Origin of the sequence: Oceanococcus sp. HetDA_MAG_MS8, assembly GCA_019192445.1 — a bacterium.
Classification (GTDB): Bacteria; Pseudomonadota; Gammaproteobacteria; order Nevskiales; family Oceanococcaceae; genus MS8.
The window spans coordinates 115,343-173,013 of sequence record JAHCMK010000004.1 but is presented as its reverse complement, the minus strand read 5'-3'; the positions used below and the strand labels follow the sequence as shown (position 1 = coordinate 173,013).

At 57.7% G+C, this 57,671-nt stretch carries 44 protein-coding genes (1 of these 44 cut by a window edge); 22 read left to right on the top strand and 22 right to left on the bottom strand.

The window, feature by feature from the left end; all coding sequences use genetic code 11:
- Positions 1–284 precede the first annotated feature (284 nt).
- The 4 genes from lexA to KI787_09120 are packed head-to-tail and all read left to right on the top strand — an operon-like array spanning position 285 to position 6,100.
- Complete coding sequence (gene lexA / locus KI787_09135; GenBank protein ID MBV6630115.1) at positions 285–947, top strand: transcriptional repressor LexA; 663 nt, start codon at positions 285–287, stop codon at positions 945–947.
- Positions 944–1,642, top strand: coding sequence for a translesion DNA synthesis-associated protein ImuA (imuA, locus tag KI787_09130; GenBank protein MBV6630114.1), 699 nt, complete (start codon positions 944–946; stop codon positions 1,640–1,642). The genes lexA and imuA overlap by 4 nt, the downstream gene beginning before the upstream one ends.
- Positions 1,572–2,984 (top strand): DNA polymerase Y family protein, encoded by a 1,413-nt coding sequence (locus tag KI787_09125; GenBank protein ID MBV6630113.1) that lies wholly within the window; start codon positions 1,572–1,574, stop codon positions 2,982–2,984. Before imuA ends, KI787_09125 begins: the two co-directional genes overlap by 71 nt.
- A complete protein-coding gene (locus KI787_09120) occupies positions 2,957–6,100 on the top strand; it encodes an error-prone DNA polymerase (protein MBV6630112.1) in 3,144 nt (1,047 codons plus the stop codon). The genes KI787_09125 and KI787_09120 overlap by 28 nt, the downstream gene beginning before the upstream one ends.
- A 141-nt stretch (positions 6,101–6,241) precedes the next feature.
- On the opposite strand, the gene KI787_09115 is transcribed toward KI787_09120, so the two are convergent.
- Positions 6,242–6,811: a thioesterase family protein gene (locus KI787_09115; GenBank protein MBV6630111.1), complete on the bottom strand. Its 570-nt coding sequence runs from the start codon at positions 6,809–6,811 to the stop codon at positions 6,242–6,244.
- Between the two features lie 252 nt (positions 6,812–7,063).
- On the opposite strand from KI787_09115, the gene KI787_09110 reads away from it, so the two are divergent.
- Positions 7,064–8,875, top strand: coding sequence for a choice-of-anchor I family protein (locus KI787_09110; protein ID MBV6630110.1), 1,812 nt, complete (start codon positions 7,064–7,066; stop codon positions 8,873–8,875).
- 323 nt (positions 8,876–9,198) lie between these two features.
- Positions 9,199–9,678: a hypothetical protein gene (locus tag KI787_09105; protein ID MBV6630109.1), complete on the top strand. Its 480-nt coding sequence runs from the start codon at positions 9,199–9,201 to the stop codon at positions 9,676–9,678.
- A 104-nt stretch (positions 9,679–9,782) separates the two neighbouring features.
- Here KI787_09105 and KI787_09100 read toward each other — a convergent pair whose 3' ends face one another.
- A complete protein-coding gene (locus KI787_09100; GenBank protein ID MBV6630108.1) occupies positions 9,783–11,054 on the bottom strand; it encodes an aminotransferase class I/II-fold pyridoxal phosphate-dependent enzyme in 1,272 nt (423 codons plus the stop codon).
- Positions 11,055–11,278: 224 nt separating this feature from the next.
- Between KI787_09100 and purU the strand changes: the two genes are divergently transcribed.
- Positions 11,279–12,136: a formyltetrahydrofolate deformylase gene (gene purU / locus KI787_09095; GenBank protein ID MBV6630107.1), complete on the top strand. Its 858-nt coding sequence runs from the start codon at positions 11,279–11,281 to the stop codon at positions 12,134–12,136.
- Positions 12,137–12,175: 39 nt separating this feature from the next.
- Here purU and KI787_09090 read toward each other — a convergent pair whose 3' ends face one another.
- The 4 genes from KI787_09090 to KI787_09075 all read right to left on the bottom strand — a co-directional run bounded on the left by KI787_09090 (position 12,176) and on the right by KI787_09075 (position 16,484).
- Positions 12,176–13,147, bottom strand: coding sequence for a nitronate monooxygenase (locus KI787_09090; GenBank protein ID MBV6630106.1), 972 nt, complete (start codon positions 13,145–13,147; stop codon positions 12,176–12,178).
- A 122-nt stretch (positions 13,148–13,269) separates the two neighbouring features.
- Complete coding sequence (locus KI787_09085; protein ID MBV6630105.1) at positions 13,270–13,818, bottom strand: hypothetical protein; 549 nt, start codon at positions 13,816–13,818, stop codon at positions 13,270–13,272.
- Positions 13,819–13,977: 159 nt separating this feature from the next.
- The gene (locus KI787_09080) at positions 13,978–15,306 is read right to left on the bottom strand and encodes a response regulator (GenBank protein MBV6630104.1); all 1,329 of its coding nucleotides are present in this window, start codon (positions 15,304–15,306) and stop codon (positions 13,978–13,980) included.
- Positions 15,303–16,484 (bottom strand): response regulator, encoded by a 1,182-nt coding sequence (locus KI787_09075; GenBank protein ID MBV6630103.1) that lies wholly within the window; start codon positions 16,482–16,484, stop codon positions 15,303–15,305. Before KI787_09075 ends, KI787_09080 begins: the two co-directional genes overlap by 4 nt.
- 241 nt (positions 16,485–16,725) lie before the next feature.
- Between KI787_09075 and KI787_09070 the strand changes: the two genes are divergently transcribed.
- The 4 genes from KI787_09070 to KI787_09055 all read left to right on the top strand — a co-directional run bounded on the left by KI787_09070 (position 16,726) and on the right by KI787_09055 (position 19,240).
- Complete coding sequence (locus KI787_09070; GenBank protein MBV6630102.1) at positions 16,726–17,154, top strand: DUF393 domain-containing protein; 429 nt, start codon at positions 16,726–16,728, stop codon at positions 17,152–17,154.
- A 114-nt stretch (positions 17,155–17,268) separates the two neighbouring features.
- Positions 17,269–17,517 (top strand): hypothetical protein, encoded by a 249-nt coding sequence (locus KI787_09065; protein MBV6630101.1) that lies wholly within the window; start codon positions 17,269–17,271, stop codon positions 17,515–17,517.
- A 143-nt stretch (positions 17,518–17,660) separates the two neighbouring features.
- Entirely contained in the window at positions 17,661–18,206 is a 546-nt protein-coding gene (locus tag KI787_09060; GenBank protein MBV6630100.1) for a hypothetical protein, read from the top strand.
- A gap of 35 nt (positions 18,207–18,241) precedes the next feature.
- Positions 18,242–19,240, top strand: a complete 999-nt coding sequence (locus tag KI787_09055) for an NAD-dependent epimerase/dehydratase family protein (GenBank protein ID MBV6630099.1) — start codon at positions 18,242–18,244, stop codon at positions 19,238–19,240.
- 53 nt (positions 19,241–19,293) lie between these two features.
- Here KI787_09055 and KI787_09050 read toward each other — a convergent pair whose 3' ends face one another.
- The 3 genes from KI787_09050 to KI787_09040 form a co-directional block, all read right to left on the bottom strand.
- Positions 19,294–20,328, bottom strand: coding sequence for an ABC transporter ATP-binding protein (locus tag KI787_09050; protein ID MBV6630098.1), 1,035 nt, complete (start codon positions 20,326–20,328; stop codon positions 19,294–19,296).
- A 4-nt stretch (positions 20,329–20,332) separates the two neighbouring features.
- Entirely contained in the window at positions 20,333–21,946 is a 1,614-nt protein-coding gene (locus KI787_09045) for an iron ABC transporter permease (GenBank protein MBV6630097.1), read from the bottom strand.
- Between the two features lie 85 nt (positions 21,947–22,031).
- Positions 22,032–23,048 (bottom strand): extracellular solute-binding protein, encoded by a 1,017-nt coding sequence (locus KI787_09040; GenBank protein MBV6630096.1) that lies wholly within the window; start codon positions 23,046–23,048, stop codon positions 22,032–22,034.
- 934 nt (positions 23,049–23,982) lie between these two features.
- Between KI787_09040 and KI787_09035 the strand changes: the two genes are divergently transcribed.
- A complete protein-coding gene (locus KI787_09035) occupies positions 23,983–25,701 on the top strand; it encodes a CocE/NonD family hydrolase (GenBank protein MBV6630095.1) in 1,719 nt (572 codons plus the stop codon).
- A gap of 69 nt (positions 25,702–25,770) precedes the next feature.
- Here the strand turns inward: KI787_09035 and yghU are convergent, their stop codons facing one another.
- The 8 genes from yghU to KI787_08995 form a co-directional block, all read right to left on the bottom strand.
- Entirely contained in the window at positions 25,771–26,625 is an 855-nt protein-coding gene (gene yghU, locus KI787_09030) for a glutathione-dependent disulfide-bond oxidoreductase (GenBank protein MBV6630094.1), read from the bottom strand.
- Between the two features lie 155 nt (positions 26,626–26,780).
- Positions 26,781–27,359: a DUF2946 family protein gene (locus KI787_09025; GenBank protein MBV6630093.1), complete on the bottom strand. Its 579-nt coding sequence runs from the start codon at positions 27,357–27,359 to the stop codon at positions 26,781–26,783.
- A 149-nt stretch (positions 27,360–27,508) separates the two neighbouring features.
- Positions 27,509–28,282 carry a prohibitin family protein gene (locus KI787_09020; GenBank protein MBV6630092.1) on the bottom strand — a complete coding sequence of 258 codons (774 nt, stop codon included), beginning with the start codon at positions 28,280–28,282 and terminating at the stop codon, positions 27,509–27,511.
- 683 nt (positions 28,283–28,965) lie between these two features.
- A complete protein-coding gene (locus KI787_09015; protein MBV6630091.1) occupies positions 28,966–31,047 on the bottom strand; it encodes a TniQ family protein in 2,082 nt (693 codons plus the stop codon).
- A 2-nt stretch (positions 31,048–31,049) separates the two neighbouring features.
- Positions 31,050–32,138 carry a TniB family NTP-binding protein gene (locus KI787_09010; protein ID MBV6630090.1) on the bottom strand — a complete coding sequence of 363 codons (1,089 nt, stop codon included), beginning with the start codon at positions 32,136–32,138 and terminating at the stop codon, positions 31,050–31,052.
- Positions 32,135–32,857 (bottom strand): Mu transposase C-terminal domain-containing protein, encoded by a 723-nt coding sequence (locus KI787_09005; GenBank protein ID MBV6630089.1) that lies wholly within the window; start codon positions 32,855–32,857, stop codon positions 32,135–32,137. The genes KI787_09010 and KI787_09005 overlap by 4 nt, the downstream gene beginning before the upstream one ends.
- On the bottom strand, positions 32,854–34,206 hold the full coding sequence (locus tag KI787_09000; GenBank protein MBV6630088.1) for a transposase: 1,353 nt from the start codon (positions 34,204–34,206) through the stop codon (positions 32,854–32,856). Before KI787_09000 ends, KI787_09005 begins: the two co-directional genes overlap by 4 nt.
- Positions 34,142–34,951 carry a hypothetical protein gene (locus KI787_08995; protein MBV6630087.1) on the bottom strand — a complete coding sequence of 270 codons (810 nt, stop codon included), beginning with the start codon at positions 34,949–34,951 and terminating at the stop codon, positions 34,142–34,144. Before KI787_08995 ends, KI787_09000 begins: the two co-directional genes overlap by 65 nt.
- Positions 34,952–35,095: 144 nt before the next feature.
- Between KI787_08995 and KI787_08990 the strand changes: the two genes are divergently transcribed.
- The 3 genes from KI787_08990 to KI787_08980 all read left to right on the top strand — a co-directional run bounded on the left by KI787_08990 (position 35,096) and on the right by KI787_08980 (position 38,344).
- Positions 35,096–35,821 carry a helix-turn-helix transcriptional regulator gene (locus KI787_08990; GenBank protein MBV6630086.1) on the top strand — a complete coding sequence of 242 codons (726 nt, stop codon included), beginning with the start codon at positions 35,096–35,098 and terminating at the stop codon, positions 35,819–35,821.
- A 444-nt stretch (positions 35,822–36,265) separates the two neighbouring features.
- Positions 36,266–37,144 carry a site-specific integrase gene (locus KI787_08985; GenBank protein ID MBV6630085.1) on the top strand — a complete coding sequence of 293 codons (879 nt, stop codon included), beginning with the start codon at positions 36,266–36,268 and terminating at the stop codon, positions 37,142–37,144.
- Positions 37,145–37,147: 3 nt separating this feature from the next.
- Complete coding sequence (locus tag KI787_08980; protein MBV6630084.1) at positions 37,148–38,344, top strand: IS91 family transposase; 1,197 nt, start codon at positions 37,148–37,150, stop codon at positions 38,342–38,344.
- Positions 38,345–38,800: 456 nt separating this feature from the next.
- Here KI787_08980 and KI787_08975 read toward each other — a convergent pair whose 3' ends face one another.
- The 3 genes from KI787_08975 to KI787_08965 all read right to left on the bottom strand — a co-directional run bounded on the left by KI787_08975 (position 38,801) and on the right by KI787_08965 (position 41,483).
- The gene (locus KI787_08975) at positions 38,801–39,205 is read right to left on the bottom strand and encodes an MAPEG family protein (GenBank protein MBV6630083.1); all 405 of its coding nucleotides are present in this window, start codon (positions 39,203–39,205) and stop codon (positions 38,801–38,803) included.
- Positions 39,206–39,541: 336 nt separating this feature from the next.
- The gene (locus KI787_08970) at positions 39,542–39,781 is read right to left on the bottom strand and encodes a hypothetical protein (protein ID MBV6630082.1); all 240 of its coding nucleotides are present in this window, start codon (positions 39,779–39,781) and stop codon (positions 39,542–39,544) included.
- Positions 39,782–40,454: 673 nt separating this feature from the next.
- The gene (locus KI787_08965; GenBank protein MBV6630081.1) at positions 40,455–41,483 is read right to left on the bottom strand and encodes an AraC family transcriptional regulator ligand-binding domain-containing protein; all 1,029 of its coding nucleotides are present in this window, start codon (positions 41,481–41,483) and stop codon (positions 40,455–40,457) included.
- A 186-nt stretch (positions 41,484–41,669) separates the two neighbouring features.
- On the opposite strand from KI787_08965, the gene KI787_08960 reads away from it, so the two are divergent.
- The 7 genes from KI787_08960 to KI787_08930 all read left to right on the top strand — a co-directional run bounded on the left by KI787_08960 (position 41,670) and on the right by KI787_08930 (position 53,160).
- Positions 41,670–41,990 carry a 2Fe-2S iron-sulfur cluster binding domain-containing protein gene (locus tag KI787_08960; protein MBV6630080.1) on the top strand — a complete coding sequence of 107 codons (321 nt, stop codon included), beginning with the start codon at positions 41,670–41,672 and terminating at the stop codon, positions 41,988–41,990.
- A gap of 51 nt (positions 41,991–42,041) precedes the next feature.
- The gene (locus KI787_08955; GenBank protein ID MBV6630079.1) at positions 42,042–43,421 is read left to right on the top strand and encodes a cytochrome P450; all 1,380 of its coding nucleotides are present in this window, start codon (positions 42,042–42,044) and stop codon (positions 43,419–43,421) included.
- A gap of 222 nt (positions 43,422–43,643) precedes the next feature.
- Positions 43,644–46,238, top strand: coding sequence for an MMPL family transporter (locus tag KI787_08950; GenBank protein ID MBV6630078.1), 2,595 nt, complete (start codon positions 43,644–43,646; stop codon positions 46,236–46,238).
- Between the two features lie 41 nt (positions 46,239–46,279).
- Positions 46,280–47,641, top strand: coding sequence for a DUF1329 domain-containing protein (locus tag KI787_08945; GenBank protein ID MBV6630077.1), 1,362 nt, complete (start codon positions 46,280–46,282; stop codon positions 47,639–47,641).
- 23 nt (positions 47,642–47,664) lie between these two features.
- Positions 47,665–50,160 carry a DUF1302 family protein gene (locus KI787_08940; GenBank protein MBV6630076.1) on the top strand — a complete coding sequence of 832 codons (2,496 nt, stop codon included), beginning with the start codon at positions 47,665–47,667 and terminating at the stop codon, positions 50,158–50,160.
- A gap of 11 nt (positions 50,161–50,171) precedes the next feature.
- Positions 50,172–51,191 (top strand): hypothetical protein, encoded by a 1,020-nt coding sequence (locus KI787_08935; protein ID MBV6630075.1) that lies wholly within the window; start codon positions 50,172–50,174, stop codon positions 51,189–51,191.
- Between the two features lie 802 nt (positions 51,192–51,993).
- Positions 51,994–53,160 carry a hypothetical protein gene (locus tag KI787_08930; protein MBV6630074.1) on the top strand — a complete coding sequence of 389 codons (1,167 nt, stop codon included), beginning with the start codon at positions 51,994–51,996 and terminating at the stop codon, positions 53,158–53,160.
- A gap of 697 nt (positions 53,161–53,857) precedes the next feature.
- Here the strand turns inward: KI787_08930 and KI787_08925 are convergent.
- Together KI787_08925 and KI787_08920 are read right to left on the bottom strand one after the other, a co-directional pair.
- Positions 53,858–55,042: a ribonucleotide-diphosphate reductase subunit beta gene (locus KI787_08925; protein ID MBV6630073.1), complete on the bottom strand. Its 1,185-nt coding sequence runs from the start codon at positions 55,040–55,042 to the stop codon at positions 53,858–53,860.
- Between the two features lie 243 nt (positions 55,043–55,285).
- A protein-coding gene (locus tag KI787_08920; GenBank protein ID MBV6630072.1) for a ribonucleoside-diphosphate reductase subunit alpha crosses the window boundary here: on the bottom strand, positions 55,286–57,671 show its 3' portion. It continues 554 nt past the right edge of the window; the window shows 2,386 of its 2,940 coding nt (coding positions 555–2,940); its start codon lies beyond the right edge, outside the window; its stop codon occupies positions 55,286–55,288.

Genomic DNA, 57,671 nt, shown 5'->3' with positions numbered 1-57,671 from the left:
CGGTGAGCCATGCTGGCCGAAGCGGATCGGTATTCGCCAGATGATGACCAGGGTACCGCCGCACACAGCCTCTTGGCCACTCACCCTTCGCCGCATGGTGGGGACACATTCTGTAGCGATCACATCACAGAGCACAGTATGACTGTGAACGGTGCTGTTCAGGCGCTGGTCTTTGCGCACCCAGCTTGCGTTTTGCGCGAGCCGCTTCTGTCCCGGAACCCACCTGACGTGCTTCTGGAGGGCACCCTCTTGCTGTGATCCAAATACTGTGAATAATCACAGTTATGAATGATTCTGCACGTCCTTCCCTCACTGCCCGGCAAACTCAGGTGCTGGACATGATTCGCCAGCATCTGCAGCGTCATGGGGTGCCGCCCACCCAGGCCGATATTGCCCAGGCGCTGGGCTTTGCTTCGCAAACCGCCGCCAAAGACCATCTGCGCGCGCTGGCGCGCAAGGGTTATGTGGACTGGCGGCCGGGCGTGGCGCGGGGGATTCGGCTGAGCGATCCGCTACCCGCCGACGAACCCGCCGACTTTCTGGAATTACCGGTGATTGGCCGGGTTGCAGCCGGCTCACCTTTGCTGGCTGTAGAGCATGTGGATACCCATTACCGCATCGATGCTCGGCTGTTTCAGCCCCAGGCCGATTACCTGCTGCGGGTGCGGGGCTGGTCCATGCGCGATGCCGGTATTCATGAAGATGACCTGCTGGCTGTCCACCGCAGCCAGCAACTGCGCCCAGGGCAGATGGGTGTGATTCGGGTGGATGACGAGGTCACGGTGAAATACTGGCGGCCGCAGGCCGACCGGGTGGAGCTGCATCCGGATAACCCCGATTTCGATGTGATCGTGGTGGACCCGCAGCGTCAGCATCTGGCGATTGAGGGCTTGGCGGTGGGGGTGATTCGCCCCTGGAACACCGAGCCGGCGAGTGTTGAGCCATGACCGGCCCGCGTCCGGAGGACCTGCCCGAGGCCCTGCAACCCTTGCTTCAGCAAGGCCAGGTGTGGACGGCGGCCCGGGCGCAGGCCATGCCGCGCGGAGTGTGGAACAGTGGCTTTGCCGCACTGGATGCCGCGCTACCCGGAGGCGGCTGGCCCCGGCAGGGCTTGGTGGAATGCTTCCCGGCCACGACGGGGATTGGCGAAATCAGCTTGTTCCAACCGCTGCTGCGTGCTGCCGGACGTTGCTGCTGGCTGGCGCCGCCGCTGATTCCCTATGCACCGGCCTTACAGCAATGGGGTTTGGATCTGCGCCAGCAACTCTGGGTGCAGCCCAAAGCCGAAGAACGCTTGTGGGCCGCCGAGACGGTGGCTCAGTCCGGGGCCTATCCGGTGCTGCTGGCCTGGCTGGAGCAAGCCAACCCGGCACAGTTGCGGCGCTTGAGCCTGGCTGCCGAAGAACAAGGCGTGTTGCTGCTGGCCTTTCGCCCAGCGCGCACCGCCCAACAGGCCAGTCCGGCCCGTTTAAGGCTGGCTCTGCAGCAACAGCAGGGTGGTTTGCAACTGAACTTGTTCAAGGGCCGGGGGCTGCGTCCACAGCAGGTTTGCCTGCAACCGGAGCGGGCTGATGTGGTGGCTTTGTCTGCACGCACCCGCGCTGGCGCTGGATTGTCAGACCGCGGTCAGGCCGCCGCCTGAGGGCGAGGCTCCTCCACAGGTTCTGATCGACGCGCGGCAGCGCATCCAGCAGGCCGATGCGCAGGTGCTGGCTGCGGGCATTCCCTTGGGGCAGACCCTGACCGCTGCCCGCGCCTTGCTGCCCAGCTTGCAGGCCCTGGAGCCTGATCCTGAAGCTTTGGAGGCTGCGCAGTTACGCCTGCTCTGCCTGGCCTATGGCAGCAGTGCCCAGGTCAGCGCCGTGGAGCCGGGCACCGTGGTGCTGGAAATTGGCCGCAGCCTGCGCTTGTTTGGGGGCTTGAAACCCCTGCTGCGCCGCCTGCTGGAGCAATGGCCCCGTGGCTGGCGCCGACAATGGGCGCTGGCACCGACGCCCTTGGCGGCAGAAATGCTGGCCCGCTGGCGGCCGCGCTCGGTGGTAGCGCCCGATCCAGACTGGGAGCAGGCGCTGCAGACCTTGCCGCTGGAATTGCTGGATGGCCGTGCTGCCCAGACCCTACAGGCCTCGGGCGTGCAGCACTTGCAACAGGTGTTGGCTTTGCCGCGGGCTGGGCTGAAACGCCGTTGTGGGGTGGCCTTTGTGAATGCCCTGGATCGGCTGCTGGGCCAGGCCCCCGACCCGCGCGTATGGTTTTGCCCGCCAGCGGAATGGCTGGGTCAGCGCCACTTCGAGCCCGAAATTGCCACTCTGGCGGAACTGGCTCCCATGCGTCAGGGCTTGCTGGATGAGCTGCAAGCCTGGCTGTTGGCGCAGGACCTGCTGGCGCGGGCCCTGCGCTGGGAGGCGGATCTGGCCGGTGGCGGGGAGCTGGCCTGGGAAACCTGGCCGGGGATGCCTAGTCGCGACCCCGCTTGGCTGGAGCAGGTCAGTGCTTTGCAATGGGAGCGGCAGCAGCTCCCGGCGGCGGTGCGCAGTCTGCGCCTGCGCGTGGTGGAGGTCTGTGCTCCGGAGGCTCCGCAGCAGAGTTTGTTGCCAGGAGCGGCGGATGCTGTAGCCGAATGCAGCCCCCTCTGGGCACGGTTGGCAGCGCGTCTGGGGCCACAAGCCCTGGGCCGCCCGCAGGCGGTGGATGAGCATCGGCCGGAGCGGGCCTGGACGCAGGCCGAGCCTTTGGATCATAGCCAGGCGCCGCCGCCACCGCCGTATCCTCGCCCATTGTGGTTACTGCCCCAACCGCGCCCCTTGGCGGCAGCGGAGTTGGCCTGGGTGGGGCCGGCCGAAAGGGTGGAAACCGGCTGGTGGGATGGCGCGCCCATGCGCCGGGATTACCACCAGGCTCGGCGGCAGGATGGCAGCCAGGTCTGGGTGTATCGCGAGCATGAGCGACCCGAGCAATGGTTTCTGCATGGGGTCTTCGCATGAGCAGCCCGGCTTATGCCCAGCTCTACACCCTGTCGAACTTCAGCTTCTTGCGCGGGGCCTCGCATCCGGAGGAGCTGGTGGAGCAGGCTCATCGGCTGGGTTATACCGCCATGGCCCTCACCGATGAATGCAGCTTGGCTGGCGTGGTGCGGGCGCACCAGCGCGCCCAAAGTCTGGGCATGCAGCTGATTCATGGCAGCGAAATCCAGCTCGAAGACGGCGGTTGCCTGGTGCTGCTGGCGCCCAGTCTCGCCGCCTGGCAGCAGATCAGCAGCTTGATTACGCGGGGGCGACGCCGGGCCGAGAAGGGCGCCTACAGCCTGACACAAGCCGATGTGCTGGAGTTGGCACCGCAGGCTTTATGCCTGCTGGTGCCGCAAACCCTGGGTTTGAAGCCGGCCCAGCCGGACCAGGATCAGCCTGCGCAGCATGCCGATGAAGACCTGGCGGCTTGGCTGGCGATACATTATCCAGGGCAGGCCTGGGTGGCGGTGGAGCAGCTCTGCGATGGTGCCGATGAGGCGCGCCTGCGCCAGGCCCAGGCTCTGGCCTGGCGTCATGGCTTGCCGGCCGTGGCGGCGACCGGGGTGTTGATGCACCGGCGCAGTCGTAAGGCCTTGCAGGATTGCCTGAGTGCGACTCGGCTGAACAAGCCCTTGCGCCAATGCGGCCGGGCCTTGCAGGCCAATGCCGAGCGTAGCCTGCGGCAACGTGCCCGGCTGGCTCGCTTGTATCCACCAGAATTGCTGGAAGAAAGCCTGCGCATTGCCCGGCGTTGTGACTTTTCTTTGGATAGCCTGCGTTATCAGTATCCAGCGGAGTTGGTGCCGGCCGGGCAGACCGCCAGCGCCTATTTGCGCCAGCTCACCGAAGAGGGCTTGGCTCAGCGCTTTAGCGGCGCGGTGCCGGCGCCCATCCGCCAGCGGGTAGAGCAGGAGCTTAGCCTGATTGAGGAGTTGGGCTATGAGCCCTACTTCCTCACCGTGCATGACCTGGTTCGCTTTGCCCGCAGCCAGGGCATTCTGTGCCAGGGGCGGGGCAGTGCCGCCAACTCGGCGGTGTGCTTTTACCTGGGCATTACCTGCGTGAACCCGGCCACCTCTGAGCTGCTTTTTGAACGCTTTATTTCACGGGAGCGCAACGAGCCCCCGGATATTGACGTGGACTTCGAGCATGCCCGGCGCGAGGAAGTCTTTCAGTACATCTACCGCAAATATGGTCGGGACCGGGCCGCCCTGGCTGCCACCGTGATTTGTTATCGCAAACGCAGTGCTTTGCGTGACCTGGGACGGGCTCTGGGGCTGAGCCGGGATCAACTGGATCGGCTCAGCGGCGCCCTGGCCTGGTGGGATCAGCCGGAGAGCCTGCTCGCACGTCTGCAGGAGCTGGGTTTTGACCCGAGTTCAGCGGTGCTGCAAAAGTTATTTGAGCTACTCCCGCAGCTCATCGGCTTTCCCCGGCATTTGTCCCAGCATGTGGGCGGCTTTGTGCTCAGCGATGCGCCCCTGTCCCAACTGGTGCCCATCGAGAATGCCGCCATGGCCGAGCGCACGATCATTCAGTGGGACAAGGATGATCTAGATGCTTTGGGCTTGCTCAAGGTGGATTGTCTGGCCCTGGGCATGCTCACCGCTATCCACAAGGCTTTTGATCTGGTGCGCGGTGCCCATCAACGCGACCTGGATCTGGCCCAGGTGCTGGCCGACCAAGACCCCAAGGTCTACGCCATGCTCCAGCGCGGCGAATCCACCGGTGTTTTTCAGGTGGAGTCGCGGGCGCAGATGACCATGCTGCCCCGGCTGAAACCACGGGCCTTTTATGACTTGGTCATCGAGGTGGCCATTGTGCGGCCAGGGCCGATTCAGGGCGGCATGGTGCACCCCTACTTGCGTCGTCGTCGCGGCGAAGAAGCCGTGGATTGTCCGCCGGGGCTGGAGCGTATTCTGGGCCGCACCCTGGGCGTGCCCATCTTTCAGGAACAGGTCATGGCCATTTGTATGGCTGCGGCTGGCTTTACCGCCGGAGAAGCCGACCAGGTACGCCGCTCCATGGCGGCCTGGCGGCGCAAGGGCGGGCTGGAGGTGTTCGAGCAACGCCTCAAGCAGGGTATGACTGCCAATGGTTATGCCCCGGAATTTGCCCAGCGCATCTTCCAGCAGGTGCAGGGCTTTGGCGAATACGGTTTTCCCGAATCGCATGCTGCCAGCTTTGCCGCTTTGGTCTATGTGTCGGCTTGGCTCAAATGCCATTATCCGGCGGCCTTTTATGCCGCTTTGCTCAACAGCCAGCCCATGGGTTTTTATTCGCCTTCGCAGCTGGTGCAGGATGCTCGCCGTATGGGCGTGGAAGTACGGCCGGTGGATGTCAACGCCTCTGGCGCCCAGAGCCAACTGGAAGTCGATGCCAGCCCGGCAGGGCAGGCGCCGTCGCCTCCGGCTCTGCGTCTGGGGCTGAACCAGATCCAGCAACTGGGTGCCGAGGCCGCGCAGCGTGTGGCGGCGCAGCGGCCCTACCGCAGCGTGGCCGAGTTGGTACAAAAGGCGGCTTTACAAACCCGCGATCGGCAAGCTCTGGCTCGGGCTGGGGCCCTGCGTAGCCTGGCTGGACATCGGCACCAGGCGCATTGGCAGATGGCGGCAGTGGATCATGAGCCCAGCCTGCCGGCCGTAGCCGAGGAGGCCGCCGCACTACCGGCCCCCACAGCTGGTGAAGATTGCCTGGCCGATTACGCCAGTCTGGGGTTGACCCTGGGCCAGCACCCCATGCAGCTTTTGCGGCCCCACCTGCCACGCCGGCTGCTCACCATGGCCCAATGGGAAAACCTGGCCCACAAGCGTCGCTGCCAGGTGGCCGGCTTGGTCACCAATCGGCAACGGCCCGGCACCGCCAGTGGCGTGGTGTTTTTGACCCTGGAAGATGAAACCGGCGTGAGCAATCTGGTGGTTTGGCCGCGGGTGCTGGAGAAGTATCGCGCCGAAGTGCTACAGGGTCGATTGCTCCTGGCCAGTGGCCACATGGAGCGCGATGGCCGGGTGCGCCACCTCATCGTGGACCGACTCCAGGCCCAGGATCATCTGCTAGGGCGGCTGCGCACCGTGTCGCGGGATTTTCATTAATCGAGCGGCCGCTGTGGGCGAAGGGGTATTCACCCCGATGCTATTCCCGGGAAAACGCAGCAGAGCCGGTCTTCAAAAGGCTGTAGCGGCTTCGCATAAACACGGGCCAGTGGCCAGCGATATTCTCAAGACGCCTCAGGCTTAGCCAGCGCCAACGGAAAGTTGCGGTACAGCCTCTTCCATGGCTTTCCAGCGATTCTCACCCTGCTGCCAATCATCAATCCAGGCAGGAATGGGCGGGGAATCATGCTGCTCGCCCATGGCGGCCATTAACCTGGCGGGTTCGATCACGCCCTCACGGCCTTGGAATGCGCCCTTAATGGCGACCGTTGCAAAGAGCTTCTCCTCACCATCGCGGTTATTGGCAAAGAAGCGATGCTCCATAAAGGCCCAGCGTGCGCCCCAAGCCACCAAGGAGCTGTCTAAACGATAGGGCTGCCAAAGCTTGAGTGGTCGGTGGTAGCGCACGGTTCCCGAGGCAATGATGGGCCGCCACTGATTCTTCAATGCGGTGCGCAGCATGCCCGTACGCACAAACCAGTCGATACGCCCTAAGTCCGCCAAGGACAAATACCGCCCATTGTTGACGTGGCGGTTGAAGTCCAAATCGGAGGGCAACACTCGCCCGGCTAATTGGCCGGTTTCGTCAATACCGATAGCGCCGCGCCTAGATGTAGTCGCCAGCGTGTAGCCAAGCCGAGCCCAAGGCATATGTTCTTTCCGTATGAGTCAGGTGCGCTTTAACATACCAGCTGGTATGTGAAGTGAGCAAGAGGCAGGCATGGGGTGCTTCTTGAACTCGATGAGGGTTTGCTGTGTGGCGCTCTGGCGATGGGGTCAAGCCTCGGAGCTTTGCCACCGATGCGTCATCGTAAGGTCACAAAACCGACAAGATTTGGTCACAAAGCGACCGCATCTTTAGCAACTCAACTTGACTAGATTTGCCTGAGGGAGGGAGACCCCATGACACTGAAGCCCGTATTTGCTCTTGTTGGTGCCATCACTATGGCGGCCAGCTTGGTTGCTTGTGATGGAGATGATGGTGCACCAGGGGCCGCTGGCACTCCCGGCGCAGATGGTGCGGCCGGTGCTCCCGGCGCCGATGGTCGCGATGCCAATGCCGCTATCTCTCTGGGCTTATTGGGCCGCACGCCTGCGCTGCCGGCCAACTTTGATGAGTCGGCCGCGGAAATTGTTGCCTATGATCCGGCGACCTCCAGCGCTTTTGTGGTCAATGCCCGCAGCGGTGCCATCGATATCGTGGACCTGAGCGCCCCCTCTATGCCATCGATCACCGGTTCCATTGATGTGGCGGGCGATGTGGAAGCCGCTGTAAGCGGAGTAACGATGGGCGACGTGAACAGCGTGGCAGTATCGGGCAACACCATGGCGGTTGCTGTGGCTGCAGACACCACTCAGGACAATGGCTTCATCGCCTTCTACCAGACCGATGGCACCTTTTTGTCGGCCGTGGAGGTGGGAGCCCTGCCCGATATGGTGGGCTTCACTCCGGACGGAAACTTCGTGCTCTGCGCCAACGAAGGCGAGCCCAATGACGACTATAGTGTCGACCCTGAGGGCAGCATCAGCGTGATTGATGTATCCAACGGCTTTACGGGGCTGAGCGCCCAAACGGCAGATTTCACCGACTTTAATGCAGGTGGCAGTAAAGCCTTGACCGGTCCTGTGCGCATTAGTGCGAAGGCGGCGAGCGTCGCTGCAGATCTTGAGCCCGAGTACATCGCTTTTGCCCCGGACTCATCGCAGGCCTTTGCCGTGATGCAGGAAAACAATGCCGTGGCCGTCATTGATGTGAGCAGTGCCGAAGTGCTTTCCATCAATGGCTTAGGCTTCAAAAACTACGGCATTCCGGGCAATGAAATCGATGCCAGTAATCGCGATGGTGGGGTGAACATTCGTAGCTGGGATGTGTTTGGAACCTACATGCCTGATGCCGTTGATGCCTATGCCGTGAACGGTGCCCTGTACTTAGTGACGGCCAATGAAGGTGATGGACGCGAATATCTAACGGACGAGGCCGATGCGGCGGCTTGCACCCTTGCTGGCGGCTTTGAGTTCGACGACGGCGATTGTTTGCACTATTTAGATGAAATCCGCATTGGCGATATTGCGGGCACCGGTGCCAGCTTTGACCCAGACCTCATCGCCAGATTGGGCGCGGATTTCGCCAATGACGACAAACTCGGTCGGCTCAAGGTGATCACCGATCTGGGCGTGACCGGGGCTTGCTCCACCCTGGCAACCACGGGTCAGCCCGGTCCAGACTGCAGCTACGAAAACCTCTACAGCTTTGGTGCGCGCTCCTTCACCATTTGGGATGTGGCCAGTTTGCGGCCGGTGTTCGACAGCGGTAACGACTTCGAGGTGATTACCGCGAACCAACTCGGCGAAAACTTCAATGCCAGTAATGATGACAACGAAGGCGATGATCGCTCCGACGATAAGGGACCAGAACCAGAAGCCGTAGAGATTGCCGAGATCAATGGCAACACCTATGCCTTCATCGGTCTGGAGCGGGTCGGTGGGGTGATGGTGTACAACATCTCCAATCCCAATGCAGCCAGCTTCGTGCAGTACATCAACACCCGCGATTTCAGAGTTGATGCCGAAAATGACATTGAAACGGTGGGCGATCTGGGCCCGGAAGACATCAAGTTTATTCCGGCCACCGACAGCCCAACCGGGCAGCCCTTGTTGCTGGTGAGTAATGAAGTGTCTGGCACCTTGGCGGTGTTTTCCGTTTCAGTCCTGTAATTAGCCTGGCCTCCATGCGCTGACCCAGCCAAAGGTCAGCGCATGGAAATTGGGTCGGTGCTGCGAGCCGCCTGGGCCAAAGCGGCAGGCTGACTGCGCCTTGCTATCAGTTACCCATCATCGGTATGGAAGCCGCAACGCATGTGGTTCGGCGGCATAGACGAATAAAAGGGGCGTCTCGATGCGTCCATAGCCAGGTGACTGTTTTGCGTTGAGACACGACAACCCGCAGAGCCCGCGGATTACTGTGTTGGTAGGCAGTGAAGATGGGCGCGGCCCAATTCTTGCCCCTACATTCACTTGTTGCGGTATGTGCGAGTGTTGTGGACATATCCTCTGAAAATATGGCGTTAATTCTGGCCTTGTTCGCGGCCACCGCGGCCATGCTTGCGGCTGGTGTCATATGGTATGCGCTTCGACCTAAGCAGCAGCCTGCTGACCCTCGGCTATGGAATGCCGCCGAGGATGTGCTGGGGCAATCTATCGAACTTTGGCGTGCCCTCGAAGCGGACCCACGTTTATCGGAAAAAGACTTGGAGCATATTCATGCGCAAATTCAGGCCCTGGCGTCTTGCCACAGCCCTGAGCAGCGCATCACCTTGGCGGAAGCCGTGCTGTGCACAGCGTGCAAACTGGTGAATGGGCCTTGTTCTTTAGGCACCTGCAGTAAGCGAAATACGGTGTTCGAAGTGTATGAACGCTTTGCCTTGTCCTTGGAACGGGCCAAATCCTTCATCGTGCGCCGCGAGTTTTTGCTGGCCTCGCAGCCCACCGCGCATCAACACCAAGGCCCGTTGCCTTAGAAGGCCCTGACGCCCCGGTGGCCCACGTTGGTGTTTGGTGTTATGAGGCCCACTGGCGCCGATGCTGCCAGTGGGCCTATTAGGGCTGCGCCTTTCCGTCTGTTCTAGGCCTGCTCGAGGGCTTGGGAAACATCAGCAATGATGTCGTCGATATGTTCGATGCCTACGGATATCCGAACCAGGTCTTCACTCACCCCCGCCTTGGCGAGCTCTTCAGGATTAAGCTGGCGGTGCGTTGTTGAAGCGGGGTGACAGGCCAAAGACTTCGCATCACCGATATTGACCAGCCGCAGAATCATTTGCAGGGCATCAATAAAGCGTGCGCAGGCCTCCATGCCGCCTTGTATGCCGAAGCTCAAAATACCCGAGGCCTTGCCGCCGGTGATGGCTTTGCAGGTGGCATGGTCGGGACTGTCGGGCAGGCCGGCATAGTTGACCCAGTTGACCTTGGGGTGGTTTTGTAAATACTCGGCTAGCTTTTGGGCATTCTCACAGTGGCGCTCCATTCGCAGACTGAGAGTTTCCAGTCCCTGCAGAATCAAGAAGGCATTCATGGGGGAAATGGCGGCTCCAGTATTGCGCAGCGGCACCACCCGGCAGCGTCCGATGTAGGCCGCCTCGCCTAGCGCTTCGGTGTAGACCACCCCGTGGTAGGAGGGGTCGGGCTCATTGAGTACGGCAAAACGCTCTTTATTCGCCACCCAGTCAAATTTTCCGGAATCCACAATGACGCCTCCGATGGAGGTGCCATGCCCGCCGATGTATTTGGTCAGCGAGTGGATCACGATATCGGCACCCAAATCGAAGGGTTTACACAGGCAGGGCGTGGCCACGGTGTTGTCGACGATCAGCGGTACACCCTGCTTGTGTGCGATCTCGGCCAGGCGGCGGATATCCACCACATTTCCGGCCGGGTTGCCAATGGATTCGCAAAAAATAGCTTTGGTGTTGCCATCGATGGCGGCTTCAAAGCCGGCGAAATCGCTATGCGACACCATGCGCACCTCCACACCTTGGCGGGGCAGGGAGTGGGCGAAGAGATTGTAGGTGCCGCCGTAAAGCTGGCTGGTGCTGACGATGTTGTCGCCCACCTGCGTGATGCATTGCAGCGCGTAGGTGATTGCTGCCATGCCCGAGGACACTGCCAGTGCACCCACACCACCTTCCATGGCCGCAATACGCGCTTCGAGTACCGCGGTGGTCGGATTCATGATGCGGGTGTAGATATTCCCCGGAACGGCGAGATTGAACAGATCCGCGCCATGCTGGGTGTCATCGAAGGTGTAGGAGGTGGTCTGGTATATCGGCACCGCTGCGGCCTTGGTGGTCTCCTCCGACGTATAACCTTCATGCAATGCAATGGTTTCTAACTTCATGGCCGTGTCCCCTCGTGGATGTGTGGCGCAGCTGAGGCAGCGCGCCAGGCAATGTTTGGCGTGAGCCGGGAATGCAATGGGTATAGCACTCCTCGGGCGGGCAGGGTCCGCATTGAGCGTGCCCCACAGGATCTAGCTTAGCGAGGTTGCCAGCGTGCATGTGAGGGATGGGGGTGGCTATGTCACTATGCGGCCTTTGCTAACCACTGCCTGCCGTGAGAGCCATGTCCGCCGCCCAAGATTATGTGTTTAGTTTCAAATGCCAGGATCGACCGGGGATTATCGCGGCCGTCTCATCCTGCCTATTTGAGGCGGGCTGTGATATCCGCGATGCGGCGCAGTACGGCGATCCGGACACCGGCATGTTTTTCGTCCGTATCCACTTGGCGGCGCCACAGACTCTGTCCGTGGAACAGCTGCAACAGGCGCTGGATGGCCTGATCACGAAGTTTGAGCTGGATTACAAGCTGCACAATTTGGGGCAGAAGCTGCGCAGCTTGATTGCCGTGTCCAAACAGGACCATTGCCTAAACGACCTGCTGCATCGCTGGCGTTCAGGGCTGCTGCACACCGATATCGTGGGCGTGATTTCCAACCACGAAGACCTGGGCAACCTCACCCAGTGGTACGGCTTGCCGTTCTATCACCTGCCCCTCAGTGCAGACAGCAAAGCGGCCCAGGAAGAGCAAATTATCGCGCTCATGCGCGAGCAGCAGGTGGATCTGCTGGTGCTGGCGCGTTACATGCAGATTTTGTCGCAGAACCTCTGCCGCCAGCTGGAAGGGCGCTGCATCAATATCCACCACTCCTTTCTTCCCAGCTTCAAAGGGGCCAAGCCCTATCATCGCGCCCATGAGCATGGGGTGAAGCTGGTTGGAGCAACCGCACACTTTGTCACCACCGACCTGGACGAGGGGCCAATCATTGAGCAAGACGTGGTGCGGGTGAATCACACGCACTCAGCCCAAGAGATGGTCAATATGGGGCGGGAAGTGGAAACCCGGGTGCTAGCCCGGGCGGTGCGTTGGTATGTTGAGCACCGTATTCACGTGAACGGCCAGAAAACCATTGTGTTCGAGTGAGTCGCCCCTGCTCGCCGCTGGCTCACACAGCGCTCTGGCTCAGGCGGCTTGGGCGAAGCGCCGCACCACATCACCGGCGGACTCCACTGCAGTAATGTGGCCAATACCCTTGCCAGCCTGCCAGTACTGGGCGTAGCCAGGGTCCAAGGCCACCTTCTTATAGCGTTGGGTGGAGCGCAGCAACAACATCATCCGCGTGATTTTCTTGGTTTTGCGGTTGCGTAACAACCGGCTAGTCAGCGGCCCCACGCGCAAGCCCAGCTTCTCCAAATCGGGTGTGCGAATTACCGAGGAAAAGGTGCCGGCCAATTTGTTGGTCCAGACAATATCCTCTTCGCCATGGTCCACGATGGCCTGCTTGTAGTCATCAGGAATTTGGCATTCCTGCGTCGCCAAAAACCGCGTCCCCAGCTGTACCCCTGCATAACCTGCTGCCAACATGCGCCGGAAGTCATTTTCGTCACCCACTCCCCCGGCGCAGACCAGCGGAAGGCCACAGTCCTTGAGCTCGTCGAGCATTTGCTCTGGTGAGATTTGGCCGGTTTGCCCGCCCGCCCGGTTGTTGACGCAGTTCAGTCCATCCACGCCAGCGGCGATGGCCTTATCGGCAAAGTTCGCTGTGCTCACATCGTGATAGACCACGATGTCGTGCTCATGCGCCATGCTGACGATTGGCTTGGGGTTGCCCAAAGAGGTGAGAAAGAATTTCACGCCTTCTTCGATGGCTATGTGCATCCACTCGCGATTGCGTTTTTCATAAGCCTTCACTCCATCCATCAGGGTGAAGTTCACGCCAAAGGGCTTATCAGTCAGATTTTTAATAAGCCGCAGGCCGGCGCGGAAGTCATGCTTGTAAATATGAGTCATGGAAATGGGTTGCACCACGCCCATACCCCCCGCCGCAGAGACTGCCGCCACCAATTCGGGGTTGGAGCCGGGATACATGGGGCCACAAATCACTGGCACTTCAATACCGAGTTGTGAGGTGAGTGTTTGTGTTGCCGGGTTCATTACGGATGTCTCCCCATGGTTTTATGTCTCAGCCGCAGCCCTATGCGACCCGCCGTAGTGTAGCCATAGTCTGCCCCACATTTCCGCCAGCTCAGCGCAAGGCGCCACGGCTGCGTTTGAGCTTAGGGCTCCGGCTGACTACGCTGACGTTTGAATAGCTCAAGATATTCACGCGCCTCCTGCAGCAACTCCATACCGTCGGTGTCGAGGCTGCCATATTCGGCCTCATCATCATCGCGTCGCTCAAAGATGACCTGCTCCGCGTCGAAGTAGTACATCTTGTCCACATCTTCATCCTCGTCGCCGTTGGAGTCGATGCCTTCATCTTCGATCACCGCCAGGATTAACTGCCCCTGGGTGAAGTAAAACTCTTCAGTGCGCTCGCTGATGCCCGCGTGCGGGTAGGATTTAATGCGCAACACCGTGCCGTCATCTGTGTAGACATGAAGCTTGCTCCACTTCTGCGCGACCTTAGGCCGTAAGTCAGAGGCAGACAGCTCATGCCGCTGTAGGCGCATTTCCTCAATCACTGCGCGTCGAGCATCGATCTGAGCCACGCGCGACTGTACATTTGCGGGTGCCTGTTTTGGTAATGGCGTGGCGTCTTGGCCGCAGCCGCTGAGAACGGCGGCAAGGCTGAGCGCGACTAAGCAAAAGAGTGTGCGGGGCATAGCGAGCTCCTGATGGCGTGGTGGCGGCGCTGAGCAATGCTGATAGCGCGCAGCGACCACACTATCTAGCAAAGCCTCGGCGCGGCAATGCGGGAATGTACGCACTCGGTCTGCTTTGCCCGAGGACCAAAGCCGGGTTAGAGAACTATCGCGCCAGCGCTAGTTGCAAGGCAGGGAGATGGTGAAGCAGGCGCCTTGCTGGGTGCTGTCGAGTTCTAAACGACCACGATGTTGCTGCACCACCACATTATGGGCGATGGATAAGCCTTGCCCGGTGCCTTGACCAAAATCTTTAGTGGTAAAGAAGGGGTCGAAGATCCGCTCACGGATAGGCTCCGGAATGCCAGGGCCGTTATCCGAAATTTGTATATGAACGGCATCCGGCGAACTCCAGCTACGCAGATGGATGGTGCGCGGGGGCGCTTGGTCCTGGAGCGCTTGGCCGGCGTTGAGCAAAATGTTGAGTAGCGCTTGACCCAGCTCGCCAGCGTGCACGGCAATGTGAGGAAGCTCGCCCAACTCCCGCTGCACATCACAATGGGCCAAGTCCCGCTGGGCAACCGTAAGGGTGCTATCAATGATGCGGTTCACATCACAGGGCTGTGGCCGCTCCTGGCCTGGGTGGGCGAAGTCCTTCATGGCCCGCACAATTTTGGTGATACGTTCCAAGCCATCCTGACTGCGGCGCAGGGCTAGAGGTAGCTCTGCTTTGACGAACTCGAAATCGGCCTGTGCGCAGGCCGTCTGCGCAGATTCCAGCAGATGGGCGCCTGCGGAAGTCTGGTGTACAGCCTGGGTGAGCAACTCTTGCTGTGTTGCCACCAGCTCAGTGAGCTCTGCACTGCTCTGTGCGATGAAGTGCATGTTGTCCTGAATAAACTGGATGGGCGTATTGATCTCATGGGCAATCCCCGCGCCTAATCGACCCACAGCCTCCAGCTTCTGCGCCTGACGCAGCCGAATTTCCATAGCATCGCGTTCCTCCAGCGTCTGTTGTAGCTGGGCCCGTTCCTGTTCCAATGTCTGCAGCAATTGGTAGGTTCGCAGAGCCGAGACCAGTGGGGTGAGCAAGGCGACTGGATCAGGGTTGTTCTTGTCACAGTAGGCATCGATGTCGAAGCGAGTCACAGTTTGCAAGGGTGGCACTTCGTCTGTTCGCGCTGTGCGCAGAATCAGTCGGGTGCAACGCAAGCGGGGCTGGCCGCGAATGCGGCGCGCCAGTTCCAGTCCAGCTTGCGGCGTTTCCATCATGACATCCAGCAAGGCCACGGCGACATCGTCGCGTTGCTGCAAAATGCTCCAAGCCTCTTCCGCTGAAGCGGCTGCCAGCGTGGCAATCTGCGGCGCTTCAGCAGGCAAATCGTCAACCAGGGCCTGCGTGAATAGCACTATGTCCGGGTCGTCATCAACGATCAGGATGCACACAGGTGTTTGCGGCAGAGTCGCATCCAAAGCCGCCGGTGCAATGCTCTCGCGGGAGGCATTCACGGCTTTTCGCTCTTGGCTAAGGTCAACAAGGTGCTGGGTATATGAACATGGACGGGCTGCGCCAAGCTCTCTGCGGGGAAGTTTTGCAGTCTATCCAGCAGGCTCTGTGTTACCTCATGTTCACGCGCCGCAACCAACACGCCTTTGACAGTACGTAACCCGCGGGCCAAAACCATGCCTTGGCGTAGCTCATTCAAGGGGATCTCGATGACCTGATCTTCACCATGGCTGTGAATGTACTCACGTAGAGCGGCCATAGCGCTTTGGTCATAACAATGCGCGTGTTCGTCTAGATGCTTGAGGGCCTGCGCCGGTGCTAGGTCACGGTTACGCAGACGGATGTAATCCAAACTGAGTTTCAACACCCCAATTGACTGATGCAGCATTTGCGCCTGTGCATCCTTGATGTCGGGGCTATTATCTGCCGGTGCATCATGGGCGCCAGCAATGATGTCGCAAACATCTTCTAAACGCGGAATTGGCGCAAGAAGGCGCTGGGTGAGCGCAGGAATACCGCGCAACATCTGCTGTTCGTGCGTACCCAATGGCTCTCCTGCGGCAGCTCGTATGGCTGTTTCTTTGGGGAGGCTCACATAACCGGTAAACACCAGCATTGAGGCAATGCGCAAGGGCCATAGCGGTTGGATATCCAGGATGCTGCCAAGGCTCTCTGCGACCCGGCGAATGCCACTTAGGCCCCCATAGATCTCAGGTAAGACTAGGGCCAAGGTGTCGCACAGCGTTTTGATGCTCCCGCTGAGAGTTTGATCCAGAAGCGTGGACTCATTCTTGATCAACCGGTGCTGCGCAGCTGCGGCGCGCATCACCGTGAGTAATTCTGAAGGGGGGCAGGGCTTGGTCAAGAACCGGAACAGGTGTCCTTGGTTCACAGCGCGCACCGCAGCTTGTGTATCTGCAAAGCCGGTTAGAAGCATACGAATAGCCAAAGGAGCTTGTTTGCGCGCTTTGGCTAAAAACTCCGCTCCGTCCATCTGGGGCATGCGCATGTCGGACAGGACTACGGCGACGTCCGGGTTCTGTCTCAGCAACTCTAAGCCCTGCTGTCCGGACTGCGCGACTAAGACCTGATAATCCTTGCGTAGGTTTAAACGCAGACCTGATAGCACCTCAGGCTCGTCGTCCACGCAGAGAATTACTGGTCGGTCATTGGCGGGCATAGGGTCAGAACGGGAACGGATTGAAGGGTCGTGCCTGTCATGCAATTTACCCGCCGCTGTCCCTGGCCAAAGACGTATAGACTCTGAATGGCATCCCCTGACGATGCCCCGCCTAAGCCCCGTTTTGATTGTTGTCGAAGACCATGACCGCGCTGCTGCGGAGTACGGAGCGAGTGGGCTGTTCTGGAAGCCTGGCCCACAAAGCGCCCAGCTCCGAGCCTAGCGATGACGGACGAAAACTATGCCTCCAACGCCTCTAGTGCTTTATGACGGATACTGCAGCTTCTGCAATTCCTGGGTACGTTTCATCCTGCGTTATGAGCAAGGGCCGCACTACCATTTCATGCCCTTGCAAAGCTCAGAGGCAGCTGCGCTGCTTGGGCCTTTTCAACGCGACCCGCAGAATCTCGATTCAGTTTACGTTCTTGAAGATGGGCAGCTCTGGGAGCGCTCGGACGCGGCGCTACGGATAGTTCGCCATCTGCGCTGGCCGTGGAGAGGTTTGGCACCACTGGTATGGGTGCCGCGAATTCTACGGAATGTGGTGTATGACGCCATTGGCCGTTACCGCTACCAGTTATTCGGCCGCAGTGACTATTGCGCTGCTCTCAGCGTTGAACAGCAACACCGCTTCCACCACACATCCCCACCCCAGACGGGCAGTGGCTGATGAGCAGTGCGGTAGGTTTGCCCAGTGCATTCGTTGTACCCAACTGGGTTGACCTTTTCTTGATGCCGCGAAGAGCAGCCTGATGAGTGGAGCTAACTTTGATGGAGGCCAACAATGACAGATGCGATAGCAGCCACTGGAGCCTCGGCCTACATGCGGCCGGCACTCAGCATTAACGAAGTGGCGAACCCCTCTCAAGATACGGTGCAAACCGATCAAACTACGCCCACCACGCCCTTGGAAAACTCTGCAGCAACCACCGTGGCAGCGAGCTCGGCTAGCAGTGAGCAGGGCGGTGCCCAGTCTGAGTCGCAGCAGCCGCCGGCGTCGGAACGTGGTCCTAACCTGGATGTGTATGCCTAGCGCCCCTTAACAGAAGTTCGTTGCATATATGAGCCCCTCAAATCGTCTGATACAAGGCGCGCTCCGCCGGGAATGGTTATTCCCTTGCCAAGGAGCGGGACACTAGACCCTGTTGAGGAGCACTAGCCTTCGGAGGAGGGCGCATGGCCGTGTCCGCACTGAGTTCTGCTTCTGTCGCTAGCGTCGTCGCACCCACTCTAAGTAGGGCCGCCGTGCCGCAGCCGCAGCCCGCTGCAACTATCGAGCAGGAAGATCGCTCTAGCGAGGTGCCTGATGTATCGGCTGACCAAGGTGACGCCACAACTGAGGCTCAGCAACAGCGGCAGGAGCAAGCGCAAATTCAAAGCCTACGGGCGATTGACCGCGAGGTGCGCGCCCATGAACAGGCGCATGCCAGCGTAGGCGGGCGCTATGCGGGTAATCCGGTTTATACCTTCGAGCGCGGTCCAGATGGCGTTTACTACGCTATTGGCGGCAAGGTGGACATCGATACCGCTCCGGTTCCGAATGACCCCGCAGCCACCATTGAGAAGATGCAAATTGTGCAGGCGGCAGCTCTCGCTCCCATGGAGCCCTCGCCTGCAGATCGCCGCATCGCCAGCGAAGCTCAGCGTCGCGAGTTGACGGCACAATTCGAGTTGGCCGCTGACGATAGAGCGGGGGAGTCTCAGTTGAATATCGTGATTTGAGCTCCCTGATCTACACTGCACGCTGAGACCTTTGCGTGAACCTTATGCGAATTGCTGTCGTCGGCGCGACCGGCATGCTGGGCCGCCATGTGGCCGATGCCATCGCGGCCAGTGCGCACGAACTGATATTGATTCACCGCGGCGGGCCTAGTTCTGAGCGTCTGCATGGCTTGAAAGCGCAGCAGCGCATTGCGGATCTCGACCAGCCTGAATCCTGGCCAGATGCTCTGCAGGATGTCGAAGCGGTTATTCAATGCGCAGGCTTCTATCCACGCGATATTCGTCCCTGGCAGGAGGATGTTCTGCAAGCCACACAGCAAATGCAGAGCTTCTACAAGGCCTGTGCTCAGGTACCCACGCTGCGTAAAGTGGTGTACCTCGGGGCTGCTATCGCATTGCCAATGGCCGGGGCGGGCCAGCTTGCGCATGCGGACTTGCGCTATTCCGGTCCACCTGCCAACAAGAACCCCTACATCCAAGTGAAGTGGGCCTTAGATGAGTTGGCGTTGGAACAGGCGCATAAGGGTTTGCCCTTAAGTATCGCGATTCCCTCGATGACCTTTGGGGAATATGACTACGGGCCCAGCACCGGGCAATTATTGCTTGGTGTCGCCCGTGGTGATTTACCAGGCTACGTGGCGGGCCAGCGCAACGTCATTGCCGCCAGCGATGCCGGTCGTGGCATTCTGGCCGTGGCTGAACGCGGGCGGAGTGGCCAGCGTTACCTGCTCACCGGCCACAATACTGATATGGATGAAGTTGTGGCCTTAGCCTCGGCTTGGGCGAAGCGGAGTCCACCCAAAAAAGTGCCGCTTGCTCTGGCCCGTTTACTCGGCGCCTGGCAAAGCCTGCGTTATAGGCGGGGCGGGCCATTTCCCAAGATCACCCCAACAGCACTCGCTGTGATGAGCGCAGGACAACATTTGGACGGCAGTAAAGCCCGTGAAGAGCTGGGGTTTAGCGCGCAGCTAGACTTAGCGAGCACCGTGAATCGGGCCCTAGACTGGTTCTCCGCCGAAGGCTACTTGGATTAAGCCTGCTGGGGTGGCCTGGTCGGTCATGCTAGCGGGTGAGTGCTGCGGAGGGCTTAGGCTGGAAAAGCAATCACGTGGTCCATTGCAACCCGGATGCCCAGGTCCTGCCCGACCTGATGGTTATGGTGGCTGGGTGTCAGGGTTTTCAGCCTTTGCCCGTCGGCTATCTCCAGCTCGAATAGGATGTTGGCGCCGCGGAAGCTGGCGTCGACGATGCGTGCTTTGAGCGGGCTGTGGTCATCATGTTGAATGTCATCCGGTCGTAACAGCACCATCACTTCCCCTTGACTGGGGGGCAAAGGGCATACGGCCGGCAGTTCACCGATGGCTGTATGGACACGCCCGGCTGCATCGAGCTGGCCTTTGAGCCATACGCCGTCGCCCACGAACTCGGCGACGAATTGGTTGGCCGGTCGGTGATAAATATCGTAGGCGGAGCTCCACTGGTGTAAGACTCCACCGCCGAGTACGCCAACATGCTGGCTCATGGCAAAGGCTTCATGTTGGTCATGGGTGACCAATAAGGCTGTGGTCTTCGTTTGACTGACGATATCCCGAACTTGGCGCGCTAAAACGGGGCGCAAACTGGAGTCCAAACTGGAAAAAGGCTCATCCAGCAAAAGCATGGCTGGCTGCGGTGCCAGCGCGCGTGCCAGCGCAACGCGTTGCTGTTGACCACCAGAGAGCTGATGCGGATAGCGTTCACCTAGCCCGCGTAGACCTGTGAGGTCTAGCATTTGCTGCGTGCGTTGCTGAACTTCCGCGCGCGGACGGTCGTGCAAGCCAAAGCCAACATTGCCCGCAACGCTGAGATGAGGCAGCAGGGCCAGATCCTGGAACACCATCCCCACGCCTCTTTGGCTGGGATCGAGTGTCATTCCAGGCCGGCTGATCACACCTTCACCCAAGATGATTTCGCCGCGGCTTAGTTCGTGGAAGCCGGCAATGGCACGCAATAAGCTGGTCTTGCCACAGCCAGACGGCCCCAGCAGGCAACCCAGGCTTCCACTGGGCAAGGTGAAACTGATGTCGCTGAGAATCGGCCGTCCGGCATGATGGATGTCGATGTTTTTGCACTGTAGCTGCATAGGCTTAACGGCTGGAGGCCTTATTCCTGTTGCGGAGCAAAAGACTCACGGGAATTAACCCCGCAAGCACGATGGTGAGGGCGGGGAGTGCGGCGCGCTCATATTCTCCTTCGGCTGTGAGTTCAAAAACGCGGGTCGACAGGGTATCGAAGCCACTGGGGCGCAGCATCAGGGTGATGGGCATTTCTTTGATGATGTCGATCAGAACCAGAGCCACCGCACCTGCCACAGTACTGGCGATCAGTGGGAGGTGGACTCGACGGAGTAGGTGCAGCCCGGTATAACCCTGGAGGTGCGCTGCTTGGTCAATACTGGGTCGAATTCGCGTTAGCTGTTGGGCAATTGGGGTGTGGGCCACGCTAAAAAACCGTGCCCAGTACCCCAGCAATAAGACCACCAGAGACTGGGTGAGCCAGCCAAGGCCAAACCAAGAACTAGTCCATTGCTCTAAGTCGGCCAATGGAGCGAACAACCCCACAGCGATGAGCGTGCCGGGCAGGGCATAGCCTATGCCGGCCACTCGCTCTGCGATCAGTACGCCGCGGCTTGGTTGACGGCGGGCTAAGTACGCCATGGTAATCGCCATCATGGTGAGTAGCGCCGCGCCCAAACCAGCGATCATTAGAGAGCGGCGAAGCCATTCAAAATATCTGGAGTCAAGTTCGGTTGCTGCGCTGGACCATGACCAGCTCAGCAAGGTGGCTAAGGGGATGCCGGCAACAACAACCACAAAACTCGTCAAACTCAGGCTGAGTAACCAGCGCTTCAAAGGTGACAGACTTCGCAAAGGGAGTTGGCCATGACCATCTTGTTCCAAGCGTTTGGCACCCAGGCTCAAGCGGTGGAGTAGGACCAAACCCAGGGCGGATAGGACCAGCACCGAGGCAAGTTGCAGCGCGCCCTGTAGGTCAAAGAAGCCGTACCAACTTTTGTAGATGGCGGTAGTGAAGGTTTGCACGTTAAACAGGGCGACAGTGCCGAAGTCGGCCAACACTTCCATACAGACCAGCATCAGTCCCCCAGCAATCCAGGGACCAGCCAAGGGCAGGGCCAGACTCCAAAACACCCGTCTTCGGCCAAGACTGGATGCCATGTCGAGCATGCTAGGGCTGATGCTGACAAAGGCATTCCGGGCAATCAGATACACATAAGGGTAGAGCGTAAGGCCAAGAATCAGCCCAGCTCCGGCTAAGCTGCGAAACTGCCACAGGGCGGTGTCGGCACCGGTCCACGCTCGCCATGCCGTTTGCACGGGGCCGGCAAAATCCAGCCCAGCGATAGCCACGAAGCCCAGCACATAACCCGGTAGAGCCAAAGGTAGCAGGAGCAGCACATGGATGAGACCGCGGCCTGGGAAGTCATAGCGGGCCGTTGCCCAGGCCAGTCCGGTACCCAATGAACCGGCAATGACGGCGACCTGCAGCATCAAAATCAGTGTGTTCCGGCTGACCAGAGGCAGCACCACGGACCACAGGTGCTGCCAATGCTGTGTGAGCGGATTACCCAGGGCCGCCAGGCTGGCACTGATGGCGATGAGTGTGGGCATGCCCAAGGCCAGCGCCAAAGCTGCATAACCCAACCGAGGCGCCCAGCCAGCTCTCAGCACCGTTGCCAGCATCAAGTTCTGCCTTTCATAGACATGATTCCGCACCAACGCCAACGCCGAACACAATCATGTGTTAACCCGCTAGCGGTAATCAGGCTCAGTAGTATCCAGCCCGGTCCATGAGCTTGACGGCAGTGGCCTGTAGGCGACCGGCTTCGTTGACATTAATAAGGTTGGGCTTGAACTCTCCCCATGCGGCCACCGCGGGCACTGCGTTTACGGCAGGGTTGGCCGGGTACTCAAGGTTCATTCCGGCAAAATCGCCTTGGGCCTGCGGCGAAGCCAGCCATTCCAGGAGCTTCTGCGCCGCTTGGGCATTGTCGGAGGCCTTGAGCACGCCCGCACCAGAGACATTGACATGCACACCAGAGCCATCTTGGTCTGGCCAAAAAATGGCCAGAGGGAGCTCCGGGTCCTCGCGGAGCAATCGCCCGTAGTAATAGGTATTCACGATACCCACATCACATTGACCGGCCGCAATGGCTTTGAGTACGGCCGTATCATTGGAAAACGGTGGCGTTGCCAAGTTGGCCACCCAGCCGCGGACGATATCTTCGGCGGTATCTTCGCCGTATTCGGCGATCAGCATGGCCACCAAGGACTGGTTGTACACCTTCTTACTCGTACGCAAGCATAAGCGTCCTTTCCACTCTGGCTTCGCTAAGGCGGCGTAGCTGCTCAGAGTTGAAGCGGGAGCCCGCTGGGGATGATGCACCAAGGTTCTGGCACGCACCGACAAACCCACCCATTGCAGATTGGGATCGCGCAAATGGCTGGGGATGGCCGTTTCTAGAGTGGGTGAGTCCAGTTCGGCAAGTAGGCCGGTTTGGGCGGCCTCCCACAAGTTTCCAGCATCGACGGTAATCAATAAATCGGCTGGGCTGGTGTTGCCCTCGGCACGCAAACGCTCGAGTAATGGCCCTGCGCTGCCTGTAACCAGGTTCAACTTTAGCTCCGGGTGGAGTTGTTGATACTGCTCCAGCATGGGACCAATCAATTGCTCATTGCGTGCGGAGTACACGGTTAGAGTTGTGACATTCGAGCCTGCTTTGTCTCCGCACGCGCCGAGCACTAAAACGAGACAAAAAGAAGCAACGCGAAGAAGGGAAACCATCGTGAGTCCTGAGATGAAGTTTGGAAGTCCTGAGCCACATTATTCTGCGCGGGGCAGATGCTCGGCCTGCACATTGCATGGCCAGCGTTGTTGATTGGTAATCATACGATGCTCAGGATTGCCGCATGTCTGAAATCCCGCCTATCGGAGAGATTTGGTTCCGCCGCGACGGTTTTGTCCTCTCTGGCTTCTGCACTTCGTTGGCCTTCGCGTGTGTATTCGCGTTGGCACAGCCGCAAGTAGCGTCATCAAAAGATGCCTTGGAGCGGGCCACAGAACAGAAACCATTCCACACCGAGTCAATGCACCTTGGCCAAAGTGTTATGACGCCTCCCAGGTTCCAAACCACACTACCTCAGCACACACCATTCGGTCGCGAGCATCCACAAGCTGTGTCCGCGGCAACGGCAAGGATGAGTCCGTCGCGCGGTAGTTTTCGCTGGGCCGTAGAAGCGGACTATGTAGGCCTACACTATTCTTCTCTTCCTTTGGCTTGGTCCCGCCTCAGCACCTGCAGGAGCCCAGCTGCTCAGGCTCCAGTTTCAGCGTACTGTCCGTCTGAAGAACGCCCTGAGGTGAGCGCCTTCCATCCACTGGATAACGCCGAACAATCGAAGTTGCCGTTGCGAGGCTTTGGCCTAGTGTTGTTCCCCTCCTGGGAAGGTGGCTGGCTTGCATTGCCCTTGGGTGGAAGCATAATTCCACCGCTTGAGCATCTGGAGCGACCTGAAGATTAAGCTTCGTTGTGTGGTCTTGCTTTGCAACTGAACACGGCTACTCAGTAGGTGAGATGGGTAAGAAGCGATTTGCGAACCGCGTCTTTCTACGGGCAAAATTTCAACAGGAGGGGCAACCGGCACTATTTTGATGTCGGCATGCTTTTTGCGAAGTTGCGCACCGAGAACCTGCGCCCTTAATTGAGAGAGCCGACATCATGAATCGTATTGCCCATGTAGCGGGTGCGCTTTGCACCGGCTTAGTGCTTGCCGCCTGTCAGGGTGGAACCCCAACCAACACAACCACCGGAGCCGAGTTCCGGCAGGACTCCAACGCACAGGCGCTGGACAAGGCCACCATCGAGTCCATGCTGACCCAGCCGGTGTACTCCGATATTCAGCGCAGCGAGTACCTGGTTGAGGGAAGCGATGGAGCCTCCTTGTGGGTCAATGTGTATCGCCCGGTGGATGCCGACATCAAAGTCCCGGTGATCCTGGTCAAAACGCCCTACCAAATTCTGAATTTGGACCCGGTTCAGCACGAGGCGGCTTACTCCCAGTCGCTGGTGGACTACTTCGCACCGCGTGGTTATGCCGTCGCCTTCGCGGATGTGCGGGGCAATTACAACTCCGGTGGTTGCATCGAGCAGACGGGCCCGGTGCAGTGGCAGGACGCCTACAACATCGTGGAGTTCCTAGCGGCTGAGGAGTGGTCCAACGCCAAGGTTGGCATGTACGGAGCCAGCTATGACGGCGAGACCCAGATGGGCGCGGCCCTGCTGAATCCGCCCAGCCTCAAGACCATCATTCCCACCGCCAGCGTGAGCAATCAGTACGAATACTCGTTCTATGACGGTGTGCCGTATTCGCTGGGCGCCATTCCCACCAATGCCGCCTACTTGGCCATCAGCTTGGCGCCGGGTGTGCACCAAAATGCCCTCACGACCTATCACGAGCGCCTGCTGTGCATGCCAGAGAACTTCATCAACGCGCTGGACCGCAGCGGCGACTGGAACGATTACTGGAAGGAGCGCGACTACCGCGTGGGGGCTGAGGATATCCAGGCCAGCGTGCTGCACATCCATGGTTTGCAGGACTGGAACGTGAAACCCAACCATGTGGATGGTTGGTACAACGCGCTTACCAGCGAGAAGCGCGCTCTGTTTGGTCAATGGGGCCATGCCTTTCCCAACCGCGAGGATTGGAACTTCATCCGCCACCGCTGGTTTGACCATTACCTGCACGACATCGACACCGGCATCTTGCAGGATCTGCCGCCGGTTCTGATCCAAAATTCGGATGGCTTCTGGCATGCCGCGGACAGCTTCCCGCCCCTAGCTGCCGAGGAGCTGCGCTGGCATCTCAATGCCGATGGCAGCATGGGGCCGGTGGCCGACGCCGCTGTGGCGCAGGCCATTCAAGATATCCCCCAAAGTGTAGAAGGCAACGAATTGCCTGGAGTCGGCGAGGGGCTGGCTGGACTGCTCGGCACTCCAGATCGGTTGGTCTTCCAGAGCGCGCCCCTGAGCGAGCCCTTGTATCTGCGCGGGCGACCCGTTCTGAGTTTGAAGGTGCGTACGGAGGCCACCCAAACCCGCTGGGCCGTATTGCTGGAGCAGGTCAGCCCTGATGGGAATGCGACCTGGATCAACCGAGGGTACCTGAGCACCCGTCAGCTACATGGCACCGATGACATCCACGAGCTGACACCGGGCGACACTTATGTGGCCGATATCCGCATGTTCCCGCAGGATGATGTGGTGCCCGCCGATCACAGTCTGCGACTCACCTTGCGCAATGTAGATGACTGGGTAGAGCAGGACAGTACCTACGCCACCAGTGAGGTCGACCTGGGGCTGGAGGGCACGGTGCTGCATTTACCCCTGGCCGACAACACACGGCGTGTTCCTGCCGACAAGCTGCGGCCCGGTCTATAAGTAGGCGCATTCAGCGCCAAGCTGAGCTCATAAGCGCGCCCCCTGGGGCGCGTTTTCTTTGGCGGCGGTTTAGCGTTTGAGGCGCGCGAAATCGGCGCGGCTATGTCGTTCTGGAAGCTGCTCGCTGGCGTCGCCCCAGGTGCGATTGACCATGCGCGCCCGCTGTGCGGCGGGGCGCTGAGCAATGGTCTTCGCCCAGCGCTGCACATGGCGGTATTCCTGCACCTGCAGGAACTCGCCGGCGTCGTATAGCAGGCCACGCACGAGGGCTCCGTACCAGGGCCAAACCGCCATATCGGCAATGCTATAGCCCTGTCCGTTGAGGAATTCCCGCTCAGCCAGGCAGCGATCCAGCACATCGAGTTGGCGCTTGGTTTCCATGGCAAAGCGGTCAATGGCGTACTCAATTTTTTCGGGCGCATAGGCGTAAAAATGTCCGAAGCCTCCGCCCAGGTAGGGGCCTGCGCCCATCTGCCAGAACAACCAGTTCAGGGTCTCGGTGCGCCCATGCGGATCATCGGGTAGGAAGTGCCCAAACTTCTCGGCCAGGTAAAGCAGGATGGAGCCCGACTCAAAAACCCGAATGGGGCTCTCAGAGCTATGGTCAACAAGTGCCGGAATTTTGGAGTTGGGGTTGATGTTTACAAAGCCTGAGCCAAACTGATCGCCTTCGCCGATATTGATGAGCCAAGCATCGTAATCTGCAGCGTCCACCCCTAGCTCCAGAAGTTCCTCAAGGATCAGAGTCGCCTTCACACCATTCGGCGTCGCCAAAGAGTAAAGCTGCAGGTTGTGCTGCCCTTTGGGAAGCTCTTTGTCATGAGTAGATCCAGCGACTGGGCGATTGATTGCAGCGAAGCGGCCGCCGTTGTCGGGATTCCAGGTCCACACGGCAGGCGGGGTATAGGTCTGATTGGTACTCATGACTGTGTAATCTCGATAATGATGTTTAGCGACTGTGACATGCCGCCGAGTGACCCGCATGTCAGCCAGATGACGGCTCCATGACGGTGTCCAAGCTGTTGCAATCGCCACTGGCGATTCTGCGCGCTGGGAGCCTTCAGAGTGAACGGCGGGTATCAGGAAGGCGCTTGCGGGATTCGTATGAAGTGGAATGCTTCTTCAGGGGAGGTTTTGAGCGCGCGCAGGGGGATATCTCCTTGTGTGGTTCTCCAGCGCAAATCGGCGGCATCCAACTGATCGGGCTGGCTCAGTAGATCTTCGTCCCAGCCTTTAGCGCTTGGTCCACGAATCATGTCCAAGGCATGGATTAATGCATCGTCTCGCAGTACAGCGGCGCCGCGGTTCATTTGCAGCCAGAGCTGGCCATCCCCATCCAGCCAGGCAGCACTCAGGTCATCGCAGAGCCTGCCTGTGTGATCGATGAGCGCCGGTTCTTGCGCGGCCGAGCTAGGAGCTAAGTGCACAATCCACGGGGCGATGTCGAGTTGCACATGCACACGCTGCGGCCCATTCTGAAAGGCAAAGCCCCCATCGCCGGTGGCTCCATAATTGCGCCCGATGAAAGCGACGAGCGCGGGATTGGTGATGCGCTCTCCTTGAAGGCGCCAGCCCCCGCGTCGATCGAGGGAAAGCCACCCATAAGCGTCCGGCACATCAGGCCACTGCGCCATAGCGCGTTTTACTCGTTCATCCATACGCTGGATTATCCTCCCAGAATGCAGACGCGCGCAGTTCTTCGCCTAGAGCGGCCTCAAGTCATCAACCCAGGGGCCGACGATGTACACACCCTGAAGCCGCCCATCTAGCAACAGCAGTAGGGCAAGCTTGGCTCCATAGCACCAGACTAATCGTCTTCTTCTAGGCTAAATAGCGTTTGGCCGTTGGTAATGACCACCTTGCTGTTATTCGAGGTGGCGAGCTTTTCCATAGCCTCAATCTGCCGAAACTCCAACACCATTGGTGTGAGCCCCTGCGACAGTACCTGTTGGGCGTCACGGGTTGCTTCAGCCTCGATGAGCATCCGCTTGGCTTCCAGTTCTTCTTGCTGAATAACAAAGGCCATACGCTGCGCGTCTTGCTCGGCCTCCAGCTTTTGCTCAACGGCTCTGGCTAAACCAGGTGGTAGCTGCACACTTTTGAGCAGGACCGCTTCGATGACCAGCCCTCGCTCGGCCAGGTACTTCTGCATCAAATCCCGGATATCAGATTCAATGCGTGCACGCTGGGCACTGTGCATGTCCTTGGCCATGAATTTGGAGGACACATCAGCTGCCGCCGAGCGGAACACCGGAAGGATGATGTCATCTTCGTAGCGCGTGCCCGACTGCGTGAGAATGTCAAAAATTTGATCTTGCTGTATGCGATACAAAATGGACACTTCGGTCTGCACATTCAGACCTTCTTTGGAGGGGAGTGCAAGGTCCACCTCATAGTTTTCGGTGCGCGCGGGTAGCCGCATCACTTTGGTAAACAGCGGATTAATGACAACCAATCCCGGAGGGTGGACTTTGTCATCAAGCTTGCCAAAGGTGTTTTTCACCCCAACTTCATCCGGTTGGATGGTGGCGCATGCTGACAGCCCTAAGCTGAGACCTAAACTCAAAATGCGTATGCCCATGCCGTGTCTCCATTGCTTGCACAGATCAGAAATGGGCCAGTTAGCTGGCGCCACCCGCAGTGCGACTATGGGCGAATAGGGCAAGTTCCCAAGGCAGCTTTATTCGTTGCTGAGCTGCGTATTTCTCTGATCGAGAACTAGGAATGTTTCGCGCTTTGCCTGAATAGAGCGAGCAGCGATTACTCACGAGAGCATGGCCGACCCCGCCCTAGAGATCGGCATGATCTGCGCAAAAAAAACCGCCGACTAAAAAGCCGGCGGTGTTTTGTGGTCGGGCTGTCGTTGCAGCCCTGTACCCCCAAACTTGGCCCTGTGTTGCAAAGGGCAAAGCGTAGGCATTGCATTCTAGCTGGATCGGCGTGGTTTAAAAATCAGTGACTTATGAATTTGTGCAACATCAGGTTTCGGACTCATAGCGCAGCTACGCCCGGATTCGCCTGAGAATAGAGCGGCTATGGTCGGATTTGCAACACGCTGGGGTCAGTCTGCTACGTCTGGATTCGCCGAAAAGGCTATTGGCAGCTATGACTGGATTTGCTTTGGTCGCCAGATGGCTAGAAACACCGCGATCGGCACGCGAAATGGGGCGTTTCGAGACAGGTACGCATGGGAGCCGAGGCAGCGCGTGCCTCGGGAAAAATTACTGACTGCTGGTGATCGGCACAGTCAGTGCCGCAGGAGAATCAGAACTTTTCGTAGTGTGGGTATGCTTCCGCATTGCGCGGATAGAGCTTCACGAAAAGATCTTTGGTGCCCATTTGAGTGCACGATTCCAGCTTGGACATCTTGGTGAGGTTCGGGCAGAGCCAGCGCCCTCGATCAATTTTGTTGCCGATGGATGACGCACTGCCGGAGTTCTGCCAAATTGCCAGCGCTGCTTCGATCGAAGTCTTACTGATCAAGCGCTTGTTTGCGAACAGCCTGACTGGAATTTGCTTTGTGTCTAACCAGGTGCGTTGAAACTGACGCGGGGATTGTTTGAACCTCTGCGAGGCCTTACTGACTTCAACGAACTCTTCAGCGATTCGCCGACGCAAATTTTGGACATCCTCTGATCTGAACATCCAACGCCTGCCGAAAACAGACGCTACAACTAGCCATTCCTGCTTGACCAGTTCGCGGATGTATCGCGGCGACAAGCCGAGTTCAGTCGCTACTTGCTTGCTCGACCACATAGCAATTTTGCTGGTGAAACGAGTATGCGGTCCCCGTATGTTCGCGTCCGGATACGTCACGGTCGACGGATCGTTGATGTCGATTCCGGCAAGCTGACTTCTTCGGAAAAGGTAAGTCGCCCCGCCGTCGACTCCCGGCCCACTGACTGGTTGGATGTTGCGTGCCCGAAGTTTGTAGATGGCAGATCGGGTCGGAACCCCGCACCGCTTGGCGTAGGAAGATCCAAATTCGTACCGTTCCTCGAACTTGTTCAATTCACTTGCACTGATTCGCCACTGCACCGCACTTGAACTTGATCCGCGATGTGCGGGTAACAAGCCAATTTTTAAGAGTTTCCTAACCGATTCGGTATTCGTCCCGAGCTGATCTGCTGCATAAGCGAGGTCATATGCGTCGGGTATTTCGCATTTGTGGCGAGGAGCAACTTCTGCTTTATCCACGACGATCTGGCCGAGCCCGCCGACATCAGGGCAGTTGTATGCAGAGATCTCGTTCGATTTGATTCGATCAAGTATCCAGCTGAGCGAACGCTTGTACTTTCCTGTCCGAATGAGGCGCAGCGGCAATCCGTCCCCATCCGGCAAGGGATGTCCGCGAAGTCCGATCAAGAGAGCGTTTACTTCGGATGCGGAGTATCGCCCATCGGCGAGGTGTGCCAACTGATTAGCCTTAACCAACGACTTCAGGCATGACAATCCGATTCCGAGGACTGCCGCGGTCTCAGCGGCTCCGAGCGATGTGAATCCGAGATTCCTTGCGTGGAGTGGCTTTGCATATTGATGGAGCAGATTTTTTGCCAGATCACGTGTCTGCGGCGAGCCGCTTGCAAGCAAGGGCATGAGAAGGATTCGCGGATGAACAGCCTGACTAGATGAACAGGTTGGCAGGGCATCCGGCCAATTGCCATCAAATAAAACAGGGTACAACTCTGCCAGGACCTCATCGGAGAATTCGATGCCGAGCGCTTTCCAGTAGCGTGTCAGGCGACGCAGTTCGGTGAGTCGCTCGATGCCTGATTGGTCCTGAGCGGAAACAATCTTCGGCAACAGGCGAGCCGCTGCATCCGAACACTGCTTCTGTGCGTCGGCCATTTCTGACAGATTGCAGCCGCATTCGAATCGAGCACTTTGAACAGGCCAGTTCGCGCCACAACATGGGCAGCTGTCGACAAGAAGTACTCGGTGCTCGGCGCAGGCCACAGAGGCCACGTGATCCCAGACAGACGCCGCGTAGCCCTTGTCCATCAGGCATCGCGCGCAGAACTTCGGGTGCGACAATTGCAGATCGCCGAGCCGAACGGCCAATCCATTCCAAATGATGTCGTCACTGCGACCCCGTCCAGTTCTGGCGTACTCCACTTGCGTGATGCTCGCATCATCGATGCCCATTGCGGCGAGCGACTTCCTCAATTTGTTGGGATTGCGAGCCATAGCCGGCAGGGCCGATGCTGAATGTTCGATATCCGGATTCACGGCGAAAGCCAACTGCGTCAGGGAACCATAGAAGTTACCCATACATGCTCGCCTAAATAGGCTCAGAGGCGATTCACCTGGTTGCAGCTTCGGAACAAATGGCAGCGGCTGGGGCATTTTTAAGCAGCCAGCGGCATGATGAGGTTGTTCACGGCATCATCGGTTGCTGTGAATGGATCGACATCACCATTGTTCACCGACCGCAGGACGGCGTCTGATTCTTCGCGGCGTCGTTGGATCTCCTCCAGCCGAGTTCGAGATTGGCGTCGTATGGCAAACGCAGCATGAAAGTCGGTCAGCAAGATGTGGTCTCGGCCATCTCGATATGCATAAAGAGCGGCATCCGTGACTGCATCCTTGGTCCTGCTCGGATTACCTACGGTCGTGCCGAAAAACCGAGCTGCCCAGTTAGGGTTGTCGTAAATCTGCTCGGCGCTTTTGATGACGCCGGAATGTTGAATCACCGCATCGACAAGGCAATCAACGAAACTTGCGAATTCAGTGCAACCGGTCTGCGGCGGTGCAAATGGCTTGATCTCATGGACTTTCGTAAACCTTCGTTCGAGTTGGCTTTCGCCATCAATTAGCATCAAGGTTTCGGGCACACCCATGAGAATCACCGACAAGTGTGGAAGTCGGTTAACCAAATCCTTGATCCAGTTTCTAGCCGCCCTGAGGCTTGCGCTAGCACTATTCCGCGACACATTACCCAGGCCGCGCAAGTGTTGAAGCTCATCAATGATGATCGTCTCAACTTCGCAAGCTTTAATGGTTTCGCACAGACGGTCTGTCAACTGCTTGGTGTTCCCACTCAGATTCGCGTAATGCCCCAGAGTCTGGAGTAAGGTCTGAGCCATACTTTTTTGCGTGATGTTTGCCGGAAGGCTGACTGCCAAGAGTGGCTGTCGGCGTTGGTGGCCGAAATGGAATTCATCGGTGATTTCGGGAAATCGGCCTTTGAGAATCTCGATTGTCGTTGTTTTTCCAGTGCCCGCATCGCCTACGACGATCCCACTGCGGGGTTCTGACTGAGAAGCGTTTTTATCGACGATTTCGTCGATGAACTGCAACGTTGCTTCTATCTGATGGGTGTAGAGGACTTCCTCGCTGATGGACCGAACGATCTTGCGTTCGTCGTCATTGAGGCATTTCGAATCCGGAGCAAGAAAACGGCGGTATTCGGATTCAGTTTTGGCTTGGGTGCTCACATTGCTTTCCTTTTGATCTGGCTAGATTTCATCTTTCTCGGTTGAGTGCAGTGCGTTGCGCTGGGTTTTTCCTTCTCAAAGGAGCCCGGCGGCGTCACCGGTGTAGAACTTTTGGGGTTTGCCCTTGTGGTTGTTGGATCGGGAGGGCCACTTTTCGGTGCCTCCGGTTTAGTGCTTTCTGGCGGATGTTTGAGTGTTGTGTCCTCAGCTGGCCCGGTCCGCTTCTTCTTCTCGTTGAGCTTCATTCGCTGGTCGCGCATTTGGGCTCTGTTTTCGGAAAAACGGCGAAACGCGACAGGATCGTTTTTGTGATCCAGTGCCTCAAAATGCTCTATGCGAAGTGCCAGAGCGTCAGTGTCGGCCAGTCGTCCAATTCGACTGGCGATGTGCTTCTTTTTCAGTTCGGCTTTTAGCTTGTTGAGCTCGTACAGCGAGAGATTTTCGGTGAACTCAGGTTGAGTCGAATTGGCCTTTATTGGGCCATAGCCTCGATCGGGCACATCAACATAGACGATGCCAAGGTTGAGCTCATCAACTCGCAGTTCGACGCGACGTGACCGTCTGGATTCCTTTTGCTTCTGCTCCCAGGACCTCAGGGCATGTGAATACCAATGCAAGCCATGACACTCGACACGGCCATTTGTAACGATGCGGCTGACGGTCGTTCGTGCTGTGACCTCGGCGTCTTCAGCCGACAGTGTTCGAATGGGGATTCTCACGAAATTGTCTCCTCATTCCACACGTCGATAGGAGCGCGGCCCAGGGAGTCATGGCGGTTCTGGTGATACTTGTTATCGATCCAGTTCTGAACCTTCTCCTGCAGTTCGGCGAGCGTGATGGTTGCGAATTCCTGGGAGCGATAGTCACCTCGATCTGCCGGGTTCGAGAAGGTCGTTCCGGGTAGCTGGTGGATGAGTCGGTCGTTAAGGGTGCGGAACCAGCGCTCAACTATCCCCTTCTTGTTGGGATCATTTGGTTTGCAGTGTTCGACGGTGACAAATTGGTCGTCCATGAACCTGATGAATCCCGAGTCCGTGTAATCGCAACCGTTGTCTACGATCAGTTTCTGCATGATTCCCCTGGGGCGCCCCGGTGAAGCGACCATGGCCATCTGCATCGCCTTCAATAGTGTTCCGCCGCTGAAAGGCTGCAAACTAATGAAGGCGGCAAGAATGCAGCGGGTCCGGACATCAATAACTGCAGTCAGATACGGGCGGCCCAAATAATTTGGCGGACTTCCGTCCATTGGGCTGTCGATAAGAATCACATCCATGAGCTGACCATCGGCCATGCATGTTTCCAGCGGCTCGGATGCAACAAAGGCACGCCCTGCAGCCTTGTGGAGTCTGTTCGCTCTCGCGGTCCCAAATCGTTTGCGATCACGCTCGTACAGGTCGATCTTGTTGATCAGTTTGTTGACGATGTACTCAGATGGCACATCCAGGGGCTTTGAGGTGCTCGCGTTTAAGTTGGCTACTTGACGCATGACTTCCACGAAGACCGCTTTCTTTGGTTTCCGCTGAGTCGTCAAATAGTCCGTATTGATTGCGTTACGAACGATCTCTAAGACTTCGGGGGAGACATCGCGAAATTCAGCTCGGCTCGGTTTTGGCTTGTCTGTCAACGCAGCACAGTTGCCACCGGCGTCCCGCCATTTCTTCACCCACTCCGCAAGAGAAGATGGGCTCGGCGGCTTGGTGTCGCTGATCTGCTGAGCGATCGATGGAATGAGCTCGGCGATAACCTTTTTCGAGCAGCACCTGTCGGGTTCTAGGCGAACAATCGATTCGACGTAGTGTTTCCGACGGTTGCGACTGACCAGTTGTTTAGATGTCAACGCACGTGTGCATTCTTCATCCAGTGCGGCCAGTTCTCGAGGAACGTATGTGATGTTCAGGTGCCCGTCGCTCAGCAGCTTTTTGACAGCTGCCCACTTGTAGTGACGTGTATCGCCTCCAAGCACTGCTGCAGCGCGAAGCCCACTTTCATTGAAAGAGGCGACTTCAAATGCTGATTCGTAAATCTCGAATCGTGCCCCAATTTGAGCCAGGTTCTTGATTGGTTCCATGGTTAATCTCCAGTTTTGTGTAGGCGCTCCACTCGTGGTTGATCGAGAAGCGCAATTGGTTTTGAATCACCATCTGCTCGATGGAAAAAGGGTCGATGCCACAGTTAATGGCGAACAGGCGGGCCGATCCAACATCGCAGGGCGCTGACCTGATGAATTCCGTTAGATGCCTGGATTCGCTGTTGGGAATCACCGTTGTGATGCCTTTTCGGAGAGAGTCCCGGATTTGTTTTTTTGGCCACTCTTCCAGTTGTCTTTCGGTCACAATCCGGTGAGGGAGTCCCGCAGATGACAGCGTTTCACGGACAAAACGCATTCGATCAATCACATCAGGGGCCGAGAGGCGCCCATGTGGTTTGACGTCTATCACGAGGAATTCGCCCGTCGTTCGCACCGCTACGAAGTCGATAACCAGTTCTCGTCCTTTCGGACCCATGAGGCCGAGGGCCTGACTTCGAAACCCTTTCACATCAGGATCAATTTCCAGAGCTTTGGCTAGTTCAGGTTCGAGGCCCGCCTCGCAAGGAATTAGGCCGCCGTTTTTCCGGGATGGAACAAGGACCGTCTTTGCGTGTGGCCGACCGCCTCGAAACTTGCGAACGCCGTACAGAATCCCTGCGTCGTCCTTTGGCTTCGCGAACACGTCATTGATCTGATTTCGAAGCCGTGCGGCAAGCTTCGGGTTGCTTGGGAGCTGGGGCGGGGCGTGTAGAACACGCGTCAATCTGGTGGGTTGGATTTGCACTGAAACCTCCTTCGGGTTGCGAGGAGTTCAGATTGACAGGCAAAAATTCGATGTCCCAAAATGAGGGACGTAAAATCAGGAAAGTCCGAGCTCTAAATCCAGCAGGGCTATGAAAAAGATGAAGAAAAAAAATTTCAACGCCACATGAAAAGATATCGCGGATCAGTCAGGTTTGGGGACGCATTGAGGAGAGCCAGGGGGCCAGAGGAGTACGAGTACCTGGCGCGCACAGAAAAAGCTGACCGGCAACTCAATTTGAAATTGAGTGAGTCGTTGCCCTATTCGGATACCGAAAAGCGTTACCAGCGACTGATTGAAAAAATCGATGACCCAAAATTTCAGGCCCGCAGAGCAAAGAAAATTGGGATGAAAACGACATCCATTCGGGAACTTGCAAAGAAGGTTGGGGTGAGTAAAAACACCTTGCTCGACTACGAGGCGGGCAGGCGATACCCACCTTTAGAATTTGTCATTGAGGTATGCGTTGCCCTCGAAATCCGCCCTGATGGCTTGGTTCGGAAATGGTTTAACTGGCATCCAAACGAAAATATGCATGCTTTGGGGAACCTAGGGTTCGTGACTCACACGTTTCGGAACAGGCTGGGTAAGGTCAAGGGGAATGACAAGTCGAACCTGATCAGGTTTATTGCAACGGCAATTAATCTCGCTCACCATCATGCGACGGAGTGGGCCCCTGATCTTTCAAGGCAAGAGCGAATCAGCCAAATCTCACTAGTGACTGCATATTTGATGCAGGAGGTGATGGCCAATGGTCAGCCAATACATCCCAGTAGCATCTCGGCCAACTTCAACGCATGGGAAGGGGCGATAAAAACCGCGGAAGCTGAGTGGCTTAAGAAGCCGTTCTAACCCGTTTATGGCAAATCGATTTTTCTGGCTGAGTGATTCGGCTTAGAGTTACGGCGTTACACCAAACAAGTGCCGTAAAGACTCGGGGCAGTACAGACGCCGCAGGTACGGGTGTCCGTCGTCAAATGACTTGGGACTGGGTGGGTATTTCCGTTTAGGAGGATTGACCAAATCAGATTTCCTATGCAACCTTCTATGCGGCCGTGATCGGGGTCGTCATAGTGACGGCTATTTGCCCGATAAATGGGCTATCTGCAACACAGGGTTGAATGACTAGCGATTCCAACCCTCGGTTGCAAAGTACGGACTTCCGCTCCGTGCCTATGGACTAAACCGCTCGCGCGGTAGGGGTGCCTTCGGCTGAGGTTGGTGTTGGCGTGATGCGTGTGGTCTCTGTTTGAGGTCTGTGCCTTGAGGCATGTGCCTCGGACATGGAGACTCACGATGAACGCATCCCCCGAAGCCGTAAGCCCGTTGCGTCAACGCATGATTGAAGACATGCGGATGCGCAAGCTGGGCGATAAGACGCAGATTCAATACATCCGCGCCGTGAAGAAGCTGACGGCGTACTTGAAACGCTCACCGGATACGGCGACCGCCGAGGAGCTGCGGGCCTTCCAGCTCCATCTGGTCGAAACCGGTACGACCGGCACCACCATCAATGTCACGATCACGGGCCTGAAGTTCTTCTTCGATCACACCGTCGACAAGCCGGAAGTGATGAAGAAGATGAGCTCGGTGCGCGTGCCGCGGCGGATGCCGGTGGTGCTCAGCATGGAGGAAGTGGGTCGTTTGCTCCGGGGTGCTCTGCATCCGAAACACCGCGCGGCGTTGTCGGTGGCGTACGGTGCCGGCCTGCGGGCCAGCGAGGTGGTGCACCTGCGGGTCGATGACATCGACAGCGAGCGGATGACGCTGCGGGTGGATCAAGGCAAGGGCATGAAGGATCGCTACGCGATGCTCTCGCCGGTGATGCTGGAGCTGCTGCGGTCGTGGTGGCGGATCGCCCGGCGCCAGGGAAAGATGCTCGATCACGGATGGCTGTTTCCCGGGATAAATCCGATCAACCCGCTGACCACGCGGCAACTGAGCCGCATCATTCAGCAAGCCGCCGATGAAGCCGGCATCAAAAAGTCGATCTCGATGCACACCCTGCGGCACAGCTTCGCTACCCACCTGCTGGAGCGGAAGGTGGATATCCGACGGATACAGGTGCTGCTCGGTCACAAGAAACTGGACACCACAGCGCTGTACGCCCAGGTCGCCACCGAAGCCCTGCGCGAGGTGATCAGCCCGCTGGAGGATGTGGCCCCGCCGGCGTGAGTCATGGGGCGCCCTTCTCTGGAGGTCGCCGATGTCTTTCACCGCTACGGCGCCGGATGGCGCCAACAGCAGGCCAGGCACCTGAGTCTCGGTCAGCTCAAGGTCATGTCGGCGGTCGAGCAATGCCGCAGTGCCGCCCTGGGCGGGCATGTGCTGCATTGCGAAAGCTGTGGCGGCGATGACATCGCCTATAACTCCTGCCGCAACCGGCATTGCCCCAAATGCCAGGGCAGTGCTGCGAAACGCTGGCTGGAACTCCGGCAAGCGGATCTGCTGCCGGTGGCCTACTACCACGTGGTCTTTACGTTACCCGCGGCGATCAGCGACATCGCGTATGCCAACAAGGACGTGGTGTACGGCTTGCTGTTTCAGGCCACCGCGGAAACCTTGCGGACGATTGCCGCCGACCCGAAGCATCTCGGGGCCCGGATCGGGGCCACGCTGGTGCTGCACACCTGGGGATCCGCCATGACCCATCATCCCCATGTGCACGGCATTGTGCCGGGCGGTGGATTATCCCGAGACGGAACGCAGTGGATCGGATGCCGACCGGGTTTCTTCCTCCCGGTCCGGGTGCTATCCCGACTGTTTCGCCGGCTCTTCCTGGACGGACTCACCGCTGCCCATGCCGAGCGACGGCTGCATTTCTTTGGCGAGCACCGATCGCTGGCGGATGCGGACACTTTCCGGGAATGGCTCCGCCCGTTTCGTCGAAGCGAATGGGTGGTCTATACCAAGAAGCCCTTTGCCGGGCCGGAGGCAGTGCTGGCCTATCTGTCTCGATACACCCACCGGGTCGCCATTGCCAACAGCCGGCTGAAAGCCATCCATGCCGAGGGCGTGACCTTCCGCTGGAAAGACTACCGCGCCAAAGGACGCACCCGGCACAAGACCATGACACTGGCCCCGGAAGAGTTTATGCGGCGCTTTCTGCTGCATGTCTTGCCCAAGGGTTTCCATCGCATTCGGCACTACGGCCTGCTGGCCAATGCCGACCGACGGAAACACATCGAGACAGCTCGGCAGTGCCTTGGCGTCCAAGCCCCCGAAGCCCCTCCCCATACGGACGAGCCGAAAATCAACACGCACGGCCCGGTGCAAAGCCCCTTTGCGTACCCGCACTGCGGCAAGCCCATGGGCATCGTGCAGATCCTGCTGCCGGATCGCTCCACCGGGCCTCCTGCACGGGCGTCACCATGATCTCGTTTGCGTCCACAACATCGCCCATGGAAACGTCACCTCGCAGAGTGGCGGGGAACCCTTTGTGCTCAGCCCGGAAAACGAGGCCATTTCGCTCCAGAAACGGTCATCCCGACAGGCTCTACGAACGACCGATACCCGATCAACCACCTTATAAGCTGACGATCCAACGGTTGCCAGGCCAAAATCAGACACCACCGCCATATCCAATCCCCATAGCGGCAGTGCCCGCCGGAGGCTCACCGCACTGACTCCGCGGTTTCGTCCCTCGGGGATTTTCCGACACCCGCCGGACGCCTCTCTGCCAACCCTTCAACCCCGCTCGCGGGCGGGCGTCAGACAATCCTCAACAGAAGCGGCCGTTCGGTCGCCAGTGGTGGCAGGCCGTTTCATGTGATAAGCAGACTTCGCGGTTTAGGTTTCTGAGCGCCCGGGAGTTATAACGGCCATTTTTCGTTAACTCAGAATCTGAAAAATCATGATCCCAATAATGAGCACTTGGCCGACGAAGCATGTTGCTCGAACGCCAATCGAGGCTACTCCCGTTCCGCTAATGTGAGCAACTACTTGACCCACGCGGAGATAGAGCACCCATGGCGCTAGCGACGTAACCGCAGGCAGATTATCTAGTAAGCCGGCGATGACGATGACGCTCGCGAAGACCGGAAAGGACTCGGTCATATTGAGATGGGCGTGCTTCATCCTTTGAAAGATGGCTGAATCAGGGTTGACTTTGTCCCTTTCCCAACTGTCTAGCTGTCTCTTCCCCAATAGAGCTAGCGGCACCCGAGGAAACGCATAGCTCAGGGTGAGCACCATCATCAATGCTCCGTAGAGCAACACCGCACCGTATGCCGTCATCATCTCTCCCGATATCTAATGTTCGGGGTGAATACGCACTCTGCCCAGAAACAGATGCACTAATTAGGCAATGGAGAATGTCCTCTAAAAAGGTTGACCAAGTGACAAAAGTAAAACAGCTGACGAACAACAAGAGCCGCGAAGGGCATGTATCCCTACACAAGTTAGTAGTCCGCAGAGTTCTGGGAGCGGTCGTTGCTGCACGTCTGCCAGATAGTCCGCAGTCAGAACGTTGCCGACGTTGATCCGGTGAATTGCCACCCGTGCTTTGTGCCTTTTCCGGACCCTAAGCCGTTCACTGATCGGCATGGCCAATGACGCGGATGCGGACGGTATTCACGCCGATGATCGGCATGGAGGCCCCGGTATCAGCGGCAAGCCGTAGCTTCGACGTACGGCGGTCACGGCTTGGCGCTTACGAGCGGGGTCGCCCCGCAGAGTGGGCAGTTTTTCCAGCAGAACCACGGGTTCAAGATTTGCGGCCCTAGCCAGATCCAGCGCCAGTTCCAGCGCATCATCTTCGGCATCCAGCAGAAAGGCTTCCAGAGCTTCCACAATTGGGGGCGCGATATTCATGGCGGCAGTCACGGTCTACAGGAGGAAAAAAGCTCTTCTTTTGCTTGGTCGACTATAGCCGAAGCGCCAGATCAGCCTGACATTTTACGCAACGCACTCGCAGGAAGCCGTGCTCCAGGCGCCCGCAGCGCAGGAACTAGTCAATCTCACGGCGTACGTATTCTGGCAGCGGCCTCCCCTCGTCCGCTATCCGCTCCGAGAACGCCGGATAGTGTTCCTCCACGAGCCTGTAGAACAGCGTTTGCTCGGGTCGGTGGCGCTGGTAACTGTGCGCATGCACTTTCGCCTGCGCAGCACTTGCTGATCCGATCTCGCTTCACCCTTGTCTTCCTCGATAAGGGTTTCAACGAGATTCTTGGATTGACCCGGACGTGTGATGCGGCGTCTGAATGGCTGCTCTCAGCGATTCAAATACGTACCCGTCCCCAACTGGTCTGACGGCAATGTTCTGGCCGCCGACCACCAACGAAACTACCGCATTCGTGATGCGGACCTAGCCAGAAATGTGATCAACGAATGACCGCAATCGGGAAAGGCCGTCGAAAAGGCGACTGACCCCTATGCGCCCACTGCCGACACTCGCCATGGTTGAACGCCCTGATCCTTCAACCCTAGGATGCAGATAGCCGATAAATGCTATAAAAATCTCCAGCAGGGAGTAGCCGTTGAACACTTAGCCTCGAAGCTGCTGGTTTCGAAAAGCACGCGGGCTCACGCCTTGCTTGGATTTGAAAAAGCGGGAGAAATTCGCTGTTTCGGTAAAGCCCAATGACAAGGCAATCTCCGTTACGCTGAGATGCGGGTCACACAGGCGCTTGCAGGCGAGTTCGTGCTGAACCTGACCAGCGATCTCACGAAAAGTGGTGCCCTCATTCTGCAGGTGCCGGTTGAGGGTTCGGGTAGAAATATTCAATACGCCGGCCAGATCCTTCAGGTCGGGCTGGCCGTTTCCTGCATCCCTCAACATCATTCTCACCCAGCTCTTGAAGGCACCTTTTACCGCAACGCTCTGTTGCAGGGCTCGACATCTTTCCTCTGCAACGCGGAAGGCATTGGTATCGGCAGTATTCAAGGGATACATCGACGCATCGAAGTCGAAGTGAATCATGGCGCCTGGTCGTTCTAGGCAAGCAAAACGCCAGCTTGCCCCGGTCAGTTTTCGGTAGCGGGCCTTGTGCGCCGGCTCCTTGATGGACAGGTCCACTCGAAAGATCGGCAAGCCTGGAGCCAGTTCACGAATCTCACGGTAGGCCGCGTTGGCGATACTCTCAATGTGGAAGTCCAGACAGCGAGGACTCATTCCAACGATAGGACGCCAGGTGATGGTGGCCCCGCCGTTGTGCCGAACGTAGCGCATGGAAAAGGTTGGCATCACCAGACGGAAAAACCGTGCAACAAACTGCAGGCTGTGCTCGATATTCGGACTGTTCAGCATGCCGAAGCCAACAATGCTGTGGGTGGACACACCAAGCAGCGCCCCCCAGTCCAGGGCAATGTCGTTACTGATCGATAAGTCGTCGAAAAGGACATTGACGAGCGATTCGATTTGGCTCAAACGCAGGTGTGCATCGGGTGCCTGGAGTCCTTGAGGATTGATGCCCGAATGCTTCAGAACCCTACGCAGCGGGATGTCCTGCAGCTCGAGGTATTCCAGCATGCGCAGATAGTAGCGAGCAGGAACGCCGGGGTCCTGGGTTTTCATGGCGTGAAGGGGGCCAGATTGAAATGCATATGCCTCTCGGTCTTCGGCCGGGTGTGTGGCGTAAAAAGATAATTATATGGCGAAAAAAGACAATTCAACTAATCCGTGATTCCGGATAATCCACCAATTGGGGGCTGCTGGAGCTAGCGGATTCTCCCGGTGATTTCAGTAAATGAGGAGCGATCGGTGGGGACAGTCACATTTATCGAGTTTGACGGAACGGAGCATCAGGTTGAAGCCGAGAATGGACAGCCGTTGATGCAGGTCGCCATCGACAGAATGGTGCCCGGAATTGATGCTGACTGCGGTGGGGAATGTGCTTGCGGTACATGCCATGTACAGGTGGATGAGGCCTGGTCGGGCAAAACCGGCACGCCTTCCGATGACGAGAATCAGATTCTGAGCATGACGCCCGAACGGACACCGACGTCCCGGCTGTCATGCCAGATCGTGATGAGCGATGACCTGGACGGCCTAGTTGTCCGGATGCCGGAATTTCAAATGTAAACGTCGCAGCATACGTCTGCGCCCTGACAGGTGTCATGGAGAGAGACAAAAATGAGTATTCAAGCCAAGGCAATGCAGGCTGCGTCTACCATCGTGCCCGCAGATCTGCAGATAAAAGGACTGCATACACTGCAAAAGGCTCGGACAAAACTGGGTCTGATTAAAGCGCCTCCGGTTTTTATCGAAACAGACCTGCCGGATGTGAATGGTCTGAATATCGACGCGATCGATGTGAGCAATCCTTTCCTTTTTCGTCAGGACAAGGCGGATACCTATTTCAAACGACTGCGCGAGGAATGTCCTGTTCACTTCGCCAAGAGTTCCCCCTTCGGCCCATTCTGGTCAGTGACTCGGCATGCTGACATCAAGTTTGTCGACAAGCATCATGAGCTGTTCTCGGCAGAACCCCTGATCCTCATTGGTGAAATTCAGGGCATTGCCCCTGAATTGTTCATCGCGATGGACCCCCCGCGACATGATGAGCAGCGCATGGCGGTGCAGGGTGTGGTCGCCCCCAAAAACCTTCGCGAAATGGAGGGGTTGATTCGATCACGGGTGGCTGATGTCCTCGACAATCTTCCGCTCGATACGCCGTTTGACTGGGTGAGCCGGGTCTCCATCGAACTGACAGCCCGCATGCTGGCTACGTTGTTTGATTTTCCCTATGAACAACGCGCCGACCTTGTGAGGTGGTCTGACGTGCTTGCTGCAAGCCCGGAAGCCACGGGTGGGCCAAGTGACCACGACAGCTTCTTTGAGTCGGCCGCTTCGGTCGTCAAATCATTCTCACGCTTGTGTTGGGAAAAGAAAACACGACTCGACGCAGGGGCTCCGCCTTCCTACGATTTGATCAGCTTGCTTCTGTCCAAAGACGAAACCAAGCACATGGTGAAAAATCCCATGGAGTTTCTGGGCAATCTGGCATTGCTGATCATCGGTGGCAACGACACGACGCGAAATTCGATGACGGGCGGGGTATATGCCCTCAACAAATACCCGGACCAGTTCGAAAAGCTCAAGGCTAACCCGGAACTGATCCCGAACATGGTGTCGGAAATCATTCGCTGGCAGACGCCACTGGCCTACATGCGACGGATTGCCAAGACCGATGTGGAACTGGGCGGCCAGATCATCAAAAAGGGCGACAAGGTTGTGATGTGGTATGCATCCGGCAACCGAGACGAAGCGGTCTTTGAGGATGCTGAGAAGCTGATCATCGACCGCAAGAACGCCCGTAATCATATTGCCTTCGGCTTCGGAGTCCATCGCTGCATGGGTAACCGACTGGCGGAGATGCAACTGCGCATTCTCTGGGAAGAGCTGTTGCAACGCTTTGACGCAATCGAGGTGATCGAGGAGCCTCAGCGGGTGCAGTCCAACTTTGTCCGCGGCTACTCGCGGATGCTTGTCAAGCTCACGGCGAAATCTTGAAGCCGGTGCTGCTTGCGCCGGTTTCAAACAACCGGTTAGATAGAAATACCTATGAAAAGGAAGGGGCGGCCCTTCCTTTTCGCGGGCCCAATGATCATGGACTATTGAGGAGAGAGACATTGAGCGTCGCCACTCGGCAAACGTATCCGAGCTGGGTTCCCAGCCGCATGAACGCATTCGCCTCAACCCAATAAGCCGAAGAAAATCGCACCGGAGACACAAGTGCACGGAGACAGTAACAGCACGGCGGCCAAGCTTTTTGTCCGCTATACGGAACCGCTTATATTCAGTCGTCGGTGGTTGACGCTTCTGGTACTTGGGGTGATCACGGCCTTTTTCGCCATGGAGGCCATGAAGCTTCGCATGGACACAGGCTTCGATAAGCAGTTGCCGCTGGGGCACCCGTATATGGGTGTCTATCAGGACTACCAGAAGGAGTTTGGCGGGGCCAACACGGTGCTGTTGGCGGTCAGCCAGAAGAACGATGAGTCCATATATTCAGCCGAGTTCATGGCCACTCTGGAGCAGGCCACCAAGGCGATCTATTTCATGCCAGGTGTGGATCGCTCGCGGGTAAGTTCGCTGTTCACGCCTAATGTGCGCTACATGGAAGTTGTCGAATCCGGCTTTCAGGGCGGCAATGTTGTTCCATCCAACTACACCCCCAGCCCGGAAATGCTGGCGCGGGTGAAATCGAATGTTGCCCGTTCTGACGCGATCGGTCGCCTGGTGTCGAACGACCAGTCCGGAGCCATGGTGTTCTCCGAACTCGTTGAAACCGACCCCGTCACCGGGGAACGGCTGGACTACATTGAGACAGCGCATCGGCTTGAGCAGGTTCGTCAGCGTTTCCTGTCGCCAACACGCTATGAATATGTTCTGACCGAGAAGGTGGGGCCTCTGGAGCAAGGGGCGGTTGTCCGGACTGATTACACGGACCCACGCGGACTGACCTTGCGTTTCGAGAGTGTGACCTACGAACTCGATGATCCGGGGGCTGAACCGCTGGAAATATTGGCTCGGCAGTTCGAGGTGCGCGAGAGCGACAACCCGGACTACAACCCGAACATCGATATCGCCATTATCGGTTTTGCCAAGGCGGTCGGCGATATTGCCGACAGCGCGCTGGAAGTCTTCGGCTTTTTCGGGATCACCCTGATCCTGGTCTGGTTGCTGTTGTCTTGGTACTGCGGCTCACTCGGCGTGGGGCTGCTGCCGCTGGCCTGCGGTGTGCTGGCGGTGGTCTGGGAGCTGGGCATGCTGCACCTGTTCGGCTTCGGGCTGGATCCATTTGCGGTGTTGATGCCGTTCATCGTGTTGGCAATCAGTACCTCACATGGAATCCAGATCACAAATTTCTGGTTGAATGAGGTGGCCGACTCTGGACTCGACAGTTTTGAAGCATCACGGGCAACTTATCGCCGGCTGGTGATTCCCGGTCTTTCGGCGCTTGCTACCAACTTTGTCGGTTTCGGCACGATTCTGCTGATTCCCATTGGCATCGTGCAGGAGATGGCAATCAACGCCATGTTCGGTCTGATCGCCATCGTGCTCTGCAAAAAGGTGTTGCTGCCGTGCCTGCTGTCCTTCGCCCCTATCAAGAATCCGCAGAAGTTTCGTGATCACCAGCACCGTCGCGACCAACGCCTGCGTCCGCTGTGGCGAGGGCTGTCCGTTATCACCAAAAAGCCGGTTGCGGCTGTGGTGCTGGCTGGCGGTGTTGCCTTGTGGGCAGGCGCAGAGCACATTGCCCAGGATCTGAAGTTCGGCGAGCTACACGACGGCGTTCCGGAACTGCGCCCTGACGCTCGTTACAACGTGGATTCGCGAACGATTGCCGAAGACTTCTCTATTGGCGTCGATGTCATAAAGATCATTGCCCAGTCGAAGGCGGATGGCTGTATCGATCACACGGTCATGAATGCAATCGATGACTTTGCCTGGCATATGGAAAACGTGTCTGGTGTGCAGTCGACCATGTCGCTGGCCAAGACCTCCAAACAGGTCTACAACGCCTACAACGAGAACAATCCGAAATGGCATGTATTGCCGCGGGAGTCCGGGGCTCTGGTCGTCACTATCCAGCCGTTCCCGAGCTCTACCGGTTTGCTGAACGAGGATTGCAGCGCAATTCCGATTTTCGTCTATTCATCGGATCACAAGGCCGAGACGATTGATATGATCGTCGCCTCAGCCAATGAATTCATCGACGAGCAGCCAGAGGATTCGCCGGTTCAGTTTCAGCTGGCTACCGGCAATGTCGGGGTGATGGCCGCCGCCAATGACGTGATCCGCGAGACCGAGCCGACCGTTCTGGCCTGGCTGTTCCTCGGTATTGGGCTGTGCATCCTGCTTGCCTTTCGCAGCATTACCAGCTTGATCTGCATTCTGGTCCCGTTGTGGCTGGTTTCCGTCGTGTCGTACGCGGTGATGGTGTACCTGCAGATCGGGGTGAAGGTGTCCAATCTGGCGATGGCCGCATTTGCTGCAGGCATCGGTGTGGATTACGGCATCTACATCCTCAGCGTGCTCGAGGACGAGGTGCGCAACAAAGGCAAGGCACTACGCGAAGCCTATGAAGAAACCTTGCACCAGACGGGCAAAGCCGTGGTGATTACCGCCGCAACGCTGGCTGCAAGCGTGTGCACCTGGTTTTTTTCAACGCTGCAGTTTCAGGTGGATATGGGCTTTCTGCTCACGATCATGTTCATCGCCAACGCTGTTGCCGCAGTAGTGATGCTGCCGGCCTTCGCGGCCTTCCTGCTCAAAGTGGGGCCTTCAGATTCGAAACCCGAGCCAGTGGCCAACCCGGCCTGAAGCTCGGCATTTGATTTTTATTCATGACAGGGGAGATATCCATGAATACCGAACGTTTACTTGTTGCAATGGGTTTGATGGCCGGCATGATGCTGCCGCAAGCCGGTATTGGAAAAGTACCAGCAGAAGAGGCTGCGAAACTGGGCAACGAACTGACCCCCGTGGGGGCGGAACGTGCAGGGAATGCCGAGGGGACGATCCCTGCGTGGACGCCGGCACCACAATCTGGAGAGCTCAACGCATTTCCGGGTGACCCGGAGCTGGAAGCCCAGCAGCCCATATTCACCATCAGTGCCAAAAACGTCGATGACTATGCGGCCAAGTTGACCGAGGGACACAAAGAGTTGATGCGCCGGTTTCCGGACAGCTACAAGATGAACGTGTATCCATCCGTACGCAAGACCAACTTTCCGCAGAAGATTCTTGATGAAACTATCAAGAACGCCACGCGTGCCGAGCTCGAAGGGGTCGACAATCCACGCGGGGCTTACGTGGGTTTTCCGTTCCCGATTCCGAAATCCGGCGCGGAGCCGATCTGGAATCACCGGACCAAATGGCGTGGTAATGCGCTGATCCGGCCAAACGACCAGATGATCGTGCAGCAGGACGGCAGCTTCAAGGTGACCAAGATCATCGAGGACGTAAAGTTCTACTACGCAAATATTGAAGAGGAAAACCCACCCGAGCTGAAACCGGGTGTGGATTTCCTGCGTTACCTGTCGGAGACCGTTGCTCCGCCGCGCATCGCCGGAACCTTTATTCTGGTTCACGAGAAAGCTGGATTCGGACCGGAAGGTCGTTCGGCCTGGCTGTATGCCCCGGCGCTGAAGCGGATTCGTCGCGCCCCAGCGGTCTGTTGTGACAACCCCTACGAGGGCACCGACGGCCACCAGTTCTATGACCAGGTGGACATGTACAACGGCGTCCTGGAGCGTTTCAGCTGGAAGATGATTGGAAAGCGGGAAATGTATATCCCGGCCAACTCTTACAAGATCGGCACGCCGCCGACGACCTATGACGAAATTGCCTCGCCGAATCATGTGAACCAGGATTTGCCGCGTTACGAGTTGCGTCGCGTGTGGGTTGTCGAAGCCAATAACAAACCGGATAACCGTCATACCTTCAGCAAGCGAACCATTTACCTGGATGAAGATTCCTGGAATGTCGTCGCCATTGACGCCTACGACCACGAAGGCAAGCTGATGCAGTTCCAGGAAGGACATCTGATGGACAACACCAATATCCAGGCCACGAGCACGCAGCCCGAAATCATCTACCACCTGAATAGCGGGCGTTACTTTGCGACTGCCATGCAGAATGAAGGGCGGCCTTACGACCAGACCGTGAGTTTCTCCGATCGCCACTTTGAACCAAACACTGTTCAGAAGCAGGCATCGAAGTAACCGAGCTTCTGGGAGACAGACAAATGCGTGCTACCAACTTGCTAAGCCGGGCTGCGTCCGGAGTGACCCTGGTTGCCCTCAGTTTCGGGGCTCAGGCGATTCAGTTTGATTTTTCGGCCTTCGGTGAGAACTTCTCCGGGGTGCTTAATAACACCGGGACCTTCGGGTACAGCTGGCGAATCGAGAACCGCAAGGACTTTCTCGTGGGCAAGCTCAACCTGGACCCTGATCTGTGTTCTGGCCCATACCAGTACTGTCAGGGCGTGCACCGCGAGCAGATTCACCCGGCTCAGCAGTTGGCGCGTGCGCCAGGTGTCGCCTCCGTCAACCTGGATGACGGCAACCTGAACTACGACCGCGGCGACATCACCCAGGCCCCGTTGAAGATCAACAACGACATCACGATTGAATGGGGAAACTTCGGCTTCTTCGCACGCGGAATCGGGATATACGACTACGTCAACTACGACTTCGAGGAGTTTCACCCAAACCGGGTCACGGCAGAGAATGTCGACCGCACTGGCACGACAGGGAACACGCAGACCTCAAACCGCTATTTTGATCAGGTCTATGGTCCCGGTGAGGTTGTTCGGGAAGATCGCGATCATCGGACAGCCGAACAGGCGGGGTTGCGGTATGACCTGCTGGACTTCAATTTCTACGGGACGACACCATTTTTTGGTGACCGTGACCTCATTTTCCGGGTGGGACGGCAAACGGTTAACTGGGGGCAGAGCACAGTGGCCGTCGTTAACAGCGTGAATCAGGCCCAGCCCGTGAATGCCAACAGCCTGTATCGCCTTGGCTTCGGCTTGCTGGAAGAGCTTTTCCTGCCTGTCGGAATGATCCGGGCAAGTACCCAGGCATTCTGGGACATCGATCTTGAGGTGTACTACCAGTACGAATGGGAGCCCATCGAGATACCCACGCCGGGCTCCTTTATGTCGTTCATTGATGTGGGTAGTGACAACCTGCGCGACAACGTCAACCTGACATTCAGTGGCCATGAAGACCCGGATGGCGTCGCGTCCTTCGTGGACAACCCATTGGCTTTGATTACGCCCTTGTCTCCAACGGGTGAACTGCTGCCAGAAAGACGAGCCAGAGACAGTGGCCAGTTTGGTGTCGCATTGAAGCGTTACTTCTATGACCTGAATAACGGTACGGAGTTTGGTCTGTACTTCATGAACTATCATTCCAAATTGCCGTATGCGAGTTTCTATGCAGCTGACGCCAGCTGTGCGCGTCGCGAAGGCAATACCGCAGGAATTGATGCAACGAACACCTTTGAGTTTTTGCAGGCATGCCCGAATCTGCCGCTGACCAGTTCGCTGCAAGCACAGACCGCTCTGGCTCTGGAGGTCGCCCAGCTGGCAGTGACGAACCCGGGAGTATTGCTTACGGACTTCGGCGCAACCAACCCGGTCACGGCGCTGACCGGTCTGACCAATCTGCTAGTGGGCAACCCCAACGAGCCGCTCAACGACACCCTGGCACTGGACTCGATCAAGGTTCAGTTGCAGTACCCGGAAGACATTCAGATGTACGGGGTGAGCTTTAATACCACCTTCGGGGAATACTCCTTCCAAGGTGAGGTCGCGTACCGACCCAATTTGCCGCTGCAGGTGGCGATTGCCGACCTGGCCTTTGCGGCGCTGGGGCCAACCCTCACTCGCTGCCATGACCAGAGCATTGGTTGTGCCGGTTCTCAGGCGAGTCGCGGGTATGACGAATCAGGAAACATCGTGACCTATGGCAGCAATGACTTCGTTGATGCGAGGGGTGAGAATCCATACACCGATACGATCAATCTGATCGTGGGCTCGCTACCGGGTTCGGCCCGGTCATTCCCGAGTTTTATCGAGCCTTACCGGCATGGCACGATCGGGGAAACTGCGCCGAACAGCTATATCCAGGGCTGGATTGACGGTCAGGTGAATCAGTACAACCTGGGGGCCACTCGGGTTCTGGGGGCCTCGGAAAACTGGATTTTCGCCGACCAGGTCATTCTGCTGTACGAGCTTGCGGCCACCCATGTGCTGAACATGCCCGATTTCCATGAGCTGCAGATTGAAGGGCCCTACACGGCTACAACGCACGCCAGTGCAGGTGCCGACGGCAGCGGTGCGGATGGTTCACAGTTGGCCTGCTCAAGCAATCCAACCTGCACAGTCGGCCCCGATGGATTGCGCTTTAATCCGTTTCAGGAACGTCGTAGTGCATTTGCTGATGCCTTCTCCTGGGGTTACCGGGTGGTCGGTCGGATTCGTTACGAATCGGTCTTGCCGGGGATCAGTGTCCAGCCTCTGTTTATCTGGCAGCACGACATCCACGGCAATGCTCCGGGGCCGGCGGCCAACTTTGTCGAGGGCCGGAAACAGCTCAACTTGCTACTGGAAGTCCAGCATGAGCGTGGTTATTCCTTCACGCTGGCGTACAACATGTTTACCGGGGCAGGGCGTGATAACAACTACGCGGACCGCGACAACCTTGGCTTCTTCCTGAAGTATCAGTTCTAGGCATGGCGACTATGAAAATGCAAAGCGTTCGTCCCTTGTGCCCGAGTGCTCTGGCCCTGATTCTCGCAATGGCGTTCAGTGGTATTGCCATTGCGGATGAGAATGACACCCAGCCGCAAGCGTCGAAACCCTATCCATTGGCGGCAGACGGGTTGATCCTGGATATCGAGAGAGTCGGTGCCGGATTTGTTGCGGTTGGCGAACGCGGGCATGTTCTGCGCTCCAACGATGGAGCCGCCTGGCAGCAAGTGATTGTTCCTGTTGATTCGCTGCTGACGGCGGTCCATTTCGTGGATGAGCAACATGGCTGGGTCGTCGGCCATGACGGCGTCATTCTGCGAAGCGAGAATGGCGGACAGGATTGGCAGCTGCAACGCTTCGAGCCAAATGGTGCGGGCCCACTGCTGGATGTGAAATTCATTTCGGTCGAAGAGGGTTTCGCTGTCGGTGCTTTCGGTACTTTTCTGCAAACGCGGGACGGTGGGGATAGCTGGACGACTGTCGATGCTCCCGCTGTGACCGATGCCGCCGTGCATTTATATTCCATTGACCAATTCGACACGGGACGCTGGTCGCTTGTCGGTGAGATGGGCTTCATCGCAAGCAGCGATGATGGTCAGCAGTGGCAGCAGCTCGATTCACCCTACGACGGGTCCTTCTATTCCGTGGCCCAATACGGCGAGGACGGCGCGCTTATCGTCGGCATGCGTGGTAACGCATTTCTGACCCGCGACCTTGGATCCGGAAACTGGGAACAACTGGAAACCGGTACGGTTCTCGGGCTGACTTCCGTGGCGCCACTGACCGCGGAGCAGTTTCTGGTTACGACACTCAACCGAAAGCTGCTGCTGATGCAGGCGTCTGGTGAGGTTCAGCCGTTGGCACTTGCTCATGAATTCGACGGGGAAAACACCGGTTCGTTCAATGATGTTTTGACCGTTGGGGATCACTTTCTGTTAGCAACGGATGTCGGCGTGGTGCGTACCAGCTCAGAAGCGACGATCACTGCGCGGTTGGCGGACGGCGGATAGTCGGCGTGTGATGGCCTGGAAACGACGGGTCACTGCCGTTGCGCTCGGAGCTTTCATGGCACCGTGCCTCGGGCAGCGACCAATCTCCGAGAATACACATCAGTTGTATTGGGACTGGGAGCAGCACCAGGTCAATTTGATCAAAGAGCCAGGGGCGACCCTGGACTCACACGCCGACGGATTGCAAATATTCGTTCTTCCTGATGCAGACAAGCCTTGCTCGGCATACCGCGCGGAACTGCTCGGTGCTTCGAAACCTCAGCAAGTAGGTCAATTCGCACCTCTGGGCCATAGCTGCAGCGTTCGTCTCGAATCACCGGCAGGGGTTCAACCTGCGTTGCTAGTTAGTGCCATAGACGGGCTGGGCTCGCCCTTGTTAAAGACTGAGGTTGCGCCCACCACCCGTGAGATTGCAATTTCCTTTCAGCGTGGTCTTTTTCGAGAATGGGTCGAGATATCCCAATGGCCGCTGCGCATGGAGGCTTCGTGGTGGCGAGCTGCGGTGGATTGGCTGCCCGGAGTCGACCCTGGGGAAATTCCAGACCGGGTACAGCGTCTGCAACGGCCGGTGTGGCGGGTAATTAGAGAGTCTTGCTTCCAACAGGAAAAGAGCTCGGAAATCGTCAGCGCGTTGTTCGCTCTTCTCAGGACAGTCGAGGTGACGGATTACACAGTTGAGGAGATGCGAGTGCTGGCAGCCTGCGCCATCACTCATGGTTGGGGGCGTACAGCTCAGCGGGCAATTGATCACTGGGAATCTCTCAGCGGAATCACGCAGGATTTGGTCACGGCGCGTTTGCGGTTGGCGGCATTGCAGTTTCGGGTCGGTGATTACAGGGGAGTATCGGAACTGTCGATATCACCCTCTCGACCCATTGAAGAGATGCAATATCGGCACCTGAAGTCGATGGCACTGTTGGCGCTCTCACGTTATCCAGAGGCCGCAGCACTACTGCTGGAAGGCCCGCACCTGGGAGGCGCAAGCAGCAGTTCAGTCAAGATATTGCGCTCTGCAATGTATATGCGGTACAACCTGGCGACAGCCCTCATGGCCAGTGGGGAGCCACAGCGCGCATGGGCGGTGCTCGACCGAATTGGACAAACAAAAAGCAACGATCTTCAGATTCAGGCGCTGGTCGACAAGGCGAACTTGGTGCTGGGGTGGCAATTCCTGAATGCGAACTCGGCTGCAACGGCCACGCCGATTTTCGGTCGCGTGGCAACGGATGGGCCCTATACCTCGCAGGCTTTGCTCGGGATCGGGTGGTCATGGTTATCAGAACGGGGAAAAGCGCAGCGTCGCGTGGCCGAGCCCACCAGCGAACGTCCAGTTGAGCAATCATCGGCGGTGCTGAAGGCCCTGTTTCAGCACGGCGAGATAAGCTGCGATGAGTATCGTGAAGCTATGGGTGATGCGGCCGTGTGTCTTCGCTCCACCAGGTTTCGTCGCCGAGCCGAGCAAGCTGATGACTACCGAGCGTCGACAGCTTCGGACTACTGGCTTCGGTTATTGCGAAGCGATCTGAGCGATCTCCCCAGTGTTGAAGCCGCGATCGCGCTTGCTGACTCGGCGGCTGCTAAGGGCGAGCTCGGAGTCGCAAAGGCGCTTCTGAGTCGTTGCATACAGATCGTGGAGGGGCAGTTGAAGCAGCTGTCCGTTACAGCGACTACCTTGCTGCTTGATGATGTCGGTCATCCACAATGGCTTCAGTTGTGGTTGCTCGATGCTGAGCCTCATCTGCTTCTCTCCATGTATTTCGCACTGGAACAACCCATTGTGGAGGCTGAGATGCACCCTGACATGCTGCGGCAGCGCAGAGCGCTCCGCTTGCGGGTCCAGAAGCAACTCGTACTGATATTCGAAGAGCAGCGCAAAAAGCGGCGTGATCAGTTGAACAGCTACCTGATCGATGCGCGTTTCAAATACGCACGCATGCTCGACCTTGCACGCGAAGTCGAATCCCCCTGAGAAAAGGCCGGGGTGGGTAATGCGGCGACGGTAAGGTGGTCTGATGTCGGCCGGGAGCGGTAAGGTTCACCCCCTAATCCACGAAAGAAATCAGCTCTCGACTTCTGTTTCTGAATAGCCAAGCACAGCGTGGGTCTGAAGCGCCCAATCCGTAGCCGTATCGGTAGGGCTTTAGACAACAAAAAAGCCACCGGACGGGGTGACATCCGGTGGCTCGCTTTATCGCTAAACAGCGAGCCAGGAGACTGCCCCGTAAGGGCAGCGAGGTTACTGAAGGTGAAGTGGGGGGTATTTCTACCCCCACACACCAGTTTTCAATCAGTTACAAGATTCCAAATGAGAACGCTTCTCGGGGTCACTTGTTGCCTGTATTGGGTCAGTGATTGCAGGTATCCACACAAGCAGGACAAAATTCTGTCGTTTTGGACAGCGGTTCTGCCCCTTTACAGAAAACCGTTCTTAGGAAGCGTTCCGGTTTTGGCACTCGTTAAGTCTCGTATCCAAAAAATTCTTCTCCTAAGCGTTGGATTTAAAGGCTGTTGGCAAATCCAGAAATAGCTTCTCGCGTCTTGCTGATGTTTGCTGTGGCAAATCCAGCAATAGAAGCGGCTGATTGGCAAATCCAGAGTTAGTCAATTTCAGTCCAGTTTTAGGTCATCAAAATCCAGCTGTACCTCGATCCCTACGGAAAGGATTTTTAATCCCAGCTCAAGGCCCCACCGGTTTGGTATTCGGTGACGCGGGTTTCGAAGAAGTTTTTCTCCTTCTTCAGGTCCATCATTTCGCTCATCCAGGGGAAGGGGTTGGTGGCTCCGGGGTAGAGCGCATCAATCCCGATCTGCTGACAGCGGCGGTTGCAGATGAACTTCATGTACTCGTTGAACATGTTGGCGTTCAGGCCGAGCACGCCGCGGGGCATGGTGTCGTGGGCGTAGCGAATTTCCAGCTCGGTAGCTTCGCGCAGCATGTTCGATACTTCGGCCTTGAACTCCTCGGTCCACACATCGGGGTTTTCGACCTTGATCTGGTTGATCACGTCGATACCGAAGTTCATGTGCATGGACTCGTCGCGCATGATGTACTGGATCTGCTCGGAGACACCCATCATTTTGTTGCGGCGACCGAAGGACAGCAGCTGCACAAAGCCCACGTAGAAGAAGATGCCTTCAAACACCACGTAGAAGGCAATCATGTCACGCAGCAGGCGCTGGTTGTCTTCGGGGGTGCCGGTGTGGAAGTTGGGGTCAGCCAGCGACTGCGTGTAGGGCAGAGCCCAGGCGGCCTTGTCGTGGATGGAGGGGATTTCGCGGTACATGTTGAACACTTCCGCTTCATCCAGACCCAGCGACTCCACGCAGTACTGGTAGGCATGGGTGTGCAGGGCTTCTTCAAAAGCCTGGCGCAGCAGGTACTGACGGCACTCGGGGTTGGTGATGTGGCGGTACACGGCCAGCACCAGGTTGTTGGCCACCAGCGAGTCGGCCGAGGCGAAAAAGCCCAGCGAACGTTTGATGATCAGGCGCTCATCATCGGTGAGGCCGTTGGGGTCTTGCCACATGGCCAGGTCGGCGGCCATAGAGATTTCGTTGGGCATCCAGTGGTTGGCACATCCGTCGATGTACTTCTCCCAGGCCCACTTGTACTTGAAGGGCACAAGCTGGTTCAGGTCGGCCTTGCAGTTGATGATTTTTTTATCGTCGACCTGAATGCGCGAGGCACCCATTTCTACAGACTCCAGGCCCGTTGCGCCGACGGCAGCAGGGTCTGTGGGTGGGTGATCGACGTTGCCGACCATGCCGGCCGTGCTGGGCATGGGCTGCGCCTGCGGCTTGGCAGCAGGTTGGGCGTCGGTGGTGTTTGGTGTGTCGTCCCAGTTGAGCATCGTGGTTCCTCTGGTGAGATGTTTTTGAATCAATCAGTGAAAGCGGTTCGGAAGGGCGTTATGGCTGTGTTGGCAGCGGTCGACCGTTCGATGGCGGTTCTCGTTGTCATTGCGATGCGTGGTGCACTATCGGGTGAGGCAGGGTCATGAGCGTTATCGCTTCGCCAGCGATTGGCCCGCACCCATTTGTTGAAACTGAGGGCCGGTGGCCCTCTGTTTCAACAAAGCACCGTGGCGAATCGCTTACTGGCATGCCTCACAATCCGGGTCGAGGATGGAGCAGGCTTGAGGTGCGGGTTCTGGGCTGGCCGTGGGTGTGGGGCTAGGTGCGGAAGAGGCGACTGGGTTGTTTCCGGCATTACCACCGGCCACTTTGTTCAGGCGGCTATCTTCAATGGTGGTTTTCTCACTGTGCGTTGCACCCATAGTGCGCAGGTAGTACGTGGTTTTCAGGCCACTCTTCCATGCTAGCTTGTACAGCTCGTCCAGTTTGCGGCCCGAGGGTTCACGCATGTACAGGTTGAGGCTTTGAGCTTGGTCCAGCCACTTTTGCCGGCGGCTACCCGCTTTGACCAGCCAGCTGGCATCGATTTCAAAGGCGCACTTAAACAGGGCTTTGACGTCGTCCGGTACGCGGTCAATTTGTTGCACCGAGCCGTCGTAGAACTTGAGGTCGTGCACCATCACTTCATCCCAGAGGTCGCGCGCTTTGAGCTCTTGCACCAGGTAGGGGTTGGCCACTGTGAACTCGCCGGAAAGGTTCGATTTCACGTAAAGGTTCTGGTAGGTGGGCTCGATGGATTGCGAGACGCCGGTGATGTTCGCGATGGTGGCCGTAGGCGCAATGGCCATGCAATTGGAGTTGCGCATGCCCACGGTCTTGACCTTCTCACGCAGGCTGTCCCAATCCAGACGCTGGCTGCGATCTTGATCGAGTTGGCCTTCGCCACGGTTTTCTGCCAGCTTTTCGATACTGTCGATGGGCAGAATGCCTTGGCTCCATAGGCTGCCCGGGTAGCTCTTATAGCTGCCACGCTCGGCAGCTAATTCGCTGGAAGCGTCAATAGCGTAGTAGCTGATGAGTTCCATGGACTCATCGGCAAACTGCACCGCATCGTCCGACTCATAAGGCAGGCCTAGCTTGTACAAGGCATCTTGGAAGCCCATCAGGCCCAAGCCGACTGGACGGTGACGCAGGTTGGAATCGCGCGCGGTACCGACCGAGTAGTAGTTGTACTCGATGACGTTGTCCAGCATGCGCATGGCGGTGCGCACGGTCTTCTGCAGTTTCTCGCGGTCCAGCTCCACCGTGCCGTCTTCGCGCTTGACCACATGCTGGGCCAGGTTCACCGAGCCCAGGTTGCACACGGCGATTTCCTTGCCAGGCGAGGTGTTCAGTGTGATCTCGGTGCACAGGTTGGAGGAGTGCACCACGCCCACATGCTGTTGCGGACTGCGCAGGTTGCAGGGATCTTTGAAGGTTACCCAAGGGTGGCCGGTTTCGAAGAGCTGGCCCAACATTTTGCGCCACAGCTGCACGGCCGGAATGCGCTTGTAGTTACGAATTTCGCCGCGGTCAGCCTTGTCTTCGTACTGCACATAGCGCTCTTCAAAGGCGCGGCCGGTGAGGTCGTGAAGGTCCGGCACTTCGTCGGGTGAGAACAGGGTCCACTGACCTTCTTCCAGCACCCGCTTCATAAACAGATCCGGCACCCAGTTGGCGGTGTTCATGTCGTGGGTGCGGCGGCGCTCATCGCCGGTGTTCTTGCGCAGCTCCACGAACTCTTCAATGTCGCGGTGCCAAGTTTCGAGGTAGGCGCAGACGGCGCCCTTACGCTTGCCGCCCTGGTTGACCGCGACGGCGGTGTCGTTGGCCACTTTTAAGAAGGGCACCACGCCTTGGCTCTTGCCGTTGGTGCCTTTGATGTAGGCGCCCATGCCGCGAACCGGGGTCCAGTCGTTGCCCAGACCGCCGGCGAATTTGGACAGCATGGCGTTGTCGTGAATGGCGCCGAAAATGCCGGTGAGGTCGTCAGGCACCGTGGTCAAGTAGCAGCTGGAGAGCTGCGGACGCAGGGTGGCCGAGTTGAATAGGGTCGGCGTGGACGACATGAAGTCGAAGGACGACAGCAGGGTGTAGAACTCGATGGCGCGCTCTTCACGATCGACTTCATTGATGGCGAGTCCCATAGCTACCCGCATAAAGAAGGCCTGCGGCAGCTCGAAGCGGTCGCCGTCGTGATGGATGAAGTAACGGTCGTAGAGGGTTTGCAGACCCAGGAAGTTGAACTGGTTGTCCCGATCCGGCAACAGGGCTTGGCCCAAACGCTCCAAGTCGTACTGCAGCAGGGTGTCGTCTAAGAGTTCCCATTCCACAGCCTGCTTCACGTAGCTACGGAAGTAGCTGGGGTACAGCTCACGCATTTCGCTGTGCGTGGCGTACAGGGTCGACATACCCAACTTGGTCAGCGCTTCATGGCGCAGCTTGTCCATCAGCAAGCGGGCCGCCACCAGCGAGTAGTTGGCCTCGGTTTCAATCAGCGCACGCGCTGCCAGGGTGGGCGCCTGAGCGAGGTCGGCTTCCGAGATTTCGTCATACAGATTACGCAGGATGTCCTGTGTGACCTTT

Excerpts from the sequence above, each read along its gene's own strand:
- lexA (MBV6630115.1), top strand. The coding sequence starts at position 285 with ATGAATGATTCTGCACGTCCTTCCCTCACTGCCCGGCAAACTCAGGTG.
- imuA (MBV6630114.1), top strand. The coding sequence starts at position 944 with ATGACCGGCCCGCGTCCGGAGGACCTGCCCGAGGCCCTGCAACCCTTG.
- KI787_09125 (MBV6630113.1), top strand. The coding sequence starts at position 1,572 with ATGTGGTGGCTTTGTCTGCACGCACCCGCGCTGGCGCTGGATTGTCAG.
- KI787_09120 (MBV6630112.1), top strand. The coding sequence starts at position 2,957 with ATGGTTTCTGCATGGGGTCTTCGCATGAGCAGCCCGGCTTATGCCCAG.
- KI787_09115 (MBV6630111.1), bottom strand. The coding sequence starts at position 6,811 with ATGCCTTGGGCTCGGCTTGGCTACACGCTGGCGACTACATCTAGGCGC.
- KI787_09110 (MBV6630110.1), top strand. The coding sequence starts at position 7,064 with ATGACACTGAAGCCCGTATTTGCTCTTGTTGGTGCCATCACTATGGCG.
- KI787_09100 (MBV6630108.1), bottom strand. The coding sequence starts at position 11,054 with ATGAAGTTAGAAACCATTGCATTGCATGAAGGTTATACGTCGGAGGAG.
- purU (MBV6630107.1), top strand. The coding sequence starts at position 11,279 with ATGTCCGCCGCCCAAGATTATGTGTTTAGTTTCAAATGCCAGGATCGA.
- KI787_09090 (MBV6630106.1), bottom strand. The coding sequence starts at position 13,147 with ATGAACCCGGCAACACAAACACTCACCTCACAACTCGGTATTGAAGTG.
- KI787_09085 (MBV6630105.1), bottom strand. The coding sequence starts at position 13,818 with ATGCCCCGCACACTCTTTTGCTTAGTCGCGCTCAGCCTTGCCGCCGTT.
- KI787_09075 (MBV6630103.1), bottom strand. The coding sequence starts at position 16,484 with ATGCCCGCCAATGACCGACCAGTAATTCTCTGCGTGGACGACGAGCCT.
- KI787_09070 (MBV6630102.1), top strand. The coding sequence starts at position 16,726 with ATGCCTCCAACGCCTCTAGTGCTTTATGACGGATACTGCAGCTTCTGC.
- KI787_09065 (MBV6630101.1), top strand. The coding sequence starts at position 17,269 with ATGACAGATGCGATAGCAGCCACTGGAGCCTCGGCCTACATGCGGCCG.
- KI787_09060 (MBV6630100.1), top strand. The coding sequence starts at position 17,661 with ATGGCCGTGTCCGCACTGAGTTCTGCTTCTGTCGCTAGCGTCGTCGCA.
- KI787_09050 (MBV6630098.1), bottom strand. The coding sequence starts at position 20,328 with ATGCAGCTACAGTGCAAAAACATCGACATCCATCATGCCGGACGGCCG.
- KI787_09045 (MBV6630097.1), bottom strand. The coding sequence starts at position 21,946 with ATGCTGGCAACGGTGCTGAGAGCTGGCTGGGCGCCTCGGTTGGGTTAT.
- KI787_09040 (MBV6630096.1), bottom strand. The coding sequence starts at position 23,048 with ATGGTTTCCCTTCTTCGCGTTGCTTCTTTTTGTCTCGTTTTAGTGCTC.
- KI787_09035 (MBV6630095.1), top strand. The coding sequence starts at position 23,983 with ATGAATCGTATTGCCCATGTAGCGGGTGCGCTTTGCACCGGCTTAGTG.
- yghU (MBV6630094.1), bottom strand. The coding sequence starts at position 26,625 with ATGAGTACCAATCAGACCTATACCCCGCCTGCCGTGTGGACCTGGAAT.
- KI787_09025 (MBV6630093.1), bottom strand. The coding sequence starts at position 27,359 with ATGGATGAACGAGTAAAACGCGCTATGGCGCAGTGGCCTGATGTGCCG.
- KI787_09020 (MBV6630092.1), bottom strand. The coding sequence starts at position 28,282 with ATGGGCATACGCATTTTGAGTTTAGGTCTCAGCTTAGGGCTGTCAGCA.
- KI787_09015 (MBV6630091.1), bottom strand. The coding sequence starts at position 31,047 with ATGCCCCAGCCGCTGCCATTTGTTCCGAAGCTGCAACCAGGTGAATCG.
- KI787_09000 (MBV6630088.1), bottom strand. The coding sequence starts at position 34,206 with ATGGAACCAATCAAGAACCTGGCTCAAATTGGGGCACGATTCGAGATT.
- KI787_08990 (MBV6630086.1), top strand. The coding sequence starts at position 35,096 with ATGAAAAGATATCGCGGATCAGTCAGGTTTGGGGACGCATTGAGGAGA.
- KI787_08985 (MBV6630085.1), top strand. The coding sequence starts at position 36,266 with ATGAACGCATCCCCCGAAGCCGTAAGCCCGTTGCGTCAACGCATGATT.
- KI787_08980 (MBV6630084.1), top strand. The coding sequence starts at position 37,148 with ATGGGGCGCCCTTCTCTGGAGGTCGCCGATGTCTTTCACCGCTACGGC.
- KI787_08975 (MBV6630083.1), bottom strand. The coding sequence starts at position 39,205 with ATGACGGCATACGGTGCGGTGTTGCTCTACGGAGCATTGATGATGGTG.
- KI787_08970 (MBV6630082.1), bottom strand. The coding sequence starts at position 39,781 with ATGAATATCGCGCCCCCAATTGTGGAAGCTCTGGAAGCCTTTCTGCTG.
- KI787_08965 (MBV6630081.1), bottom strand. The coding sequence starts at position 41,483 with ATGAAAACCCAGGACCCCGGCGTTCCTGCTCGCTACTATCTGCGCATG.
- KI787_08955 (MBV6630079.1), top strand. The coding sequence starts at position 42,042 with ATGAGTATTCAAGCCAAGGCAATGCAGGCTGCGTCTACCATCGTGCCC.
- KI787_08945 (MBV6630077.1), top strand. The coding sequence starts at position 46,280 with ATGAATACCGAACGTTTACTTGTTGCAATGGGTTTGATGGCCGGCATG.
- KI787_08940 (MBV6630076.1), top strand. The coding sequence starts at position 47,665 with ATGCGTGCTACCAACTTGCTAAGCCGGGCTGCGTCCGGAGTGACCCTG.
- KI787_08935 (MBV6630075.1), top strand. The coding sequence starts at position 50,172 with ATGAAAATGCAAAGCGTTCGTCCCTTGTGCCCGAGTGCTCTGGCCCTG.
- KI787_08925 (MBV6630073.1), bottom strand. The coding sequence starts at position 55,042 with ATGCTCAACTGGGACGACACACCAAACACCACCGACGCCCAACCTGCT.